Annotated in this window: 51 protein-coding genes and 3 pseudogenes (1 of these 54 only partly in view); 26 read left to right on the top strand and 28 right to left on the bottom strand. The window is 63.6% G+C overall.

Going from position 1 to position 56,904, the window contains the following annotated elements:
- Together IVB13_RS15355 and ntrC are read left to right on the top strand one after the other, a co-directional pair.
- A protein-coding gene (locus tag IVB13_RS15355) for a nitrogen regulation protein NR(II) (protein ID WP_026233448.1) crosses the window boundary here: on the top strand, window positions 1-97 show its final stretch. Its footprint begins 1,079 nt before the window's first position; only the last 97 of its 1,176 coding nucleotides appear in the window; its start codon lies off the left edge, out of view; its stop codon occupies window positions 95-97.
- 9 nt (window positions 98-106) lie between these two features.
- Entirely contained in the window at window positions 107-1,549 is a 1,443-nt protein-coding gene (gene ntrC, locus IVB13_RS15350; RefSeq protein ID WP_007610301.1) for a nitrogen regulation protein NR(I), read from the top strand.
- Between the two features lie 166 nt (window positions 1,550-1,715).
- Here the strand turns inward: ntrC and IVB13_RS15345 are convergent, their stop codons facing one another.
- Window positions 1,716-1,862, bottom strand: a complete 147-nt coding sequence (locus IVB13_RS15345) for a hypothetical protein (RefSeq protein ID WP_018457826.1) — start codon at window positions 1,860-1,862, stop codon at window positions 1,716-1,718.
- Window positions 1,863-2,037: 175 nt separating this feature from the next.
- Here IVB13_RS15345 and IVB13_RS15340 point away from each other — a divergent pair, with 175 nt between their 5' ends.
- From IVB13_RS15340 to hflX, 4 genes are all read left to right on the top strand, one after another.
- Window positions 2,038-4,431 carry a PAS domain-containing sensor histidine kinase gene (locus tag IVB13_RS15340; RefSeq protein WP_018457828.1) on the top strand — a complete coding sequence of 798 codons (2,394 nt, stop codon included), beginning with the start codon at window positions 2,038-2,040 and terminating at the stop codon, window positions 4,429-4,431.
- 15 nt (window positions 4,432-4,446) lie between these two features.
- Window positions 4,447-5,817 carry a sigma-54 dependent transcriptional regulator gene (locus IVB13_RS15335; protein ID WP_007591127.1) on the top strand — a complete coding sequence of 457 codons (1,371 nt, stop codon included), beginning with the start codon at window positions 4,447-4,449 and terminating at the stop codon, window positions 5,815-5,817.
- Window positions 5,818-6,054: 237 nt separating this feature from the next.
- Window positions 6,055-6,303: an RNA chaperone Hfq gene (hfq, locus tag IVB13_RS15330; protein ID WP_007591126.1), complete on the top strand. Its 249-nt coding sequence runs from the start codon at window positions 6,055-6,057 to the stop codon at window positions 6,301-6,303.
- Between the two features lie 11 nt (window positions 6,304-6,314).
- Window positions 6,315-7,697, top strand: coding sequence for a GTPase HflX (gene hflX / locus IVB13_RS15325; RefSeq protein ID WP_247489437.1), 1,383 nt, complete (start codon window positions 6,315-6,317; stop codon window positions 7,695-7,697).
- A gap of 20 nt (window positions 7,698-7,717) precedes the next feature.
- On the opposite strand, the gene mazG is transcribed toward hflX, so the two are convergent.
- Window positions 7,718-8,572, bottom strand: a complete 855-nt coding sequence (gene mazG / locus IVB13_RS15320) for a nucleoside triphosphate pyrophosphohydrolase (protein ID WP_018457830.1) — start codon at window positions 8,570-8,572, stop codon at window positions 7,718-7,720.
- Window positions 8,573-8,708: 136 nt separating this feature from the next.
- Between mazG and queC the strand changes: the two genes are divergently transcribed.
- On the top strand, window positions 8,709-9,422 hold the full coding sequence (gene queC / locus IVB13_RS15315; protein ID WP_018457831.1) for a 7-cyano-7-deazaguanine synthase QueC: 714 nt from the start codon (window positions 8,709-8,711) through the stop codon (window positions 9,420-9,422).
- A 158-nt stretch (window positions 9,423-9,580) separates the two neighbouring features.
- Here the strand turns inward: queC and IVB13_RS15310 are convergent, their stop codons facing one another.
- The 3 genes from IVB13_RS15310 to nthA are packed head-to-tail and all read right to left on the bottom strand — an operon-like array spanning window position 9,581 to window position 11,240.
- Window positions 9,581-9,961, bottom strand: a complete 381-nt coding sequence (locus IVB13_RS15310; RefSeq protein ID WP_018457832.1) for a nitrile hydratase accessory protein — start codon at window positions 9,959-9,961, stop codon at window positions 9,581-9,583.
- A complete protein-coding gene (gene nthB, locus IVB13_RS15305) occupies window positions 9,961-10,620 on the bottom strand; it encodes a nitrile hydratase subunit beta (protein WP_018457833.1) in 660 nt (219 codons plus the stop codon). The genes IVB13_RS15310 and nthB overlap by 1 nt, the downstream gene beginning before the upstream one ends.
- Window positions 10,617-11,240: a nitrile hydratase subunit alpha gene (nthA, locus tag IVB13_RS15300; RefSeq protein ID WP_085349816.1), complete on the bottom strand. Its 624-nt coding sequence runs from the start codon at window positions 11,238-11,240 to the stop codon at window positions 10,617-10,619. Before nthA ends, nthB begins: the two co-directional genes overlap by 4 nt.
- A gap of 62 nt (window positions 11,241-11,302) precedes the next feature.
- Between nthA and IVB13_RS15295 the strand changes: the two genes are divergently transcribed.
- From IVB13_RS15295 to mdoH, 11 genes and pseudogenes are all read left to right on the top strand, one after another.
- Entirely contained in the window at window positions 11,303-12,061 is a 759-nt protein-coding gene (locus tag IVB13_RS15295) for a hypothetical protein (RefSeq protein ID WP_247368367.1), read from the top strand.
- Between the two features lie 33 nt (window positions 12,062-12,094).
- Entirely contained in the window at window positions 12,095-12,901 is an 807-nt protein-coding gene (locus IVB13_RS15290; RefSeq protein WP_247368364.1) for an enoyl-CoA hydratase/isomerase family protein, read from the top strand.
- A 112-nt stretch (window positions 12,902-13,013) separates the two neighbouring features.
- Window positions 13,014-14,486 (top strand): DASS family sodium-coupled anion symporter, encoded by a 1,473-nt coding sequence (locus IVB13_RS15285; protein WP_018457837.1) that lies wholly within the window; start codon window positions 13,014-13,016, stop codon window positions 14,484-14,486.
- Between the two features lie 226 nt (window positions 14,487-14,712).
- Complete coding sequence (locus IVB13_RS15280; protein WP_018457838.1) at window positions 14,713-15,879, top strand: methionine ABC transporter ATP-binding protein; 1,167 nt, start codon at window positions 14,713-14,715, stop codon at window positions 15,877-15,879.
- A complete protein-coding gene (locus tag IVB13_RS15275) occupies window positions 15,869-16,534 on the top strand; it encodes a methionine ABC transporter permease (RefSeq protein ID WP_018457839.1) in 666 nt (221 codons plus the stop codon). The genes IVB13_RS15280 and IVB13_RS15275 overlap by 11 nt, the downstream gene beginning before the upstream one ends.
- 191 nt (window positions 16,535-16,725) lie before the next feature.
- Window positions 16,726-17,364: pseudogene (locus tag IVB13_RS40420) on the top strand (TonB-dependent receptor plug domain-containing protein); the annotation flags it as partial.
- Between the two features lie 289 nt (window positions 17,365-17,653).
- Window positions 17,654-19,039: a TonB-dependent siderophore receptor gene (locus tag IVB13_RS15270; RefSeq protein ID WP_345946428.1), complete on the top strand. Its 1,386-nt coding sequence runs from the start codon at window positions 17,654-17,656 to the stop codon at window positions 19,037-19,039.
- Window positions 19,040-19,091: 52 nt separating this feature from the next.
- Complete coding sequence (fsrB, locus tag IVB13_RS15265) at window positions 19,092-20,384, top strand: siderophore utilization protein FsrB (protein WP_018457842.1); 1,293 nt, start codon at window positions 19,092-19,094, stop codon at window positions 20,382-20,384.
- Between the two features lie 83 nt (window positions 20,385-20,467).
- Complete coding sequence (locus tag IVB13_RS15260) at window positions 20,468-21,295, top strand: hypothetical protein (RefSeq protein WP_018457843.1); 828 nt, start codon at window positions 20,468-20,470, stop codon at window positions 21,293-21,295.
- 235 nt (window positions 21,296-21,530) lie between these two features.
- Window positions 21,531-23,039 (top strand): glucan biosynthesis protein G, encoded by a 1,509-nt coding sequence (locus IVB13_RS15255; RefSeq protein WP_026233450.1) that lies wholly within the window; start codon window positions 21,531-21,533, stop codon window positions 23,037-23,039.
- On the top strand, window positions 23,027-25,171 hold the full coding sequence (mdoH, locus tag IVB13_RS15250) for a glucans biosynthesis glucosyltransferase MdoH (RefSeq protein WP_026233451.1): 2,145 nt from the start codon (window positions 23,027-23,029) through the stop codon (window positions 25,169-25,171). Before IVB13_RS15255 ends, mdoH begins: the two co-directional genes overlap by 13 nt.
- 83 nt (window positions 25,172-25,254) lie before the next feature.
- Here the strand turns inward: mdoH and IVB13_RS15245 are convergent, their stop codons facing one another.
- Window positions 25,255-26,451 carry a Xaa-Pro peptidase family protein gene (locus tag IVB13_RS15245; protein ID WP_247489435.1) on the bottom strand — a complete coding sequence of 399 codons (1,197 nt, stop codon included), beginning with the start codon at window positions 26,449-26,451 and terminating at the stop codon, window positions 25,255-25,257.
- 456 nt (window positions 26,452-26,907) lie between these two features.
- On the opposite strand from IVB13_RS15245, the gene IVB13_RS15240 reads away from it, so the two are divergent.
- The 3 genes from IVB13_RS15240 to IVB13_RS15230 are packed head-to-tail and all read left to right on the top strand — an operon-like array spanning window position 26,908 to window position 31,505.
- A complete protein-coding gene (locus tag IVB13_RS15240; protein WP_018457847.1) occupies window positions 26,908-27,927 on the top strand; it encodes a TRAP transporter substrate-binding protein in 1,020 nt (339 codons plus the stop codon).
- A 15-nt stretch (window positions 27,928-27,942) separates the two neighbouring features.
- The gene (locus tag IVB13_RS15235; RefSeq protein ID WP_247405488.1) at window positions 27,943-29,832 is read left to right on the top strand and encodes a TRAP transporter large permease subunit; all 1,890 of its coding nucleotides are present in this window, start codon (window positions 27,943-27,945) and stop codon (window positions 29,830-29,832) included.
- 23 nt (window positions 29,833-29,855) lie between these two features.
- Window positions 29,856-31,505 carry an acyl-CoA synthetase gene (locus IVB13_RS15230; RefSeq protein WP_204511187.1) on the top strand — a complete coding sequence of 550 codons (1,650 nt, stop codon included), beginning with the start codon at window positions 29,856-29,858 and terminating at the stop codon, window positions 31,503-31,505.
- Window positions 31,506-31,592: 87 nt separating this feature from the next.
- Here the strand turns inward: IVB13_RS15230 and IVB13_RS15225 are convergent, their stop codons facing one another.
- From IVB13_RS15225 to IVB13_RS15185, 9 genes are all read right to left on the bottom strand, one after another.
- Window positions 31,593-32,570, bottom strand: a complete 978-nt coding sequence (locus IVB13_RS15225; protein ID WP_247296753.1) for a TRAP transporter substrate-binding protein — start codon at window positions 32,568-32,570, stop codon at window positions 31,593-31,595.
- A gap of 38 nt (window positions 32,571-32,608) precedes the next feature.
- Window positions 32,609-33,922 carry a TRAP transporter large permease subunit gene (locus IVB13_RS15220; RefSeq protein ID WP_007591091.1) on the bottom strand — a complete coding sequence of 438 codons (1,314 nt, stop codon included), beginning with the start codon at window positions 33,920-33,922 and terminating at the stop codon, window positions 32,609-32,611.
- Between the two features lie 2 nt (window positions 33,923-33,924).
- The gene (locus tag IVB13_RS15215; protein ID WP_018457852.1) at window positions 33,925-34,518 is read right to left on the bottom strand and encodes a TRAP transporter small permease; all 594 of its coding nucleotides are present in this window, start codon (window positions 34,516-34,518) and stop codon (window positions 33,925-33,927) included.
- Window positions 34,519-34,683: 165 nt separating this feature from the next.
- The gene (locus IVB13_RS15210) at window positions 34,684-35,481 is read right to left on the bottom strand and encodes an MBL fold metallo-hydrolase (protein WP_247296751.1); all 798 of its coding nucleotides are present in this window, start codon (window positions 35,479-35,481) and stop codon (window positions 34,684-34,686) included.
- A 13-nt stretch (window positions 35,482-35,494) separates the two neighbouring features.
- Window positions 35,495-36,271: a TatD family hydrolase gene (locus tag IVB13_RS15205; RefSeq protein ID WP_204511191.1), complete on the bottom strand. Its 777-nt coding sequence runs from the start codon at window positions 36,269-36,271 to the stop codon at window positions 35,495-35,497.
- Between the two features lie 13 nt (window positions 36,272-36,284).
- Window positions 36,285-38,288, bottom strand: coding sequence for a methionine--tRNA ligase (gene metG / locus IVB13_RS15200; protein ID WP_247489433.1), 2,004 nt, complete (start codon window positions 38,286-38,288; stop codon window positions 36,285-36,287).
- A 110-nt stretch (window positions 38,289-38,398) separates the two neighbouring features.
- A complete protein-coding gene (locus IVB13_RS15195) occupies window positions 38,399-39,445 on the bottom strand; it encodes a DNA polymerase III subunit delta' (protein WP_247296747.1) in 1,047 nt (348 codons plus the stop codon).
- The gene (tmk, locus tag IVB13_RS15190; RefSeq protein ID WP_018457857.1) at window positions 39,442-40,128 is read right to left on the bottom strand and encodes a dTMP kinase; all 687 of its coding nucleotides are present in this window, start codon (window positions 40,126-40,128) and stop codon (window positions 39,442-39,444) included. The genes IVB13_RS15195 and tmk overlap by 4 nt, the downstream gene beginning before the upstream one ends.
- 2 nt (window positions 40,129-40,130) lie before the next feature.
- Entirely contained in the window at window positions 40,131-41,393 is a 1,263-nt protein-coding gene (locus tag IVB13_RS15185) for a D-alanyl-D-alanine carboxypeptidase family protein (RefSeq protein ID WP_204511195.1), read from the bottom strand.
- A gap of 151 nt (window positions 41,394-41,544) precedes the next feature.
- Here IVB13_RS15185 and IVB13_RS39975 point away from each other — a divergent pair.
- Window positions 41,545-42,500 (top strand): annotated as a pseudogene (locus IVB13_RS39975) (alpha/beta hydrolase).
- On the opposite strand, the gene IVB13_RS15170 reads toward IVB13_RS39975, so the two are convergent.
- The 3 genes from IVB13_RS15170 to IVB13_RS15160 form a co-directional block, all read right to left on the bottom strand.
- Window positions 42,494-43,429, bottom strand: coding sequence for a septal ring lytic transglycosylase RlpA family protein (locus tag IVB13_RS15170; protein WP_247489430.1), 936 nt, complete (start codon window positions 43,427-43,429; stop codon window positions 42,494-42,496). The pseudogene IVB13_RS39975 and the gene IVB13_RS15170 sit on opposite strands and share 7 nt — an antisense overlap.
- Before the next feature lie 672 nt (window positions 43,430-44,101).
- Entirely contained in the window at window positions 44,102-44,416 is a 315-nt protein-coding gene (locus tag IVB13_RS15165) for a hypothetical protein (RefSeq protein ID WP_018457862.1), read from the bottom strand.
- A gap of 41 nt (window positions 44,417-44,457) precedes the next feature.
- The gene (locus IVB13_RS15160; protein ID WP_026233455.1) at window positions 44,458-44,775 is read right to left on the bottom strand and encodes a DUF1476 domain-containing protein; all 318 of its coding nucleotides are present in this window, start codon (window positions 44,773-44,775) and stop codon (window positions 44,458-44,460) included.
- 237 nt (window positions 44,776-45,012) lie between these two features.
- Here IVB13_RS15160 and IVB13_RS15155 point away from each other — a divergent pair, with 237 nt between their 5' ends.
- Complete coding sequence (locus tag IVB13_RS15155) at window positions 45,013-45,237, top strand: hypothetical protein (protein WP_247296740.1); 225 nt, start codon at window positions 45,013-45,015, stop codon at window positions 45,235-45,237.
- Window positions 45,238-45,286: 49 nt separating this feature from the next.
- On the opposite strand, the gene IVB13_RS15150 is transcribed toward IVB13_RS15155, so the two are convergent.
- From IVB13_RS15150 to IVB13_RS15135, 4 genes are all read right to left on the bottom strand, one after another.
- Window positions 45,287-45,478, bottom strand: coding sequence for a hypothetical protein (locus tag IVB13_RS15150; RefSeq protein WP_018457865.1), 192 nt, complete (start codon window positions 45,476-45,478; stop codon window positions 45,287-45,289).
- A 129-nt stretch (window positions 45,479-45,607) separates the two neighbouring features.
- Window positions 45,608-46,303, bottom strand: a complete 696-nt coding sequence (locus IVB13_RS15145; RefSeq protein WP_039800285.1) for an endonuclease/exonuclease/phosphatase family protein — start codon at window positions 46,301-46,303, stop codon at window positions 45,608-45,610.
- A complete protein-coding gene (locus tag IVB13_RS15140; protein WP_026233456.1) occupies window positions 46,303-48,330 on the bottom strand; it encodes a VTT domain-containing protein in 2,028 nt (675 codons plus the stop codon). Before IVB13_RS15140 ends, IVB13_RS15145 begins: the two co-directional genes overlap by 1 nt.
- A 186-nt stretch (window positions 48,331-48,516) precedes the next feature.
- A complete protein-coding gene (locus IVB13_RS15135) occupies window positions 48,517-48,813 on the bottom strand; it encodes a hypothetical protein (RefSeq protein ID WP_018457868.1) in 297 nt (98 codons plus the stop codon).
- Between the two features lie 307 nt (window positions 48,814-49,120).
- Here IVB13_RS15135 and IVB13_RS40415 point away from each other — a divergent pair.
- Window positions 49,121-49,327: pseudogene (locus IVB13_RS40415) on the top strand (hypothetical protein).
- Window positions 49,328-49,368: 41 nt separating this feature from the next.
- On the opposite strand, the gene IVB13_RS15130 reads toward IVB13_RS40415, so the two are convergent.
- Window positions 49,369-50,112 (bottom strand): DUF2786 domain-containing protein, encoded by a 744-nt coding sequence (locus tag IVB13_RS15130; RefSeq protein ID WP_204511201.1) that lies wholly within the window; start codon window positions 50,110-50,112, stop codon window positions 49,369-49,371.
- A 517-nt stretch (window positions 50,113-50,629) separates the two neighbouring features.
- On the opposite strand from IVB13_RS15130, the gene IVB13_RS15125 reads away from it, so the two are divergent.
- Window positions 50,630-50,809, top strand: a complete 180-nt coding sequence (locus IVB13_RS15125; protein ID WP_085385231.1) for a hypothetical protein — start codon at window positions 50,630-50,632, stop codon at window positions 50,807-50,809.
- 14 nt (window positions 50,810-50,823) lie between these two features.
- Window positions 50,824-51,072, top strand: a complete 249-nt coding sequence (locus tag IVB13_RS15120; protein ID WP_018457872.1) for a hypothetical protein — start codon at window positions 50,824-50,826, stop codon at window positions 51,070-51,072.
- A 201-nt stretch (window positions 51,073-51,273) separates the two neighbouring features.
- Here IVB13_RS15120 and IVB13_RS15115 read toward each other — a convergent pair whose 3' ends face one another.
- The 5 genes from IVB13_RS15115 to IVB13_RS15095 form a co-directional block, all read right to left on the bottom strand.
- On the bottom strand, window positions 51,274-51,438 hold the full coding sequence (locus tag IVB13_RS15115; RefSeq protein WP_198957648.1) for a hypothetical protein: 165 nt from the start codon (window positions 51,436-51,438) through the stop codon (window positions 51,274-51,276).
- A 329-nt stretch (window positions 51,439-51,767) separates the two neighbouring features.
- On the bottom strand, window positions 51,768-52,103 hold the full coding sequence (locus IVB13_RS15110; protein WP_247489428.1) for a hypothetical protein: 336 nt from the start codon (window positions 52,101-52,103) through the stop codon (window positions 51,768-51,770).
- 1,293 nt (window positions 52,104-53,396) lie between these two features.
- Window positions 53,397-53,822, bottom strand: coding sequence for a hypothetical protein (locus IVB13_RS15105; protein WP_247489426.1), 426 nt, complete (start codon window positions 53,820-53,822; stop codon window positions 53,397-53,399).
- A gap of 515 nt (window positions 53,823-54,337) precedes the next feature.
- Window positions 54,338-54,589 (bottom strand): hypothetical protein, encoded by a 252-nt coding sequence (locus tag IVB13_RS40410; protein ID WP_346731708.1) that lies wholly within the window; start codon window positions 54,587-54,589, stop codon window positions 54,338-54,340.
- A gap of 1,462 nt (window positions 54,590-56,051) precedes the next feature.
- Window positions 56,052-56,330 (bottom strand): hypothetical protein, encoded by a 279-nt coding sequence (locus IVB13_RS15095; protein WP_247489425.1) that lies wholly within the window; start codon window positions 56,328-56,330, stop codon window positions 56,052-56,054.
- Window positions 56,331-56,904 lie beyond the last annotated feature (574 nt).

Raw genomic sequence — 56,904 nt, 5'->3', positions numbered from 1 at the left:
GATGCCGATGTATTCCACATCGGTGAAACATGCCGATCAAAGCAGTCACGACGGCTCTGCCGGGAAGTCGTCGTCTGCGTCACAGGGGGCGAAATGAGGATTAACGATGCCCGCAGGTAGCATTCTCGTTGCTGATGACGACACCGCCATCCGCACGGTTCTCAATCAGGCACTATCGCGCGCCGGCTACGAAGTGCGGCTGACCGGCAATGCCGCAACGCTGTGGCGCTGGGTCAGCCAGGGGGAGGGCGATCTCGTCATCACCGACGTGGTGATGCCCGACGAGAACGCGTTCGACCTGTTGCCGCGGATCAAGAAGATGCGGCCGAATTTGCCTGTTATCGTCATGAGCGCGCAAAATACCTTCATGACGGCGATCCGGGCCTCCGAGCGCGGCGCCTATGAATATCTGCCGAAGCCCTTCGATCTGAAGGAGCTGATCGCCATCGTCGGCCGCGCGCTGGCCGAGCCGAAGGAGCGGGTCTCGACGCCGAACGAGGACGCCGAGATGGAGGCGATCCCGCTGGTCGGCCGCTCGCCGGCGATGCAGGAAATCTATCGCGTGCTGGCGCGCCTGATGCAGACCGACCTCACCGTGATGATCACGGGCGAGTCCGGTACCGGCAAGGAGCTGGTGGCGCGCGCGTTGCACGATTACGGCAAGCGCCGCAATGGCCCGTTCGTCGCGGTCAATATGGCGGCGATCCCGCGCGACCTGATCGAGTCGGAACTGTTCGGCCATGAGCGCGGCGCCTTCACCGGCGCCAACACCCGCGCCTCCGGCCGGTTCGAGCAGGCCGAGGGCGGCACGCTGTTCCTGGACGAGATCGGCGACATGCCGATGGAGGCGCAAACCCGTCTGCTGCGCGTGCTTCAGCAGGGCGAATACACCACGGTCGGCGGTCGCACCCCGATCAAGACCGACGTTCGCATCGTGGCGGCCTCCAACAAGGATCTGCGCGTCCTGATCCAGCAAGGCCTGTTCCGCGAAGATCTGTTCTTTCGCCTCAACGTCGTGCCGCTACGGCTGCCGCCGTTGCGCGAGCGCATCGAGGATCTGCCCGATCTCATCCGTCATTTCTTCGCGCTGGCGGAGAAGGACGGCCTGCCGCCGAAAAAGCTCGATACGCTGGCGCTGGAGCGGATGAAGCAGCACCGCTGGCCGGGCAACGTGCGCGAGCTCGAGAACCTCGCCCGTCGCCTCGCGGCGCTGTATCCCCAGGATGTGATCACGGGCTCCGTCATCGACGGCGAGCTGGCGCCACCCACGGTCAGCCCGGGTGCCGCCGTCCAGCATGGCGTCGACAATCTCGGTGGCGCCGTGGAGGCGTATCTCTCTTCGCACTTCCAGGGCTTCCCGAACGGCGTGCCGCCGCCGGGCCTCTATCACCGCATCCTGAAGGAGATCGAGGTGCCACTGCTCACGGCCGCGCTCGCGGCCACCCGCGGCAACCAGATCCGCGCCGCCGATCTGCTCGGCCTCAACCGCAACACGCTGCGGAAGAAGATCCGGGATCTCGATATCCAGGTGTATCGGAGCGGCGGCTAGCCCCACGCAACGGCCGGTGGCTCAGCTCCCCCTACCAAGCGGAGCTGAGCCTGTCCGATCGCGCTGGCCGTCGTGGCTGACGCGGTGAGCAGAAGTCCCGATCGGACTGAAATGTTCCGCAGGAACATTCAAAGGGTGATTTCAGCCGCGGAACGCGGCCTCACACCTATCTGACAAACCGGCCTGAGACCTGTATTGCGCTGGCGACGTTCGCATTGGGCTCCTGCACCCCGAGACCATTGACCAGCAGGTCCGCCGCCACGATCAGCAGCAGCACGGCCGATACCATCATCGCGAGAAAGAACCTGTGCATGCTGGTCAAGCCGCCGGGGCTGGAATCCGTTCCCGCCCTCCGGCATGTCGCTGTGGATGCGCGGGTCGGTCGCGGCGGTGACGCCGCGGAATTGTCGCAATTCGGCAACAATGTGGTACGAATACATCAGTAGCCGCCCGCCGCGGCCCCCCCGTTTTCAGCACCCATTGCCGGAATGACCAGCGCAGACACCTCGGCCGCATCCTTTGACACGGCCCCAGCAGAAGAGCCCCGGCGTTGGTCGGCGCGACGCTGGCTGGCGCCGTTCGCCGTGGCGCTGGCGCTGCTGTCGGCCTTGCTCACCTTCCTGGTCCTGACCGGCCTCACCAGCATCGAACTGACGCCGCAAGTTGTCCGTTCGTTCTATCTGAGCAACGCAGCCACCATCCTGCTGCTGGTCGGCATCATCATCCGCGAGCTCTGGCAGCTGATCCTGGCGCGACGGCGGGGCAGGGCGGCGGCGCGCCTCCATGTCCAGATCGTCAGCCTGTTCTCGATCGTGGCGGTGCTGCCGGCGGTGCTGGTCGCCGTCGTCGCCAACGTCACCATCGAGCGCGGCCTCGACCGCCTGTTCTCCGGCCCGACCAAGGAGGTGATCCAGAATTCACTGACGATCGCGCGGGCTTACATGCAGGACCATGCGCAGCTGATCCGGGGCGACATTCTCGGCATGGCCAACGACATCGCCCACGCGCGGCCGCTCTACGACCAGGATCGCCGCTCGTTTCGCGAATTGCTGACGTCCAGCGCCGCCTCGCGCAATTTGCCGGGCGCGATGATCATCGACAAGAACACCAACATTCTCGAATCCGCCGACACCGGCATGCGGCTGGCCTATTCGCCGCCGGCACCGGACTTCCTCAGCAACGTCAACGAATCCGAACCCGAGATCGCGGTGCTGCCCGATGCGAGCTTCGTCGCCGCGGTGGTCCGCTTGCGCGCCTTCAGTGACACATTCCTCTACGTCGCACGGCCGCTCGATCCGAATGTCGTCAACCAGCTCAAGCAGACCGAGGTCAGCGTCGCCGAATACGCCCAGATCGAGTCGCGCCGGCTCGGCATCCAGGTCGCGTTCGCGCTGATGTTCGCGGTGATCGCGCTGACCATCCTGATGGCCTCGGTGCTGATCGGCCTCAACTTCGCCAACTCGCTGGTCTCGCCGATCCGACGCCTGATGAACGCGGCCCAGACGGTCTCGACGGGCGATCTCCATGTGAAAGTGCCGGTGCACCAGTCGGAAGGCGACCTCGCCCAGCTGGGTGAGACCTTCAACAAGATGACGGAGGAGTTGCGTAGCCAGCGCGACGAGCTCGTCAACGCCAGCGAGCTCATCGACAGCCGCCGCCGCTTCATCGAGGCGGTGCTGTCGTCCGCGAGCGCCGGCATTATCGGTGTCGATACCTCAGGCAGCGTCGGCATTCTCAACCGTTCCGCCGAAAAGCTGATCGGTCACTCCGAAGCCGAGACGCTCGGCCATCCGCTCTCCGACGTGCTGCCCGAGCTCGAAGAGATGATGAAGACGGCGCGGGAAGGGACCCAGCGCCTGGTGCAGGGGCAGATCACGATCACGCGCGACGGGCAGGAACGCAATCTGTCGGTCCGCGTCAGCGCCGAGAAGACCAGCCAGCCGCACGACAGCTACATCATCACGCTCGACGACATCACCGAACTGGTCTCGGCGCAACGCACCTCGGCCTGGGGCGACGTCGCGCGCCGCATCGCGCATGAGATCAAGAATCCGCTGACCCCGATCCAGCTCTCCGCCGAACGCATTCGCCGCAAATTCGGCAAGGACATCACCGAGGGCAAGGACAAGCAGATCTTCGAACAGTGCACCGACACCATCGTGCGTCAGGTCGACGACATCCGCCGCATGGTCGACGAGTTCTCGCGCTTTGCGCGGATGCCTAAGCCGGTCATGGAGGGTGAGGACGTCGCCGACACAGTGCGGCAGGCGGTGTTCCTGATGAAGGTCGCCCACCCCGAGATCGATATCGAGGCCGAGTTCAAGGAAGACCCGCTGCGCGCCCAGTTCGACCGGCGGCTGATCTCGCAGGCCGTCACCAACATCGTCAAGAACGCCACCGAGGCGATCGAGCAGGTCCCCCTGGAGGAGCTCGGCAAAGGCCGGATCGACGTCGTGGTCTCGCGCGAGGGCGAGGACGTGCTGATCGACGTCGTCGACAACGGCATCGGCCTGCCCAAGGTGGCGCGCTCGCGCCTGCTCGAGCCCTATGTGACGACACGCGCCAAAGGCACCGGCCTTGGGCTCGCGATCGTCGGTCGCGTGCTGGAAGACCATGGCGGGCGCATCGAGCTGAAGGATGCCTCGGACTTCCGCGAGGGCCAGCGCGGCGCCTGGATGCGGATGCGTTTTGCGATCGCCGGCGCTCCCGCGAAAAGCGAGGGGGCCGAACCGGCAGCCGCGGCAACGACCAAGCCGGAAAGCGGCGAAACGGCCACGCAATCCCTCAAGGATCCGGAAACAAAAGAGGCGGCCGTCGAAACCAAAGAGCCGGCTGAAAAGACCAATGATTCAACGAAGATCAAAGCCTCAACAGGCAGCTGAGAAAACAGGCGATCCATGGCAAGTGAAATTCTGATTGTCGATGATGAGGCCGATATTCGGGATCTCGTTGCGGGCATCCTCGAAGACGAGGGCTTCGTGACCCGGACCGCGCGCGACAGCGATACGGCGCTCGCCGAGATCGCCAACCGCAGGCCGCATCTGGTGTTCCTCGACATCTGGCTGCAGGGCTCCAAGCTCGACGGCTTACAGCTCTTGGAGCAGGTCAAGAAGGACAACCCCGATCTGCCGGTCGTGATGATCTCCGGCCACGGCAACATCGAGACCGCGGTCGCCGCGATCAAGCGTGGCGCCTACGACTTCATCGAGAAGCCGTTCAAGACCGACCGGCTGATCCTGGTCGCGAACCGTGCACTGGAGAACTCGCGGCTCAAGCGCGAGGTCAAGGAGCTGAAGCAACTCGCGCCGAGCGCAAGCTCGCTGGTCGGCCGCTCGCCCAGCATGAACCAGCTGCGCCAGACCATCGAGCGTGCGGCCAAGGCCAACAGCCGCATCCTGATCGTCGGCCCCGCGGGCGCCGGCAAGGAACTGACCGCCCGCACGTTGCACACGGCCTCGGGCCGCGCCGACGGCCCCTTCGTCGTCATCAACGCCGCTGCGATCACGCCCGAGCGGATGGAGCACGAGCTGTTCGGCATCGAGCAGTCCAACGGCGAGCACGCGCGCAAGCCCGGCGCACTCGAAGAGGCTCATGGCGGCACGCTGTTCATCGACGAGATCGCGGACATGCCGCGCGAGACCCAGAACAAGATCTTGCGCGTGCTGGTCGAGCAGTCGTTCCAGCGCGTCGGCGGCAACGGCAAGGTGCAGGTCGACGTCCGCATCATCTCCTCCACCGCGCGCAACCTCGAAGAGGAAATCGCGGCCGGTCATTTCCGCGAGGACCTCTATCACCGGCTCTCGGTGGTGCCGATCCGCGTGCCCGCATTGTCGGAGCGGCGTGAAGACATTCCGGAATTGATCGACTATTTCATGGAGCAGATCTCCGCGGGCAGCGGCCTGCCCAAGCGGCAGATCGGCCAGGACGCGATGGCGGTACTGCAGTCGCATGTCTGGCCGGGCAATGTGCGCCAGCTCCGCAACAACGTTGAGAGAGTCATGATTCTCGCCGCTGGCGGGCCGGAAGTCATCATCACTGCCGACATGCTGCCGCAGGATGTCGGCTCCATGGTGCCCGCGATGCCGACCAGCAACAATGGCGAGCACATCATGGGCCTGCCGCTGCGCGAAGCCCGCGAAGTGTTCGAGCGCGACTATTTGATTGCACAGATCAGCCGTTTTTCAGGAAATATTTCTCGCACGGCCGAGTTTGTTGGCATGGAACGCTCGGCGCTGCACCGGAAGTTGAAGGCGCTCGGCGTCGGCTAACGCTGCGACGTCGTTGGAATAGGCGAGGAAAATCATCGATTTCCGTAGTTTTTCGGGGCAATACGGCATGGGCTGCCGCGTGAAGCGGCTTGCCTAATAAGCCTACCTGTCCTCTAATTGAACCGCTGTCCCCCCGAGGGGGATCTCATGAGGGACGGCAACCGGACGAGGACCCCGAGTTTCAAAAGAGGGCCGCAACCGGCGCAATAAAAAGAAACTCAAAGCGAGAAAAAAACAATGGCGGCAGACCGCGCACAAAACCTGCAGGACACCTTCCTTAATCACGTTCGCAAAACCAAAACGCCACTGACGATCTTTCTGGTCAACGGAGTGAAGCTCCAGGGCATCGTGACCTGGTTCGACAATTTCTGTTTGCTGCTTCGGCGCGACGGTCACTCGCAGCTCGTCTACAAGCATGCGATCTCGACCATCATGCCGGGCGCTCCGATCCAGCTGTTCGAAGGCGGTGAGGATCAGCCGGCTTGAGAGTGATCTGATTGGAACCCCGGAATTTCGACGGGGATGCCGACCGTCCGCGGTCGGCAGGGGGTACGCAGACGGGGCCGGTGCTTGTCATCGGTCCCTATTTGCGGGTGCGCGCAGGCAGTGCCGACGCGCAATCGGAAGCTCATGTCGTGCGTGACGCGGAAGCCCGGCTCGACGAAGCCGCCGGCCTCGCGCGCGCGATCGATCTCGTCGTTGCCGACGCCATCATCGCGCCGATCAGCCAGATCCGCCCTGCGACCTATATCGGCAAGGGTAAGGTCGAGGAGATCGCCGCGCTCGCCAAGAGCCTCGACGTCGAACTCGTGGTGATGGATTGCGCGCTTGCGCCGATCCAGCAGCGCAACCTCGAGAAGGAGTTGCAGGCAAAGGTGCTCGACCGCACCGGTCTCATCCTGGAAATCTTCGGCCGCCGCGCCAAGACCAAGGAAGGCTCGCTCCAGGTCGAGCTCGCGCATCTCAACTATCAACGTTCGCGCCTGGTGCGCTCATGGACCCATCTCGAGCGCCAGCGCGGCGGCTTTGGATTCATGGGCGGTCCCGGCGAGACGCAGATCGAAGCCGACCGCCGCCTGATCCAGGAGCGCATCTCCAAGCTCGAGGGCGAACTGAAGAAGGTGCAGGCCACACGCCGCCTGCATCGCGCAGGCCGCCAGCGGGTGCCGTACCGCGTCGTGGCGCTGGTCGGCTACACCAATGCCGGCAAATCGACGCTGTTCAACCGCCTGACCCGCGCCGACGTGCAGGCCGCCGACATGCTGTTCGCCACGCTGGATCCGACCCTGCGCGCGCTCACCCTGCCGCATGGCGGCAAGGCGATGCTGTCGGACACCGTCGGTTTCATCTCCAATCTGCCGACGCAGCTCGTCGCCGCCTTCCGCGCCACGCTGGAGGAGGTGCTGGAGGCCGACGTCATCCTGCATGTGCGCGACATCTCGCACGACGATGCCGAGGCGCAGCAGAGCGACGTCGACGCGGTGCTGCGCCAGCTCGGCATCAATCCCGATGATTCAGGCCGCATCATTGAGGTCTGGAACAAGATCGACCGTTATGGTCCCGAACAGCGCGAAGAACTCTTGAATATCGCCGCGCGCAGGCCGGAGGACCATCCCGCGATGCTGGTGTCGGCCGTGTCGGGCGAAGGGGTCGACGCGCTGCTCGCCGCGATCGAGGAGCGCTTGGCCGCCAAGCGCATCACGCTCGACCTCTCCATCGATGCCTCCGACGGCGCCGGCATCAGCTGGCTGCATCGGAATTCCGAAGTGCTGGCGAAAGAGCTGCACGACGGCCGCTTCGACATGACGGTGCGGGTGGACGAGACCAAGCGGGATATCGTGGTGAACCGGTTCGATGCCGTGCCGCGACTGTCCGTGTAGTTAGTGTCGTCCCGGCCGAGTTAGCGGCCGGCTTGCTTGCGCTCCTCTGGTGACGACTGCTTCGCACTCTTCGCCTCATTCCACAACGCGTCCATCTCCGCCAGCGACGCCTGCTCGAGGGTCCGCCCCTGCGCCTCCAGCGCCCGTTCGATATAGGCAAACCGCCGCTCGAACTTCGTGTTGGTCGCCCGCAGCGCGGCTTCCGGATCGGCATCGACATGGCGGGCGAGGTTGACCAGCGCGAACATCAGGTCGCCGGTCTCTTCCGCCAACCCCTCGCTGTCGTTGCGATCGAGTGCGGCCTCGATCTCGTCGGCTTCCTCGCGGATTTTTGCCAGCACCGCGCGCGGATCGTTCCAGTCGAAGCCGACAGTGGAGGCCTTGCGCTGCAGCTCCATGGCGCGCGTCAGGGCGGGCTGGCCGGCCTTCACGCCTGACAGCAGCGACTTGTGGGACGGCGCTTCCTGGGGTGGCCGGCGCGCGGCGCGCTCGGCTTTCTCCTCGGCCTTGATGCGGTCCCAGACTTCCTTGACGTGGGAGGAGGCGAGATTGCCCTCCTTGTCGGCGAAGACGTGCGGATGGCGCCGGATCATCTTGCGGGTGATGGCCTCGACGACATCGCCGAAGGCAAAGGCGTTCTGCTCCTCGGCCATCTGAGCATGGAACACCACCTGCAGCAGGAGGTCGCCGAGCTCCTCGCAGAGATCGTCGAGATCGCCGCGGCTGATGGCCTCGACCACCTCATAGGCTTCCTCGATCGTATAGGGGGCGATGGTCGCAAAATTCTGCTCGAGGTCCCAGGGGCAGCCAGTCACCGGCGTGCGCAGCGCCGCCATGATCTCGATCAGGCGGGAAATGTCGCGGGAAGGGGTCATTGCGGGCATTCTCCTGGCTCTCAAGCCTTATGCCAAAAGCGCCCCCGTTCCCAGCGTAGCGCGGCGGAACAGGGTGATTTCCACCGGTTGGCGCGCCAGATTGGCGAGCCGCGTGCGCAGTGCTAAAGCGCGGGCCATGACTGACGCATCTTCATCCGAAACCGCGCTGGTGCTGTTTTCCGGCGGCCAGGATTCCACCACCTGCCTTGCCTGGGCGCTGAATCGTTTTGCGCACGTGGAGACGCTTGGGTTCGATTACGGGCAGCGCCACGCCATCGAGCTTGCCTGCCGCGACCGGCTGTTCGACGGCATCAAGGGCCTGCGCACGGATTGGGCTTCCAGGCTCGGGGAGAGCCACACGCTAGCGATCCCGACGCTGGCGGCCGTGTCCGAGACGGCGCTGACGCGCGACGTCGCGATTGCGATGGGCGCCGACGGCCTGCCGAACACGTTCGTGCCCGGCCGCAATCTGGTGTTTTTGACTTTCGCCGCGGCGCTGGCCTATCGGCGCGGCATCAGTTACATCGTCGGCGGCATGTGCGAGACCGACTATTCCGGTTATCCCGATTGCCGCGACGACGCCATCCGCGCGATGCAGGCCGCGCTGTCGCTCGGCATGGCCCGCAAGTTCGAGCTGCATACCCCGCTGATGTGGATCGACAAGGCCGCGACGTGGAAGCTCGCCCATGACCTCGGCGGCGACGGGCTGGTCGACCTCATCCGCGAGCAGTCGCACACCTGCTACCTCGGCGAACGCGGCGCGCAGCATGATTGGGGATACGGCTGCGGAGAATGCCCGGCGTGCAGCCTGCGGGCGAAGGGGTGGCGGGAGTACGTGGCGGGACGGTGATACCATAGACTCGGTGTCATCACCCGCGAAAGCGGGTGATCCAGTACTCCGAGAAGGTAGCGATAATCGACAGGCCGCGGCGTACTGGATTCCCCGCCTTCGCGGGGAATGACAGTGTTGGTTGGGATTAGAGTGTACCCAAGCAACGCGCAAAGGGACTACGGCGCAAAATCCTCCGCCTTCAGCTCGATCGGCTTGCCGTGCGGGGTGCGATCGGCCGCGTGGTCCCAGGCGTCGCGGTAGCGATGCAACGTCTCCGCAGACGCAACGCCCTTGCGCGCGACCAGCCCCTCCAGCGTGGCGAGCCAATGGAGATAGTAGGTCTCGCCCGTATCGGGATCGCCGGCCGCCTGCGCGCGCTTGATCTCGGAGGCCAGGGCTGCCGCCCATTCGGGCCAGGTGAACACGCCGCGCTCGTGCAGCGTCAGCGCCATCGCGAAGGCGTGCGCCTCCCAGGGCGCGCGGAACACCGGGCCGTCATCGTCGCGCGGAATGCTCGGGATCGCTGCCGTCGCGGCAGCAGCAGCCGTGCTGCTCATCACGCCGGGTCCAGATACGGCTCGAACGCATCGATCGAGACTTTCGAGGTCGGATCGCCGTCCGCGCCCCAGAGATCGCGGCCCTCGAACACGACAGTGTAGAGCCATTGCGGATTCTCGCCGAGCTCCATCGCCGCCGAGTCCGGAAACACGTGGCAGCCATGGTTCAGCTCGACGATTCCGACATGACCACGCACGTAGCGCGGCAGGCGGGTGTGGGTCGCCGGGTGAATGTTCTTCGCGCGGACCTTGTCACCGATCTTGAATTTCGCCGGCGCCGGGGCAGGGCGGGCGAACTTGCCGCGCACCATGATGCGCTCGACCTGGCCGAGATCAAACTTGCCGTGCTTGAGCGCCTTGGCCGGCTGCATCGCGTGGCCGGCGGCGACTTCCTCCCGAGTGAGGTAGCCCTTCTCGATCAGCATCTCCTCGAGCCCGAGAAACCATTTCTTGTAGTAGGAGCTCGAGAGATAGATATGCGGCGGGATCGTCTCGCGATAGAAGCGCGAGGTGTCGATGTTGAAGGCGCCGGCCGCGCCCATCGCGCGTACCATGGCGAGAACACGCGACTCCCATTCCTCGTGGAACACCGGCTCGTTCGGTTCGGGCTCGACCTTGCCGAACCCGTCCATGCCGCCCATGTCGTGCACGCCGTTCATGACGGCGCCCCCGGCGCCTTGGGAAAGCCGGTGCCGATCATGGAATCGCGCGTGACCAGCTCGGCGAGCTGCTCCTCGCTCCAGCCTTCGGTCCCTGCGGGGCGCATCGGCAGCACCAGAAAGCGCGTTTCGGCGGTCGAATCCCATACCCGGATTTCAACGTCCTTGGCGACTTGCACGCCGAAATCGGCGAGCACGCCGCGCGGGTCCTTCACCGCGCGGGAGCGATAGGGCGCGGCCTTGTACCAGACCGGCGGCAGCCCCAGCATTTCCCAGGGGTAGCAGGAGCACAGCGTGCACACGACCATGTTGTGACGTTGCGGCGTGTTCTCGACCACGACGAGGTGGTCGCCGACGCGGCTGACATGGCCGAGCGTGCCGATCGCCTTCGAGCCGTCCTCCAGCAGTGCCTTCTTGAACGCCGGATCGCTCCAGGCCTTGGCGACAACGCGCGCGCCGTTATGGGGGCCGATCCGGGTCTCATAGGCCTGGATGATGGCGTCGAGCGCGGCCGGCTCGACATAGCCTTTTTCGGTCAGGATCGTCTCGAGCGCGCGCACGCGCAGCTCGGTCTCCGACAGCTCGGAATGGTCGTGATCGTGGTGATGATGGTCGCTCATGGGGCGAAGATAGTCCCAGAATCCGGGCGTTGTCGAGGCGAAGACTCTGCTAACATCGCACCATGGGCTGGGCTGCAAGAACCGGAATAACCGTCGCAATCGCGGCTCTTGGCGCATTCGCGGCGCAGGATGCGCGCGCCGCGAATGGCGCCTATGCGGTCGATGCCGCCGACATTTCCGATGTGGGCTCCTGCAAGGTGGAAAGTTGGCTGTCGGCGGCTTCCAACACGGATTTTTCGGCGGTCGCCAATCCCTCGTGTGTCGTCGATCCCTTCAGGCCGATCGAGCTGAGCCTGCAGACCATCCGGGCCCGGAGCGGCGGCGACTGGAGCACGACAATCGCGCCAAAAGCCAAGACGAATTTCGCCCCGACCGGAATCGGCCGGTGGGGATTGTCGGCCTATGGCGGAGGATCGTTCGACGCGGCGACCGGCGAGGCGCTATCCGCCTTTGCCGTCATCCCCGCGACCTTCCGCCTGTCGGAGACCATGCGCATCAACGTCAACGGCGGCTGGCTCTGGGATCGGACGGTGGATCGCCATTACCTGACCTACGGCATCGGCTTCGATTGGAAATTCACCGACACGCTGCAATGGACGATCGAGGCGTACGGGCAGGCCGGCGCCGCCGAGGTCGCAAGCATCGTGCAGCCGCGTTTCCAGACCGGTGTCCGCTACCGACCGAACGAGATATTCTCCGTCGATCTGATCTACGGCCGCAACATCACCGGCGAAAATGCCAACTGGATCACCATCGGGACCACGATCCGGTTTCCGGTCCATGGAAGCGAACCCGAACATCGGCGCACCGGGCATCTGTGAGCGCCAGGAAGACCAAGACCAGGGGAGTTTGCGTTGCCTGACTATGTCAAGATCGAGAAGGGCCTCGGGCCGGAGGGACGGATTGCGGTGGTGCGGTTCGACCGCGGCGACGGCATCAATGCGCTATCGCCAGAGGCTTTACGCCAGCTCACCGCGGCCGCGCGCAGTTTTGAGGATGACGCCGCAACCTCTGCCGTGGTGCTGACAGGCAGCGCGGCTGCGTTCAGCGCCGGCTTCGACCTCAAGGATGCCGAAGGCCGCGCGCGCAAGGACATGGACCTCGGCACGCTGCGGCGGCATCTCAAGCTCGGACCGCGCCTGACCCACGCCTGGCAGGAGATGGAGCAGATCACGATCGCCGCCATCGAGGGGTTTTGCGTCGGCGGCGGCGTGGCGCTGGCCGTCGCGCTCGACCTCCGCGTCATGGGACGCGATGCCCATCTGCGCGTGCCCGAGATCGGCCTCGGCATGAACATGAGCTGGCAGAGCATTCCGCGCATGCTGCATCTGATCGGCCCGGCGCGCACCAAGCAGGCGGTGGTCCTGGCCGATCAGCGCATCAGCGCGGATGAGGCCTATGAGTGGGGCCTGGTCGAGCAGGTGGTCGATCCCGGCCATGCGTTCGATGCCGCGATGGAGCTTGCGCGCAAGGTGGCAGCGCAGCCGCCGCTCTCCGTTGCCATGACGAAACTCACGGTCAACCGGCTGGCGCATGCGCTGGATAATCTCGCCAGCCACATGGACGTCGACCAGTTCGCCCTGGCAAGCCTTAGCGAGGACCATAAGGAGGGCGTCGAGGCGTTCCTGACGCGACGCAAACCGAAGTTCAGAGGGCGGTAGAAGCCGGCCAAGCATTGATTGCGCCGCGGACTATCCGTATACGCGGCGCTGGGACAAAATAGGCCCGATCAACGGGCCGGCAGACGACAATGACGATCGAGGGGGAGGGCCCATGACCACTGGCACGCAGGCACCCGAGGCGAAAGGGTTTCGCTGGAAGCTGATCGCGCCGCTCGCGGTATGGCTGCTGATCTATCTGTGGCCGGTGCCCGCAGGGCTCAACGCCAATCAGTGGCACTATTTTGCGATCTTCGCGGCCGTCATCACCGGGCTCATCCTGGAATCGATGCCGGTCGGCGCGGTCGGCCTGATCGGGCTGACGGTTGCCGGCGTCGGCGGTTATATCGATCCCGATCCGACCAAATCGCTGCGCTGGATGCTGGCGGGCTTTGCCGAGAGCACGGTGTGGCTGATCGTCGGCGCCTTCGTGTTCTCGATCGGGTACCGCAAGAGCCAGCTGGGCCGGCGTATTGCGCTCGTGTTGGTGCAAAAGCTCGGCACCAACACGCTAGGTCTCGGCTATGCGGTGGCGATGTCGGACTTCTTGCTGGCGCCGGCGACACCGTCCAACACCGCGCGCAGCGGCGGCATCGTCTATCCCATCATCAGCAACATCCCGCGCATCTACGGCTCCGAGCCAGGACCGACTGCCGGCAAGATCGGCACCTACGTGATGTGGACCGCGTTCGCGTCGACCGCCGTCACCAGCTCATTGTTCTTCACCGCGCTGGCGCCCAATGCAGCGGCGCTCGCCATCGCCAAGAAGACCGCCGGAATCGACGTCAGCTGGGCGCAGTGGTTCATCGGCTTTGCGCCGCTCGGCCTGCTCCTGATGGTGCTGGTCCCGCTGCTCAGCTACGCGGTCTGCCGCCCCGAGGTGAAGAGCAGCCCGGAAATTTCCGAATGGGCATCGAAGGAGCTCGCGGAGATGGGCCCGATGTCGCGCAATGAATGGATCATGCTGGCGCTGATCTTGCTCGCGATGTTCCTGTGGATCGCGGGCTCGAGCCCGGACATCCGCGTGCCGCTTCTGGGCTCGAATTTCGTCAACGCCACCACCGTCGTGTTCATCGTGATCTCGCTGATGCTGGTGACGGGCGTGATCGAGTTTGCCGACATCGTCGCCGAGAAGGGCGCCTGGGAGGTGTTCTTCTATTTCACCTCGCTGCTGACGCTGGCCTCGGGCCTCAACGAGATCGGCTTCATCAAATGGTTCGCGACCGAATACGCAAAGCCGCTCGCCGGGCTGTCGCCGTCGACCGCAATGCTCCTGCTGGTCGCGCTGTTCTTCTGGATCCACTATTTCTTCTCGAGCATCACCTCGCATGCCGCCGCCGTGCTGCCCGTGGTGCTCGCGGTCGGATCCGGCATCCCCGACCTACCAGTCACGACGCTCGCCATGCTCTGCATGTATTCGCTCGGCCTGATGGGGGTGATCTCGCCTTACGCGACCGGGCCGGCGCCGATGTATTTCGGGAGCGGCTATATCGGCAAGGGTCAGTTCTGGGGTTTTGGGCTGATCTTTGGGATGCTCTATTTCGCGGGGCTCCTGCTGATCGTATGGCCCTGGTTGCAGGTCCACTGAGTCGGGCGGGAGGCAATGCGGCGGCAGATGAATTTTCTTCAGCGGGAAGACATTTGAAAAACTTCGTCCAACTCCCCGCAAATATCTGACATTGCCAGAGCGACCCGAAAGGGCGATTGTGCGTGCTGCGGTGCAGCGCGCTCCAGCCGAGTCCTCATCGCGGTTTCACTCTCCGTCGCTTGATGCGACCGTTCCCGGATGCCCAGGGGCAAGGGAACTATTGTGCATGAAGGCCGCCTCCATGAACGTCCACCCGTCGCTCGCGATCGGACAGCCGATCGAAAAGTTTGACGCGATCTCAGCTCACGCGATCTCACCTGCCGCGACTGCGTCCGACGCGATGGTCCGCTTCGAAGGCATCTCGAAAACCTATCCGGCCTATCGCGGCAAGCCCGGCGTCAATGCCCTGCAAAACATCGACTTCGCCATCCCGCGCGGTTCGATCACCGGAATCATCGGCCGCTCCGGCGCCGGCAAATCGAGCCTGGTCCGGCTCATCAACGGCCTGGAGAGGCCGACCACGGGCCGCGTCGTCGTCGATAACAGAGATATCTCGGCGCTCTCGGGCCGCGACTTGCGGCTGGCGCAGCGCTCGATCGGCATGATCTTCCAGCACTTCAATCTGCTGTCCTCCCGCACCGCTGCCGCCAACATCGCGCTGCCGCTGGAGATCGCCGGCTGGGCCAAGGCCGATATCCGCGCGCGCGTGGCCGAGCTGCTTGCGCTGGTGGGCATCGCAGACAAGCACGATCGCTACCCGTCAGAACTCTCCGGCGGCCAGAAGCAGCGCGTCGGCATTGCCCGTGCGCTCGCGACGCGGCCGAGCGTGCTGCTGTCGGATGAGGCGACCTCGGCGCTCGATCCGCAGACCACGCGGGCGATCCTCGATCTGCTCGCGAACATCAACCGCGAGCTGGGCGTGACCATCGTACTGATCACCCATGAGATGTCCGTGGTGCGCCAACTTGCGGGGGATGTCGTGGTGCTCGATGCCGGCCGCGTCGTCGAGAGCGGCCATGTCGCCAACATCTTCACCTACCCCAAGCATCCGATCACGCAATCCTTCCTGGCCGAAGTAATCGGAGACAGCCTGCCGGTGTCGCTGGCGAGCCGGATCGTTTCGGAGCAGCCTCCGGCCGGACAGGCCGTGATCCGCGTCAAGGTGCGCGGGGCAGGGGCCGGCGACACGATGGTGGCGCGGCTGGCGCGCGAGCTCGGCCTCGACGTGTCGCTGCTGTCGGCCCGCATCGACGAGATCGGCGGCCAGCATGTGGGCTCGCTGACGCTTGGTATCCCTCTCGGCATGTCCGGCGGCGAGGACGCGACGACGCGCACGCTGGCCTGGCTTTCACAATATCAATTCCCCGCGGAGCGTCTCGGCTATGTCGCCTGAACTCATCAACCTGATCATCCAGGCGACCGGCGAGAGCCTGTACATGGTCGGGCTCGCCGCGCTGATCGGCACCGCCTTCGGCCTGCCGCTCGGCGTCTTTCTCGCGACCAGCCGGAAAGGCGAGCTGTTCGCGGCGCCCATCGTCAATCGCGTGCTCGGTGCCGTCGTCAACGCGACGCGATCCACGCCTTTCATCATCCTGGTCGTCGCCATTATCCCGTTCACGCGGTTGGTGGCCGGCACCTCGATCGGATCGACGGCCGCGATCGTACCGTTGACGATCGCATCGGCGCCGTTCATCGCGCGCCTGGTCGAGGCCGCGATCCGCGAGGTCGATGGCGGCCTGATCGAGACGGCGTCCTCGTTCGGGGCCTCGCCGATGCAGATCGTGCTCAAGGTGCTGATCCCCGAAGCGCTGCCGGGTCTTCTGCTGGCGCTGACGCTCGCGGTTGTCAGCCTGCTCGGCTATTCCGCCATGGTCGGCGCCGTCGGAGGCGGAGGCCTGGGCGATCTCGGCATCCGCTACGGCTATCAGCGCTTCATGCCGGAGATGATGCTGGCCGTCGTCGTGGTGCTGATCGCGCTGGTGCAGCTCGTGCAGAGCGCCGGCGATTATCTCGCGCGCCGGGTTAATCGCCGGCTGCGACATCGCTGACGCCGTTTAAGACATTTCGAACAAGCAGGTTCTTGTCGGTCTGGAAGCATTCCAAACTTCGAGACACGACTGAGTGCATTCGTCGCACGCGTTGCGCACGCGTCTGGAGAAATTCTAACGCAGTTCCTATCGCACTCCGAAATCGCCTGCGTTAGGGCGAGGCATCAAAAACGATACCGGCGAAGCCGGCAGTGCGTGGGGCCTCGACAAACGTGACCGATTTCCAACTTGCTTCGCGTGCCGACACGCGTCGTCGACAGATACAGACTCTCTTCCTCGGAGCGGCCAGCACATTTGCTCTCGTCGTTCCCTTCGGTGCCGTGGAGGCGCAAACGCAGATCCCCGCCGTCACCGTCGAAGCCCCGGCTCAGCGCGCCCGGCCTGCAGCGGTCGCCTCAACGCGACAGTCAGCGGCGACACGCACCGCGCGCGCCAATCGTCGCTCTCCGTCGCAGCAAGCTGCGCCAACCCAGTCGGCATCCTCGAACGACGCCACCGGTGAACGCTCCAATGGTCCGGTGCGCGGTTTCGTTGCGACGCGCAGCGGCACCGCGACCAAGACGGATACGCCGCTGATCGAAACCCCGCAGTCCGTCTCCGTCGTCACGACCGACCAGGTCAGGAACCAGGGCGCGGTCTCGATCGGCGAGGCGTTGCGCTACACCGCCGGCGTCAGCGGCGACGTCAACGGCGGCTCGGACACGCGCTTCGGCGCCCTCCAGATCCGCGGCTTCGACACCACCATGTCGGGCCTCTATGTCGACGGTTTGCGGATTCCCTCCAGCAATTACGTGCACTTCAACGGCCTCGATCCCTATGGCGCCGAGCGTCTCGAGGTTCTCAAGGGCCCATCCTCGGCGATGTATGGCGGCAGCGGCACCGGCGGCATCCTCAACTACGTGACCAAGCTGCCGACGGCCCAGCAGTTCGGCGAGGTCTCGATCTCGGGCGGCAGCTTCAACCGCTATCAGGGCCAGTTCGACATGGGCGGTCCCGCCAACAAGGACGGCACCGTGCTGTGGCGCCTGACCGGCGTGGTGCGCGACGGCGAAACCCAGGTCGACTTCACCAAGGACAACCGCGTCTTCGTCGCGCCCGCCGTCACGTTCAAGCCGAACGATGACACCACCATCACGATCCTCGCCAACTACCAGCGCGACCGGGCAGGGTGGGGCCTCCAGTTCTTGCCGGCCTCGGGCACGGTGTGGCCAAACAACGGCCGCACCATCCCGGTCTCGTTCTTCGGGCGTGCCGAGCTTCAACGCGTTCAACACCGAGATCGCGACCGCCGGCTACCAGCTCTCGCACAATTTCACCGACAACATCACATTCCGGCAGAATTTGCGCTACGCCTACCAGCACAACGAGGAGAAGGTGTTTTTCGGCGGAGGCTATACCGACGAGGCCGCGGGACAGCTCGCCCGTTTCGGCAGCTACAGCAACTCCTACATCGACTCCTTCGCCGTGGACAACCAGCTCCAGGGCAAATTCACCACCGGCTTCCTCAGCCACACCACGCTGGTCGGGATCGACTATCGCAACACCAGATTCCGCGACACCGCCTTTGGCGTCACGACGTCCGCGCCCGAGATCAACGTCTTCAGCCCGGTCTACAGCTACGACTGGACCATGGGCGCCATGAGCGACGACACCGGGGTCAAGCAGTCGCAGGTCGGCCTCTACGCGCAGGACCAGATCAAGCTCGGCCGGCTCTCGTTCCAGCTCGGTGGCCGCCAGGATTTTGTAACGACGCAGGTCGGCAGCGGCATCTTCAATACGTCGGTCGCGAAGGATGCGTCGGCCTTCACCGGCCGCGCCGCAATGATGTACAATTTCGACAACGGCATCGCGCCCTATTTCAGCTACTCGGAATCGTTCCTGCCGGTGCTCGCGACCGGCCCGAGCGGACAGCTGCTCAATCCCGAGACCGGCGTGCAGTACGAGGTGGGCGTCAAGTACCAGCCGCTCGGATGGAACGCGCTGTTCACCTTCGCCGCCTTCGACCTGACGCGCGACAACGTCGTCACCTTTGCGCCTCCGCTCAACATTGCCGAGCAGACCGGTCAAGTGAAATCGCGCGGCCTCGAGCTCGAAGGCACGATGTCGCTCGCCGACGGCTGGAACCTGCGCGCGGCCTATGCCTATGTCGATGCAATCGTCACGCAGGATCCGGTGAATGTCGGCAAGGCGCCGGTCACCGTGCCGCTCAACCGCGCCTCGCTGTGGAACGACTATACGCTTCAGACCGGGCCGCTCGCGGGCCTGCAGTTCGGCGGCGGCGTCCGCTATGTCGGCGCGACCTGGGGCGATGACGCCAATACATTCAAGGTCGGATCCGCGACCGTGCTGGACGCGCTGCTCGCCTACACCAGGGACAATTGGCGCCTGTCGCTGAACGTCACCAATCTCGCCGACACCCGCTACGTCGCCGCCTGTTACAGCCTGTCGGGCTGCTTCTACGCAGAGGGACGCAAGGCCATCGGCAAGCTGACGTATCGGTGGTGAGGTCTAGGACGGTCCGGCAATGGCGGCCGGGCCTGCTTGATGAGAGAAGACGATGAGAGCGATATTCGGCAAGCTGCATCGCTGGGCGGGACTGCTCACGGCCGGATTCCTGTTCTTCTCCGGTATCACCGGGGCGATCATCTCCTGGGATCACGAGATCGACGAGGTCCTGAACAGCCATCTGTTCGACGTCAGCAGCAAGGGCCCGGCCATTCCCTCGATCGATCTCGCCAAGATGATCGAGCAGCGCGATCCCCGCGCGCGCGTTGTCTACCTGTTCATGACGCCGGAGGAGGGCCACTCGCTGTGGTTCTTCGTCATGCCCAGGATCGATCCCGCGACCGGCAAGCGCTATCCGCTCGACTACAATCAGATCTTTCTGGACCCCAATACTGGCGCCGAGCTCGGCCGGCGCTATTGGGGCGCGGTGTGGCCGGTGACGCGCGAAAACTTCGTCTCGTTCCTCTACAAGCTGCACTACACCATGCACATCCCGGAATTCTGGGGCAGCGACCGCTGGGGCATGCGCCTGCTCGGCGTGATCGCCATCATCTGGACCATCGACTGCTTCGTCGGCTTGTATTTGACGCTGCCCTCGCGCCGGCGCGCCCGGGCGGCGCGGGCACCCCAGGTCACGCGCCAGCTCGAACGCGGCTTCTGGGCGCGTTGGGCGCCCGCGTGGACCATCAAGACGTCAGGCAGCGCCTACCGGATCAATTTCGATATCCACCGCGCTTTCAGCCTGTGGACCTGGGGCGTGCTCTTCATCATCGCCTTCACGGCGTTCTCGCTGAACCTCTATTTCGAGGTGTTCTCGCCGCTGATGAAAATGGTGTCGAACTACACGCCGACGCCCTATGAGCAGCGGCCGTATCGCGATCTCGACGACCCCATCGAGCCCAAGGTCAGCTTCGCCGACATCGCCGCGCGCGCGGCGGTCGACGGCAAGGGGCGAGGGTGGACCATCCCGGTCGGCTCGGTCAATCACGGCCCGGCCCACGGCGTCTATGCCGCGGCCTTCTTCCACCCCGGCGACGATCACGGCGCCGGCGGCGTCGGCCCGGCGCAGCTCTATTACGACAGCGAGGACGGTCGTCCGATCGGCGAACGGCTGCCCTGGGTCGGCACCGCCGCCGACATCTTCGTACAGGCGCAATTCCCGCTGCATTCGGGCCGCATCGTCGGGCTGTTCGGCCGCATTCTGATCTCGGTCATGGGGCTGGTGGTGGCGGCGCTCTCGGTCACCGGAATCGTGATCTGGTGGCGCAAGCGCCGCGCCCGTGTCCGCGTGCGGGCGACGGCTGCGATGCGCCCAAGCCGGCAGCAACTGACGCCGGCGGAGTAGGGCGTTCGTCCGGCGCGGATGAACCTTACGGCCCGGCACCGGCACAAAGACTGGAGATCACTCCCCGCCTTTCCGGAAATCGCATGAGATCGCTTGCCTTGCTCTGCCTGCTCGTCTTTGCTACGCCCGCCGATGCGGCCACGCCCGAGCAGCATTATCTCGACCTGCGCGATCGCTACATCGCAAAGTTCTCGAAAGCTGCGGAGAACGACGAGACCTATAAGCAGCACGATGCGGCGCTCAAGGAGTTGACGGGCGTCCTGCGCGGCCTGGTGGGCCCCGTCGTGATCAAGGGACTGCCGGCCGACGGCAAGACGAATGCGGACACGCTCTTCAAGGGCGACTCCGGCTTTGGCCATCTCGACGGCCTCGGCTTCGCCTCCGAAGGCGACAAGATGCAAGCGGTAGCGACCACGACCGGCTTGCTCAGGCACTGGCTTCGCGAGCACCGCGAGGACGGCATGCCGCAGGAGATCGGCGCGGCCTTCAAATCGGACCGCTTCTACTATCAGGCGATCCAGGACTCCGCCTTCGCCAAATACGCCGAACTGCCGATCACGAAGCCCGCGGGAGCGAGCGCGGCCGTCGCCGTGCTGGGCGTGCGCGGCAATGGCGACCTGAAGGGACCGCCGCATGAAATCGACGTCGTCGCGATCCATGGCGACAAGGTCTTCTTTCTCGCCGCAAGCGACGCGGTGAAGACGGCTGAGATCCCGGCCTGCGAAAAGGTCTGGAAGCAGATGATGGCCAAACCCATCGACAAGAAAGACCCCCGCGGCGACATCACCCGCGAAGACAACGCGATGACCGCGTACACGGCGTGCTTCGCCAAGGAGGCACCAAGCCAGAGCTGGTATGCGACGGCGGTCAAGAAAGCGCAGAGCCAGCTGGAGTTGCTGCTCGTGCGCTAGAGCGATCATCCAGTTACCTTCGGGGCTACAACGTTGCGCGCCGCCCTGGCTCAAGAATGCGCAATCGGAAATTGCAGCTTGTCCTGCAGGCGCAACCAAGGCCAAGCAGCGCGAAATCGCCCCAAGCCCGCTCGACGAGGTCGTCGGCCACACTCCGCCCGGATTCGGCGGCGCTCGTGGAACTCGTTCGCGACGAGGGGGTTGCACTGCGGTTGGAACCGAACGGGTAGCACAGTTGAATCGCCGGCAATTCCTGGAAGCCTCGGCATTGACGCCATTGGCGACATTACTACCTGGCGCAGTCTCTGCGGCATCGGCGGCGGAGTTGCCGTTTGGTCCCTCTTATGTCCGCGACCTTGCCCGCAATTTGGCGAGTAAGCCCTTTGCGCCACCAGAGGAAAAGGTCCCGGACGCGCTCAAGGATCTCACCTACGACCAGTACCGGTCAATTCGCTTTCTGCCGGAGCGCGCGGCTTGGCGTAGCGAGAAGCTGCCCTTCGAGGTTCAGTTTTTCCACCGCGGCTTTTTCTATAAGAACAGGGTCGACATTTACGAGGTCGCCGGCGGACGAGCCGTACCGATCAGGTACCGGCGCGACGATTTTGCATTCGGCGACAATATCGGCCAGGTACCGGACGCCGATCTCGGGTTTGCCGGGTTTCGCATTCACGCCCCGATCAATCGCCCCGACTATTACGACGAGGTTTGCGCGTTTCTCGGCGCCAGCTACTTCCGTGCCGTTGCCAAAGGCGAGACGTATGGCCTGTCCGCGCGCGGTCTGTCGATCGATACCGGCGAGAGCAAGGGGGAGGAATTTCCCTTCTTCAAGGCGTTCTGGCTGGAGAAGCCCGCGCCGGGTGCCACATCTGTGGTGGTCCATGCGCTGCTTGACAGCAAGAGCGCTACGGCAAGCTATCGCTTCACGATCAGGCCGGGCGCTCCGACGGTCTTCGACGTGGAGATGTCGCTCTATCCGCGGATCGAGCTGCAGCATGCCGGCCTGGCGCCCATGACAAGCATGTTCTTTTTCGGTCCGAACGACCGACACGATGTCGACGATTTCCGCCCTGCCGTGCACGACTCCGATGGGCTCGCCGTGTTCAACGGAAAGGGCGAGCAACTCTGGCGTCCTCTCAACAATCCGCGCGATCTGCAAGCCAGCACATTCAATGATCTCAATCCTCGCGGCTTCGGCCTGATGCAGCGGGAACGAAACTTCTTTGCCTACGAGGACATCGAATCGCGCTTTGAGCGTCGCCCAAGCCTCTGGGTCGAACCGATCGGAGATTGGGGAGAGGGCAGTGTGGTCCTCTTTGAGATCCCGACCAAGGAGGAAGTTCACGACAACATCGCCGCCTTCTGGCGCCCGAAAACAGCTCTCCAGGCCAAGAGCGAAAACAACTACACCTACCGTCTGCACTGGGGTCCGGACGCGCCGAAGCCCAATTCGCTGGCTCGGTTCACCCGCACAGGCGTTGGCGCGCGGGGCGACGACAGCAAATTGTTCGTGCTCGAAATCGTCGGGGACGGACTGAAGGCGGTCGATCCCAACAAGGTAAGGGGTGCCGTCAGCGCCGACAAATCCGAGATCAAGAACGTCGTCACACAGCCAAACCCGGAAACCGGTGGCTGGCGCCTGAGTTTCCAGTGCGCCGTGAAGGACGCGCCGATCGAGTTGAGGGCGATCTTGATGCAGGGCGAACAGCCGATCTCTGAAGTCTGGGTTTACCGATGGGCGCCCTGACGACCTCGCCCGCGCTCTCGCTTGAGCTTGGCACTCGGTATCTTCCCGACGAAACGCCTCTCCCCATGCAGCCTTGCCGATTGGACCGGACTAACCGTGCCGATCCGGGGCGACTGCGGACCGCCCCTGCCGTTGCAGCGCGACGCCTGTTCATTCTTGGCGGAACGGTCGCGATTACCGCTGCGGGCGCTGTTGAGATGTACGATGTTCTCAAGGTTGGTGGCGTCACGGTCCTCGAAGGCATGGTGTTCGGGCTGTTTCTCGTGCTGCTCGCCTGGATCGCGTTTTCGTTCGTGTCTTCAGTCGCCGGTTTTTTTGTGCTCCTGCGGGGGCGACCGGATGTGCTGCCAATTGACAGCCAGGGTCCGCTGCCCACGATCACCGGCCGAACGGCGATGCTGTTGCCGACCTATAACGAGGATCAGCACCATCTCATGGCGCGACTCCGCGCCATGTACGAGTCGGTCGACGAAACCGGACAGGACCCGTTGTTCGATTGGTTTCTGCTCAGTGACACGACAGATCCGGACATCTGGATTGCCGAGGAGCTTGCGTTTCTGGAACTGCAGCGCAACTGCGGTTCGGGCCATCTCTACTATCGTCACCGATCCGACAACACCGCCCGAAAGTCCGGCAACATCGCCGAATGGGTGAGGCGGTTCGGTGGCGCCTACGACTACATGATCATTCTCGACGCGGACAGTCTGATGAGCGGAGAGACCATCGTGCGGCTGGCGGGCGCGATGGAATCGAACTCGCAAGCCGCGCTGATTCAAACGCTTCCGATCGTCGTCAATGCGCGAACCCTGATTAGCCGGCTTCAGCAGTTCTCGGGTCGTTTGTACGGCCCGCTGATCGCGGCCGGGAACACCTGGTGGCACGCCTCAGAGGGCAACTACTGGGGACATAACGCCATCATCCGGGTGCAGGCTTTTGCGCAAGAGGCGGGCCTGCCCGAGTTGCGCGGGAGGAAGCCTTTCGGCGGCCATATCCTCAGCCACGATTTTGTCGAAGCCGCACTAATGCGACGAGCGGGATGGGGAATTTTCATGGCTCCAGGTATCGGCGGGAGTTTCGAGGAGGTGCCCCCGTCGCTTCTGGATTTCGCGGCGCGCGACCGCCGCTGGTGTCAGGGCAATCTCCAGCATCTTGCCGTTCTACCGGCTCGAGGCCTGCACTGGGTCTCCAGGCTTCACCTGTTGACCGGGATCGGATCCTACCTCACCGCGCCGCTGTGGCTGCTGTTTCTATTGCTCGGAATCCTGACCTCCTTGCAGGCCTATTTCGTCAAGCCGGAGTACTTTCCCAAGGGCTTCTCGTTGTTTCCAACGTGGCCCGCACAGGATCCCGTGCTCGCCGCCTGGGTCTTTGCCGCGACAATGGGGCTGCTCATCGTGCCCAAATTGCTGGCCTACCTCGTTTTGCTCACCAAGCGTGCGGAACGGCAGGCATTCGGCGGCGGATTTCGCGTGCTGCTGGCGGTGGTCGCCGAGAGCCTGCTTGCCGCCTTGATCGCCCCCTCAATGATGATCTTTCAATCCACCGCCGTGGCGGAGATCCTGCTGGGCCGTGACGCGGGCTGGCAAGTGCAACGGCGAAGCGATGGCAGGATCACGCGCGACGAAGTCTATCGCAAGTTCACGGTGCCGACCCTATGCGGTCTGGCCATGGCGGCAAGCGCCTACGCCGTGTCGCTTCCGCTGCTGCTCTGGATGTCACCGGTGATCATCGGCCTGGTTTGCGCCATTCCGATCGGTCTCGTCACCTCGACGGCACCGCGAATGGCGCGCCTGTTTGCAACCCCGGAGGACAATCGCGTGCCGGCGCTGCTGCAGAGGGCGAGAGAGCTTGCCAGCCTGGATCGAATCGAGCCACACGGGGCCCTGATCGAACTTAGACAGAATCCCGCGTTGCTGGGACCGCACATGCAGTCCCTCGAAACGCCGCCGCGCAAATCGGGCCAAATCGACATAGATCTCGCGATCGGCCGGGCCAAGATTGAGCAGAGCGACGATTTCGAGGAAGTCGTCAGCAGCCTCAGCGCACGCGAGACGCTTGCCGTGCTGAAGCACCCACACGCCCTCGAGCAGGTCATGCGCATGCCGCGAGCTACCGCTTCCGCGGAAGTCTAGGTCATGGCGGTGTAGGACAGGGGTTGACGACCCGGCTGGGCTTGGGCCGAGAGCGAGATGTCTGCTGTGCGCGCGGTCCCAGCCTACAGCGAACTGCCACCCAAATTCCAGCCGCGACCACCCTCGCCAAAGATCTCGTAACCCGTCGCCGTCACCGCAACCGTGTCCTCGAGCTTGATGAACCCGCGCTTCGGATGCTTCATCGTGGTCTCGATCGACACCACCATGCCAGTTTCGAGCGGCAGCCGCGCATCCGTGTCGTCGTAGGGGATCGGACCTTTGGCCGTCAGGCGAGGGGCCTCGTGGCTGACGAGGCCCATGCCGTGGGCCAAAAACTCCGTGCAGTCGCGCTGGGTGATCTTCGCGAGCTGCCGCTCGGCCGCGACGTAGATGTCGCCGCCCATGGCGCCCGGCCTGACCGCCGCGAAGGCGGCGCGCTGGACCGCCTCGATCTCGGCCAGACAGTCCTTCAGCTCGGCATCGGGATCGCCGAGCACGGCCATGCGCGCGAGGTCGCCGATATAGCCGTGATAATTGCCGCCGGAATCGAGCGACAGCACGTCACCTTGCTCCCAGCGCTGCGCCGAGGGCGCCCGGTTGTGGCTGTTGCCGCAGGCGAGCAAGCAGTATTCGAAGGTCAGCCCGCGATTGGCTTCGGCGAGCCGCAAGGCGTCCGACAATTGCTGCTTGGTCGTGTCCGGCCCGTGCCCGGCGATCACCGCCAGCATCGAGGCGATCACCAGTTCGGACGCCGTCTTGAGCTTCGCAAGCTCGTCCGCCGACTTCACCGCCCGCAGCCGCTCCAGCACCAGCAGCGCGTCCTTGAGCTCGGCGCCGGGCAGGGCGTCACTGAGCGCCCGGCCCGCATCCATCGGCAGGAACGCCATCTCGACCCCGACCCGCTTCAGGGGCACGCCGGCATCGCGGATCAGGCTTACGGCCCGCGTAATCGCATCGACCGAGCCGTTGGACTCGGTCCGCACCTGCGCCACCCATGGCGGCGCCACGGCGCGCTGATGGGTTTCCAGACGGTGGCCGACATAAACCGCCTTGTCGGGTGCGCCCTTGGGATAGACCAGCACCGGCAGATAGCGGCTGACGCCGAGCGCATCCATGTAGTCGAAGAAGATCGCGCGCTCGGCACCCAGCAGGTACTGCACATTGTGCTTGGAGGTCGCGACCAGGACGTCGAGGCCGGCAGCCTCCATCAGGCGGTCGAGCTTGGCGGCGTCGAATGGAATGGCGCGCGAGCGGTCTGCGCGGGCGACGTTCTCCTGCATGACGAACCTCCCAATGCTGCCGTGGCGACAACCGCTGCGTCGGTTTGCCCGGGGATTTGTTGGCACAAGTTTGATCCGAAAGAGGGGTTCTGGGTAGCTGCGGAATGATCTGGCCTGACCTGCACAGCCATATCCACGATTCGCATAAGGTATATTATGGAATATCATTATATCAAATCAGATCAGTTATTTAGCTAGAATTCCTCTTATCGCACCTTCGTTCCCGGTCCTTTTCCAGGCTGGCCGTCGGACGTGGTCCCGACTTTCGACGGCTACTGTGCATGGGGTTGTTTTTCGGTTTTTGAATCGGGCCGATGCCGCCGAAAGCCGATATTGCCGTGAGGATGTCCGGCTGCAATAAGCGAGGCTTCGCGAGATCGCAGATGACCTTCTGACCTTCCGTCCGTATAGGTTTGCATCTCAGAACAACAACAAACTTTCCGAGGAAGCAGACCCATGAGCTTTTCCCGCCGCACGCTTCTCAAGGCCTCCGCCGCGACCGCGGTCCTGGGCGGCCTCAGTGCGCCCCATGTGGCCCGCGCCCAGAGCGCCGAGTTCACCTACAAATACGCCAATAACCTGCCGGACACGCATCCGCTGAACGTGCGCGCCAAGGAGATGGCCGCGGCGATCAAGGCCGAGACAGGCGGCAAGTTCGACCTCCAGATCTTCCCGAACAACCAGCTCGGGTCTGACACCGACATGCTGAGCCAGATCCGGTCCGGCGGCGTCGAGTTCTTCACGCTGTCGGGGCTGATCCTGTCGACCCTGGTACCGGCGGCGTCCATCAACGGCATCGGCTTCGCGTTCCCGGACTACGGCACGGTCTGGAAGGCGATGGACGGCGATCTCGGCGCCTTTGTCCGCGGCGAGATCAAGAAGGCCGGGCTCGAAGTCATGGACAAGATTTGGGACAACGGCTTCCGCCAGACCACGTCGTCGAGCAAGCCGATCACCCATCCGGACGATCTCAAGGGCTTCAAGATCCGCGTGCCGGTGTCGCCGCTATGGACCTCAATGTTCAAGGCATTCGATGCGGCGCCCGCCTCGATCAATTTCGCCGAGGTCTATTCCGCGCTGCAGACCAGGATCGTCGAGGGCCAGGAGAACCCGCTGGCGATCATCTCGACCGCCAAGCTCTATGAGGTGCAGAAATACTGCTCGCTGACCAACCACATGTGGGACGGCTTCTGGTTCCTGGCCAATCGCAAGGCGTGGAGCAGCCTGCCCGAGGATGTGCGCACCATCGTCGCCAAGAACATCAATGCCGCAGCGCTCAAGGAGCGTGAGGATACCGCCAAGCTCAATGCCAATCTGCAGCAGGAGCTCGCGGGCAAGGGCCTGACCTTCAATCAGCCCGCGGTCGCGCCGTTCCGCGACAAGCTGCGCTCCGCCGGCTTCTATGCCGAGTGGAAAGGCAAATATGGCGACCAGGCCTGGGACCTGCTGGAAAAAGCCGTCGGCAAGCTGTCGTAACGCGTTGGAGCCGTCATGGCTCATCTTGAGGTCGAAGTGAGCGGAGTGGCGGGCGAGGCGGCTGTTCGGTCCCCTCGCCGGCCTTCCTTGCTGGCCTCGACGGAGCGCGCACTCGGTCTCCTCGTCGAAATTCCGGCGGCCATTTTGGTGGTCGCCGAGATTGCGATCCTGTTTGCCGGCGTGGTCGCGCGCTACGGCCTGCACCGGCCGCTGATCTGGTCGGACGAGCTGGCCTCGATCCTGTTCCTGTGGCTCGCCATGCTGGGCGCGGCGGTGGCGTTCCGCCGTTCCGAGCACATGCGCATGACCGCGGTCGTCGCCAGCACCAGGCCGGCCACGCGGGCCTGGCTCGATCTGGTCGCGACCTGCGCGGCGCTGGCCTTCCTGGCGCTGATCGTCTGGCCGTCCTGGGACTACGCCTACGAGGAAAGCTTCATCACCACGCCGGCGCTGCAGATCTCCAATATGTGGCGCGCCGCGGCATTGCCGGCCGGCATCTGCCTGATGGCGGCGTTCGCGCTGTTGCGGCTGCTGCGCGCAGTCGATTACCGCATGGTGCTGACGGCCGCGGTCGCCGTTGCCGTCGTCGTCGGCTTGTTCTGGCTGGCGCAGCCATATCTGCGGCCGCTCGGCAATCTCAACCTCGTCATCTTCTTCGTCGGCGTCGCCGGCTTCTGCGTCTTTGCCGGCGTTCCCATCGCGTTCGGCTTCGGGCTCGCGATCTTCGGCTATCTGGCACTGACCACGCGCACGCCGGTCATGGTACTGATCGGGCGGATGGACGAGGGCATGAGCCACCTCATTTTGCTCTCGGTGCCGCTGTTCGTATTTTTGGGGCTCCTGATTGAAATGACCGGCATGGCACGGGCCATGGTGGCGTTCCTGGCCAGCCTGCTCGGCCATGTCCGCGGTGGGCTGCATTACGTGCTTGTCGGCGCGATGTACCTGGTCTCCGGCATCTCAGGTGCCAAGGCCGCGGACATGGCCGCGGTCGCGCCCGTGCTGTTCCCGGAGATGAAGCAGCGCGGCGCCAAGCCCGGCGATCTCGTCGCGCTTCTTGCGGCCACCGGCGCGCAGACCGAAACCATTCCGCCGAGTCTCGTGCTGATCACGATCGGATCGGTCACGGGCGTCTCGATCGCCGCTTTGTTCACCGGCGGCCTGCTGCCCGGGGTGGTGCTGGCGATCACGCTGTGCATGCTGGTGTGGTGGCGCTACCGCCACGAGGACATGAGCCATGTCCGTCGCGCCACAGGCGGCGAGATCGGCAAGACCTTCGTCATCGCCCTGCCCGCGCTCGCGCTGCCCTTCGTGATCCGCTACGCCGTGGTCGAAGGCATCGCGACCGCCACCGAAGTCTCCACCATCGGCATCGTCTATGGCGCCCTGGTCGGCCTCCTGGTCTACCGCCGCTTCGACTGGCGGCGGCTGTTTCCGATGCTGGTCGAAACCGCCGCGCTGTCGGGCGCGATCTTGCTGATCATCGGCACGGCCACCGGCATGGCCTGGGGCCTGACGCAATCAGGGTTCTCGCGCTCGCTGGCGTCGGCCATGACCGGACTGCCGGGCGGCGCGGCGACCTTCATCGCCGTCTCGATCCTGGCCTTCACCATCCTCGGCAGCGTGCTGGAGGGCATCCCGGCGATCGTGCTGTTCGGGCCGCTGTTGTTTCCGATTGCGCGTGCGGTCGGCGTGCACGAGGTGCACTATGCCATGGTGATCATTCTCGCCATGGGTATCGGGCTATTCGCCCCGCCCTTCGGGGTCGGTTATTATGCCGCCTGCGCCATCGGACGCGTCGATCCGGCCGAAGGCATCAGGCCGATCTGGGGCTATCTGCTGGCGCTGCTGGTAGGATTGATCGTGGTCGCCGTCTTTCCGTGGATCTCCATCGGATTCCTGTAGGCCGGCGCGTAAGGGAGGTGTCGATGAGCGAGCGGCAGAACCAGTACAATATCGGCCTCGACAAGACGCCCGCCAACTACGTGCCGCTGAGCCCGTTGAGCTTTCTCACACGCAGCGCCGCGGTCTATCCCGATCACGTCAGCACGGTCTACGAGGGGCGCAGCTTCACCTGGCGCGAGACGCATGAGCGTTGCAAGCGCTTTGCTTCGTACCTTGCCGGCAAGGGCATCGGCGTCGGCGACACCGTCGCGGCGATGCTGCCGAACATTCCGGCGATGAACGAGGTGCATTTCGCCGTCCCCATGACGGGTGCGGTGCTCAATGCGCTGAACATCCGGCTGGATGCACCTTCGATCGCATTTCAGCTCGACCATGGCGGCGCCAGGATCATTCTGGTCGACCCCGAATTTTCCGGCGTGATCACCGATGCGCTGTCACAGATGAGTGGCCCAAAACCGTTCGTGATCGACGTCGACGACGCCGCCTTCAAAGGCGGCGGGCGCATCGGCGAGATCGAGTACGAGGCCGCGCTCGCGCAAGGCGATCCTGACTTCGCGGCGATCCTGCCGGGCGATGAATGGGATGCGATCGCGCTGAGCTACACCTCGGGCACCACGGGAAATCCCAAGGGGGTCGTCACCCATCACCGCGGCGCCTATCTGAACGCCGTCAGCAATATTCTCGCGGGCCAACTCGGCCAGCATCCGGTGTACCTCTGGACGCTGCCGATGTTCCACTGCAACGGCTGGTGCTTCCCCTGGACCATCGCAGCCGCCGCCGGCATCAACGTCTGCCTGCGCAAGGTCGAGCCGACGAAAATCTTCGAGCTGATCAAGCAGCACGGCGTCACCCATATGTGCGGCGCGCCGATCGTCTACAACACGCTGATCAACGCGCCCGATGCACCGAAGGGCGATGCCGCGCGCCGCGTCGTCGGCCTGATCGCCGGTGCCGCGCCGCCGGTCGCGGTGCTCGAGGGCGCCGAGAGCATCGGCATCAAGCTGACGCACGTCTATGGCCTGACCGAGGTCTACGGCCCCGCTTCCGTCTGCGCCGAGCAGCCTGGCTGGGATGATCTGCCCGCAGCCGAGCGCGCCAGCCTGAAGCGGCGGCAGGGCGTGCCCTACCCGCTCGAGGAAGCCGTCACCGTCATCGATCCGCAGACCATGAGGCAAGTACCGCGCGACGGCGAGACCATCGGCGAGGTCATGTTCCGCGGCAACATCGTGATGAAGGGCTACCTCAAGAACGACAAGGCGACGCAGGAAGCCTTCGAGGGCGGCTGGTTTCACACCGGCGATCTCGGCGTGCTCGACGCGCAAGGCTACGTCATCATCAAGGATCGCTCCAAGGACATCATCATCTCCGGCGGCGAGAACATTTCCTCCGTCGAGGTCGAGGACATCCTCTACAAGCACCCCGCCGTGCTGTTCGCCGCGGTGGTCGCAAAGCCCGATCCGAAATGGGGCGAAGTGCCCTGCGCCTTCGTCGAGCTGAAGGACGGCGCGAGCGCGAGCGAAGCCGATATCATCGCCTTCTGCCGCTCGCATATGAGCGGCTTCAAGACGCCGAAAGCCGTCGTGTTCGGGCCCATCCCGAAAACGTCGACGGGAAAGATCCAGAAATTCCTGCTGCGCAATGAAGCGGGATCGGCGAAGGCGATCTCGGCCTGAGCTTGTCTCGACCTCCGCGGCGGTTGGGTGTCGCCGCGAAGTCGTTGCGCAGTTTCGACTAGTCGGGTTCGCCGAGCCCCGTCGTCCTCACATCTTCTTGTAGGCGTCAACCAGGGCCTGGCCGTCGGCTCCCGCCTTCTTGAGCCAGTCGGCGGTGAGCTGTTCGCCGATCTTCTGGAAGCCAGCCTTCAGGGCCGGGCTCGGCGGCTCGACCGTCATGCCCTTGGCCTTGAGCTGATCGATGTACCAGGTGCTCTTGTCCTGCCAGGCCTTCCAGCCGCGGGTTTCCGCGGTCGCGGCGGCCTTGAGGATGGCCTCCTGGGTCGGCTTGTCGAGCGCCTCGAACGCCGCCTTGTTGACGAAGGTGTAGTCCTTCGGGATCCAGGCTTGCACATCATAGAAGTACTTCAGCGACTCCCATGCCTTCGCATCGTAGCCCGTGCCGCCTGACGACATGAACGAGTTCACGACGCCGGTCGCAAGTGCCTGCGGCAGCTCGGCGGCTTGAATGGTGACCGACTGCGCGCCAACCAGCTCGCCGATGCGCGCGGTCCCAACGTTGTAGGCCCGCCATTTCAGGCCCTTCATGTCTTCGATGGTCGCAAGCGGCTTGCTGACATAGACGCCCTGCGGCGCCCACGGCACGACGAACAGGAGCTTCAGACCCTGCGCATCGAGCTTCTTGGTAATCAGCGGCTTCGACGCCTGGTACAGCTTCATGGCATCCGGGAAGCTGGTCGCCAGAAATGGCACGACGTCGACGCCGAATACCGGATCCTCGTTCTCGTGGATCGACAGCAAGACTTCGCCCATCTGCGCCTGCCCGGTCATCACCGCGCGCTTGATGTCGGGCGCCTTGAACAGTGAGGCGCCCGGATGAACCGTGATCTGGAGCTTGCCGGACGTGCCGGCTTCGACGTCCTTGGCGAACGCGACGAGATTCTCGGAGTGCGGATTGTCGGCCGGATATGCCGCCGGCAGATTCCATTTGGTCTGAGCCAAAGCGGGTGTCGCAGCCAGCACGGCGCTGGCGATCAAGGATGCGCGGAATAAACGAGACATCATCGGGCTTCTCCTCACAGTCAATTTCAAAACCGGTACGCTCAGTCTGGGAAAGCAAGCTTGGGCAGGAACATCACGATCTGCGGATATTCCGTGATGATGAACACGGCGGCGAGCAACAGGACGAAGAACGGGAACGCCGCCCGCGCGACGGTCAAGGTATCACGCCCGCTCATGTTCTGGAGCACGAACAGATTGAAACCGACCGGCGGCGTGATCTGCGCCATCTCCACGTGGATGATGAGATAGACGCCGAACCAGACCAGGTCGAGACCGGCCTGCTTGACCATCGGCAGCACGATCACGGCGGTCAGAACGATCATCGAGATGCCGTCGATCAGGCATCCCAGGATGATGTACATGATGCTCAGATACAGCGCGAGCATGCCCGGCGTCAGCTGCTGGCCCTGGACCCAGGTGGCGAGCGCCGCCGGAATGCCCGTATAGGCCATCGCTGCGGTCGTATAGGCAGCGCCTGCCAGGATCAGCATGATCATGCAGGTCAGGCGCGTCGCGCTCATGATGCTCTCGAGGAAGTTCTTGCGCGTGAGCGTGCGGCTCCACCACGCCAGCAGCAGCGCGCCCGAAACGCCCCAGGCGGCGCATTCCGTCGCCGTCGCGAAGCCGAGCACGAGGGAGAGGAAGACTGCCAGGATCAGCAACAGGCAGGGCGCAAGCCTGGCCGACTCGCGCAGCTTCTGGCGGAACGGCATCGGGGGATCGCGCGGCGGAATCTTCTTCGGGTTCAGCAGCGACCAGATGATGATGTAGCCCGAATAGAGCACCATCACGAGCACGCCCGGCAGGAAGCCGCCGAGGAACACCTGAAGCACGGAGACATTCGCCGTGACCGCATAGACCACCATCGGGATCGACGGCGGGATCAGCAGGCCGAGCGTGCCGGAGCCCGCGAGCGAGCCTAGACTCAAGCCCTTATCGTAACCACGCTTGTCCAGTTCGGGCAGCGCGATCTTGCCGATGGTCGCACAGGTCGCCGCCGACGAACCCGACACTGCCGCGAAGATGCCGCAGCCGATCACGTTGACATGGGTCAGACGCCCCGGCAGCCACTGCACCCAGGGCGACAGGCCCCGGAACATTTCCTCGGATAATTTGGTGCGGAAGAGGATCTCGCCCATCCAGATGAACAACGGCAGCGCAGCCAGCGTCCATGACGAGCTTGCGCTCCATGTCGTGGTCGCAAGCACGGAGCCGAGCGGCAGGCTCGTGGTCAGCGCCATCGCCACGAAGCCGACAAGCCCCAGCGAAACCGCGATCCAGATGCCACTTCCCAGCAGCACGATCATGACGCCGAGCAGAATGAACGATAGTTCGATCATGCCGAGATTGGCCATCGTCAACCTCCGCCGCCCTGCGATATCCGCTCGATGAATTCGTCCGGAGTCTCGTCCGGCGAGCCCTTCTCGTAGCTCGGCCGGTTGCCGCTGATGACACTGACCATTTCATCAATGAGCGCGATCGAGAGGATCACGAGTCCGCCGGAAAACCCGAGCTGCGGAATCCAGAGCGGAAGCGCGACGACGCCCTGCGCCACGTCGTTGAAGCGCCAGGAATCGTAGGTCATCTGCACGGCATGCCGGGTGAAATAGAGGATGAAAGCGGCGGCAATACCAAGGGCCACGACCTCCGCCACCTGTTTGGAGCGCCCATGCAGACGCTCCAGCAACAGGCCGACCCGGATCATCTCTCCGCGCTTGAAGGTGTGAGCGAGGCCGAGGAATGCCATCGCGGCCATGCACCATGAGGCGAAATCATCGCCGGCGGGAATGTTGACCGCAAACTGGCGCCCGATCGACATGATCATCATGATTGCAAAGATCGCAACCATGAAGGCTCCGGCGGCGTAGCCCGCACCGAGATAAAGGAGATCTAGCGCGCGTCGCACCGGCCCCCGGCTCGTGACATCGTCCCCTGCCAACGCGATCCCCATCCTCATACGAAGCGATTCAGAAGGTCCCGGCGATCGCACGTCGCGCGCCGGTCCTGCATGAATATCGCCCCTGCCCGGCGCCTGTCTTTCAGACGTTAGATCAACATGATGGGGCTAGCGCAAGCAAGGAGTATGCCGGCTCTCGCCGGAATTTCCCCCGCAGGTTCAGCGGGTCTCCAGCCGCAGCCCGTCATACGCGGGCACCACTCCCGCCGGCAGCGACTGCCGGATCACCTCATAATCGACGTCGGCCGTCATGTTGGTGATGACGGCGCGCTTCGGCTTGAAGCGCTCGATCCAGGACAACGCGTCGTTGATGCTGAAATGGCTGACATGGCTGGTGTAGCGCAGGCCATCGACGATCCAGAGATCCAGATTTTCCAGCGCGCTCCAGCTCTCGCGTGGGATGTCGTTGAGATCGGGCGTGTAGGCGGCATCGCCGATGCGATAGCCCAGCGCGGGAATGTTGCCGTGCTGCACCAGGAAGGCCGTCATCGTCACCGGGCCGCCCTTCCCCTGGATGGTCTGGCTGTCACCGGCCTCGATCGACTGCGCCGTCAGGATCGGCGGATAGTCGCTGCCCGCCGGTGAGACGAAGCAATAGGAGAACCGCGACATGATGTCGTTCGCAGTCGTCTGATTGAGATAGGTCGGAATCCGCCGGCGCATGTGCATCACGACCGAACGCAGGTCGTCCATGCCGTGGGTCTGATCGGCGTGCTCGTGGGTCAGGAACACGGCATCGATGTGGTCGACATTGGTCGAGAGCAATTGCTCGCGCAGGTCAGGCGAGGTGTCGATCACGATACGCGTGGTGCCCTCGCCCGATGTCTGCTCGACCAGCAGCGAACAGCGGCGACGGCGGTTCTTGGGATTGTTGGGATCGCAGGCACCCCAGCCGAGTGCCGGACGCGGCACGCCGGCGGAGGAGCCGCAGCCCAGGATCGTCAGCGTCAGCGTCATGCGGCTCCCAGTTCTAAGGTTTCACCCTGGAGAACAGGCGAAAGAAGTTTTCGCTTGTCTGGCGCGAGATCTCGTCAAACGACACGCCGCGTGTTTCGGCGAGCACTTTTGCGACCTCGACCACATAGGCCGGTTCGTTGCGCTTGCCCCGGAACTTGCCCGGCGCAAGGTAGGGCGAGTCTGTTTCAACCAGAATACGGTCGGACGGCAGTTCGGCCGCAAGCGCGCGCAAGGCCTCGGACTTCTTGAAGGTCAGGATGCCCGTGAAGCCGATATAGAGCCCGAGCGAGACCGCCTTCAGCGCCAGCTCGCGCCCGCCGGTGTAACAATGCAACACCGCGCGAAACGATCCCTTTGCCGTCTCCTCTTCAAGGATACGGCCGCAATCCTGGTCAGCCTCGCGGGTGTGGATCACCAGCGGCAGGCCGGTGGCGCGGGCGGCGGCGATGTGGGCACGAAAGCCCCTCGCCTGCGCCTCCGGCGAGCCGTTGTCGTAGAAATAGTCGAGCCCGGCTTCGCCGAGCGCGACGACCTTGGGATGCTGCGTCAAAGCGATCAGCTCGTCCGGCGCGATGCCGTCTTCTTCATCAGCGTTATGCGGATGGGTGCCGACCGAGCAATAGACGTCGTCATAGCGCTCGGAGATGGCCAAAAGCTGGTTCAGTTTCCTCACCCGCGTCGAGATCGTGACCATGCGGCCGATGCCGGCCGCTCGCGCCCGCGACACGATCCCGTCGAGATCCTCCGCAAAATCCGGAAAATCCAAATGGCAGTGGCTGTCGACCAGCATGGTGCGAACGCCTTTAGGCTGCCGGCTCGATATAGCGGGGGAAGGCCGGCGTCGGCGCGGGCAGCGTCGTACCGGGCGCGATGCGCGTTGCGCCACCAAGCGCGGCGAAGTTGCGCTCCGCTTCGGGGATACCGAGGCTGTTCAGCAGCAATCCCGAGGCCGTCGGCATCGCCGGCTGGGCCAGGATTGCGATCTGGCGCACGACTTCGGCGGTGACGTAGAGCACCGTCCTCTGCCTGACAGGATCGGTCTTGGCGAGCGCCCACGGCGCTTCGCCCGCGAAATAGCGGTTGGCTTCCGCGACCACGGCCCACACGGCATTGAGCCAGTGATGGATTTGCTGCGTCGCCATCGCTTCGCGGGACGCCGCGAGCATGTCGTCAGCCTGTGACAGGATCGCCTTGTCGTTATCGCTGAATTCGCCGGGCTCCGGGAGCACGCCGCCGAGCTGCTTCGCGATCATCGACAGCGAGCGCTGCGCGAGATTGCCGAGATCGTTGGCGAGATCGGCATTGATGCGCGCGACGATGGCCTCGTGATTGTAGTTGCCGTCCTGGCCGAACGGCACCTCGCGCAGAAAGAAATAGCGCATCTGGTCGACGCCGTACTGGTCGGCGAGGTTAAAGGGATCGACCACGTTGCCGACCGACTTCGACATCTTCTCGCCCCTGCTGAACAGGAAGCCATGGGCATAGACCCGCTTCGGGAGGGGGATCCCGGCCGACAGCAGGAAAGCCGGCCAGTACACCGCATGGAAGCGGATGATGTCCTTGCCGATGATGTGCACGTCGGCAGGCCAATAACGCCAGTTGTTGTCGCTCTCGTCGGGGAAGCCGACGCCGGTGATGTAGTTGGTGAGCGCGTCGACCCAGACATACATCACGTGATCTTCGTCGCCGGGCACCTTGACACCCCAGTCGAACGTCGTGCGCGAGATCGAGAGGTCGCGCAGGCCACCCTTGACGAAGCTCACCACCTCGTTCTTGCGGGAGTCGGGCCCAATGAAATTGGGCTGCGTCTCGTACAGCTTGAGCAGCTTGTCCTGATAGGCCGACAGGCGGAAGAAGTAGCTCTTCTCCTCGACCCATTCGACCGGCGTGCCCTGCGGCCCGAGCCTCACGCCGTCCTCGTTCAGGCGCGTCTCGTCCTCCGCGTAATAGGCTTCGTCGCGCACGGAATACCAGCCGGCATAGATGTCGGCATAGATATCCCCGTTCGCTTCCATGCGCCGCCAGATCTCCTGGCTGGAGCGGTGATGCTGCTCCTCGGTGGTGCGGATGAAGCGGTCGAACGACACGTTCAGGCGCTCGTCCATTTGCTTGAAACGGCCGGCATTGCGGGCGGCGAGCTCCGAGACGGACATTTTTTCGCCGGCCGCGGTCTGAACCATCTTCTGGCCGTGCTCGTCGGTGCCGGTCAGGAAGAACACATCCTTGCCGTCGAGTCGCGCGAAGCGCGCCAACGTATCGGTCGCGATCGCCTCATAGGCGTGGCCGATATGCGGGCTGCCATTGGGATAGGCGATCGCAGTCGTGATGTAGAAGACGTTGTCGCGCGCGGGGACGGCCACGGGCGTGTTGGCGTGCGGCGCTGCGATGGACTTCGGCGCGCGCGGGGCCTTGGGTTTCGATACATCGGGCTTCGCAGTCTTCGGCGGCGTCGCGACAGGAGCTGGTGCGGCGGTCACTGCGGACGCAGCCACCCTCGCCGTCTTGGCTATCTTCTTCGCCGAGGCCCTGTTCTTCGCCGAAGCCTTGGCTGGCTTTTTGGTTCCTGTCTTCACCGTCTTCTTGGCGACGACCTGCTTCTTCGCTGCCTTCTTTGCCGTCTTCGCGGCGCTCTTCTTCCCGGTTTTTTTGGCGGCCGTCTTTTTGGTCTTCGTGGCTTTCTTGACGTTCTTGGCAGCTTTGCGCGCGCGCGCGTTCACGGCCTTCTTCGCGCCTTTCTTGACGGCCTTGGTGGCAGCCTTCTTCTTGCTGCTCTTGCCTTTAGCGATTTTCTTAGCTCGCGCTGCCACGACGAATTCCTTTACCGGCTTCTCGAAATTGGGAAACGAACCTGCGTTAGTTTATTGTCTTGAGCACGATCCTATCGGAAAAACCGCTGCACACTTTTCCGGATCATGCTCTAGCGCGTTGCGTCCGCCAGCCAGCCGAACACCGAGAAGACTAAGGGCTTTCGCTCCAGATTATAGGTTTCGGTGTCGCGCGCGGCGCGGACGATCTTTTCCCATACCTCAGCTAGGCGCGCAAGGCGCGGCAGGTTCTGGTTGGCATTGGCCTCGTCGGCGTGCAGGCGTTCCGCGATCCAGCGATCGATGCCGTCGATGAAGGCGGCAAGCGCAACGCGGTCGCTGGTGCCGAGCGATTCGCCGAGCGTATGCAATTCGCGCGGATCGACCTGCGGCAGTCGCGCCAGCAGCGCGGCCGTGCGCTGCTGAAGCTTCAGGGCGTCACCGCCGAGCAGCGTCAGCGCCCGCGCGACGCTGCCCTCGGACGCCTCCGCCGCCTCGCGCAACGCCGGATCGTTCGGGTCGAGATCGGCAGCGGTTGCGGCTGCAGCAATCACGTCGTCGGTTGCGAGCGCGCGGAGACGCAGCTTGCGGCAGCGCGATTGGATCGTGGCGAGCACGCGCGCCGGCGCGTGGCTCACCAGCAGGAACAGCGATTGCTGCGGCGGCTCCTCGAGAATTTTCAGCAGCGCGTTGGCGGCATTCGGATTGAGCTCGTCGACGGTGTCGACGATGCAGACGCGCCAGCCTTCGGCTGTCGCGGTCGAGCCGAAGAAACCGATCGTCTCGCGCGTTTCGTCCACGGTGATCACGGTGCGCATTACGCCGCGGTCGTTGGCGGTGCGCTCCAGCGTCAGCAGGCCACCGTGCGAACTCGCAGCAACCTGCCGTGCCACGGCGTGATCGGGATTGATGGCGAGGTCTTCGGCGCGCTGCACGGAAGGCGCCAGCGGCTGGCCGTGAGCGAGCACGAAGCGCGCCATCCGATACGCCAGCGTCGCCTTGCCGATGCCTTGCGGCCCGCCGATCAGCCAGGCGTGCGGGATGCGCCCGCTGCGATAGGCGGCGAGCAGCGCGGTCTCGGCCTCGCGATGGCCGAACAGAACGCTCGTCTCGCGCGGATGAGACATGGCAGTTTCGCGCTCGGTCTGACGCGGGCTCATATGGACACCACCGTTGCCGGCGTCGGGAGCAGGCGATCACGCATCGCGATCCAGATGCGTCCGGCAACCGTGTCGGGATCGGAATTGGCGTCGATCAGCACGCAGCGCGCGGGATCGTCCGCCGCGATCTTGCGATAGGCTTCGCGCAGGCCCTGATGGAAACCGAGCTTCTCGGCCTCGAACCTGTCCGGCGTGCCGCTGCCGCGGCGCGCGGCCGCGCGCTGCAGGCCGATCTCGACCGGCAGGTCGAGGATGATGGTGAGGTCCGGCTTGAGATCGCCGATCGTGACCCGCTCCATCGCGTTGATCAGCGCGGCCGGCACGCGGCCGAGGCTGCCCTGATAGGCCCGCGTCGAGTCGGCGAAGCGGTCGCACAGCACCCACGTGCCCTGGTTGAGCGCTGGCTGGATCACGGTGTGGACATGATCGTCGCGGGCGGCCGCGAACAGCAGCGTCTCGGCTTCGGGTCCGAGCAGCTTGCCCATGCCTGACAGCACCAGATGGCGCATGATCTCGGCGCCCGGCGAGCCGCCCGGCTCGCGCGTGACGAGGATACGCATCCTGGCGGCCTTGAGACGGTCGGCGAGCTTCTTGATCTGGGTCGACTTGCCCGTCCCCTCGCCGCCTTCAAAGGTGACGAAACGCCCGCGTCCGGACGGCCACTTTACCGCGCTTTCACTCATGATCAGAGCTTCTCGGCGCCCGCACGGAACATGCCGATCACCAGCTCGCTGGCGCCGTCGATCGCGCGGCGCACGGTCGAGCCGGTGCCGATCGCGTCAGCGGCATAGACCGGCGTCTCCACTGCGATGTTGCCGCTGCGCCAGACCCTGACCAGCCCGACCTTCTGCCCGGCCTCGACCGGCGCGCGCACCGGGCCGTTATAGACGACGCGCGCGATCAGCTTGTCGCTGCCGTTCTTGTGCACCATCACCTTCACGGGCGTCTTGGCGACCAGTTTGACCGAGCGGCTCTCGCCGCCGAACACCTTGGCGTAGCCGACCGGCTGATCGGCCGCGATCAGGGTGCGGGTCTCGAAATTGCGAAAACCCCATTCAAGCATCTTCTTGGCTTCGGTCGCGCGATCGTCGGGGTCTTCCAGCCCGTTAATGACGACGATCAGCCGCGTGCCGTTCTGCACCGCCGAGCCGACCATGCCGTAGCCGCCTTCCTTGGTGTAGCCGGTCTTCAGACCGTCGGCGCCTTCCATCGAATTGAGCAGCGGATTGCGGTTGGGCTGGCGGATCTTGTTCCAGGTGTATTCCTTCTCGCCGAACAGTTTGTAGAATTCGGGGAAGTCGAGAATGATGTGCCGGGCGAGAATGCCGAGCTCGCGCACCGTCATCTTGTTGGCGGGGTCCGGCAGGCCGTTGGAATTGCCGAAGGTCGATTTCGTGAGGCCAAGCTCGCGAGCTCGCTTGGTCATGAAGTCGGCGGCGAAAATCCGCTCGCTGCCCGCCATGGCCTCGGCCAGCGCAATGCAGGCGTCGTTGCCGCTCTGGATGATCGCCCCGTGCAGGAGATCGTCGACCGTGACCTTGCTGTTGATGGCGGCGAACATGGTCGAGCCGCCGGAGGGTGCGCCGCCCTTGCGCCAGGCGTTCTCGCTGATCCGGTATTCGTCGGTCAGCTTGATGTCGCCCTTCTTGATGGCGTTGAAGACGACCTCGGCGGTCATCAGCTTCATCATGCTCGAGGGCGCGCGGAGCTCGTCGGCGTTCTTCTCGAACAGCACACTGCCGCTGGAGGCCTCGATCAGGATCGCGGTCGGGGCGTCGCCGTCGAAGCCGGAATCATCTGTTTTCTTGGCGCCCTGGACGCTCTGGTTGGCGGCGTAGAGCGCCCCGCTCCAGCCAATGGCCGCCACCAGAGCCGTCGCGATCAGCCCGCGCGCCAGCGCTCCGGCGGTAAACCGGGTGCGCCTAAACGAGGAAAGATGAAATTCCATGGCCAAGCCCTGAGAGCGGCGTTCTAACAGTTGGAGCCGGTGCAAACAACACGGGGTGGCCGCTTGTCCCGAGATTGCACGATTCTCGTCCCGCCCCTATCGTGGCACCTCAGATTTTCTGACCAAACCCCTGAAACAAGGCGGAAAAGCGATGTCATCCACCCGCGTGATCAAGGCCAACGGGATCGACCTGTTCATCCGTGAAGCCGGTCAGGGGCCGCTGGTGGTGCTGTGCCACGGCTGGCCGGAACTCTCCTACTCCTGGCGCCACCAGATCCCGGCGCTGGCGCAGGCCGGGTTTCGCGTCGTCGCCCCCGACATGCGCGGCTATGGCCAGAGCTCAGCGCCGCCCGAGGCGACGGCCTATTCGATCTTCGACACGGTCGGCGATATCGTCGGCCTCGTGCAGGCGCTTGGCGAGACCAAGGCCATGGTGGTCGGCCACGACTGGGGTGCACCGGTGGCTTGGCACGCGGCGCTGTTCCGGCCCGACTCTTCACGGCGGTCGCCGGGCTGAGCGTGCCGCCGCCGTTCCGCGGCCGCGGCAAGCCGCTCGATCTCCTGCGCCAGGGCGGCATCACCAATTTCTATTGGCAGTATTTCCAGGCGCCCGGCGTTGCCGAAGCCGAGTTCGAGCGCGACGTCGCGCGCACCATGCGCATCGTGCTCGGCGGGCGCGGCCTTGCCGATCCCTCCGCAGCCATGTTCGTGCTGGAGGGCAAGGGATTCCTCGGCCACGGCAACCCGGAGGAGCCTGTGCCGGCCTGGCTCACCGAGACTGACCTTGCCTATTTCACCGAAACCTTCCGCAAGTCCGGCTTCCGCGGCGGGCTGAACTGGTATCGCAACCTCGATCGCAATTGGGAGCTGACGGCGCCCTGGCAGGACGCGCAAATCCATCAGCCGTCGCTCTTCATTGCCGGTTCGAAAGACGCCGTCATCACCGGCCTGATCGGAGCCAAGCGCGTCAACGAACTCGAGCGCGTGCTGCCCAATCTGAAGCGAAAGCTGATCATCGAGGGCGCCGGCCATTGGGTCCAGCAGGAGCGGCCCGACGAGGTGAATGCGGCGTTGATGAGTTTCCTGAAGGAAAGCGCGGCTCAGTAGAGGCCGCGGCCGCTCAGGATGCCGCGGGCCTCGGCAGCGCCATCCGAGGCGTAGGCGCCGGACGGAGTGCTCTCGGTCGCATAGCGGCCGTCCCCGTCATAGGACACGGCGCGCGCGTTCTGGAGCGCCCGGCCCCGGTTGCGGCTCGAGGCCGACATTTCCGAGGTCGCACTGAGTGAAGCCATGTCGGCGGAGGTGTTGCCGAGATTGTAGGGCCGTCCCTCCGGCGTCGGAACTTCGCCGCGCATGGCGCCGCGGTTCGACGATGGCAGCTCCGGCACGAAGGGTCTCGCCGAGGCGACCCGGACCATCGACGGTGACGGCGCCGGGGTCCCGGTGCGCAAGGTGGCCATCAGCTGGCGGTCGTCGGAGCCTTCCAGCGGCGCCCGGCCGACATACTCGACACGGACCTTGGCGATCCCATTGCCTTTGAATTCAAGCAGTTCGGCGGCCTTGTTCGAGACGTCGATGAGCCGGTTGCCGTGATAGGGCCCGCGGTCATTGACGCGGACGATCAGCGACTTGCCGTTCGAGACGTTGGTGACCCGCGCATAGGACGGCATCGGCAGGGTCGGATGCGCCGCGGTCAGCGAGCCCATGTCGAACACCTCGCCATTGGCGGTCAGGCGGCCGTGGAAATCGTCGCCGTACCAGGACGCCATGCCCTCGGCGCGGTAGTTGACGTCCTCTTCGGGCACATAGGTCCGGCCACCCACCACATAGGGCTTGCCGACGCGATAGGCGCCGCCGCCCTTCGGGACCGGATCGCCCAAAGCCACGACCCGGGGGCTCGAGGACACGCCGTATTTCGGATCGACCCGGCTGGCGAATTTGTTGGAGGAGGCGCAATTGGCGAGCGCAAGGCAGGTCGCGGCCATCGCAGCAGCGCGCGCGGCCCGCAAAACCGAATCTGACCGTTGGATCCCCATTCGCCCCAAATACCACTTTGCCGGAGGCGTACCTAACCCGCTTTGGCTACGGGTAGCGCTGTCCGGTCCTTTGCTCCGAGGCGGCCCACCACCGCGTCGGAAGTGGTAACGATAACGCAACCCGAACACGGCGGAAATGGGGAGCGCACGGCGTTCACGCCGGGATGGTAAACAGGGGGTATGCGCTCGCCCCGTTGAACTACGGGGCGCCGGTGCCCTGCTCTGTGCCACGCCTGGACATTCTGTTGCGCCAAATCCTCACTCCACCCCCATTGTCGCGCCGCTCACTGGAATTCTTTTGACTGTGCAAGGCCGCCCGCGTTTTCTCGCGTGCAGGGCGGAATGGAATGAGACGATGATCGAGACGGTTTCGGCACTGATGGGTTTGGTAAGCGCGGGGATCTTCCTGGCCCATGCGTTTGAAGGTTACCGCACGAGGGCCTGAGGCACTCGCGCGGACGGCAAGCATCACCCTTTCAAGACGGCGCGTTCGGACATTTTTAATCGATCCGATCGAGCATCGCAGACGAGAGCGGCAGGTGTCCCATGCGCAACCATGACCTCGTATCCGATGGCTTCCTGGCATTGACCGCCGGTGGTCTGGTCCTGCTGTGCTCCAGCCTCGTGGCATTGGCCTTCGCCTGAGCACCCAGCACTTCCCGAACAATACGCTTACCGCAGTCCAAGCAGCGAACGCCGATAAAGACTGTCACGGGCTTCGCTCAGGCAGACGAAGCTGCCGTCAAAACCCTGGCCGTACCGCTTCTGGCCTTTGCCGTAATAGACACCTTTGCTGAAATCGAGCCAGACAACCCGGTCGTGCGGGCAATGACGCTGCGCCTGCGCCTCGTAGCGAAATGGCGTCAGCGGCGTGGCCGATACCTCAGCGCCGCTGCAGCCGACCAGGATCGCAGCAGCGAGTGCGATCGCGCCGGCCCATTTGCCGAGGCTGCTGCAAGATACTCCGCAAGATATTCCGCAAGTCACCGCCCGCCTCCCGATCCCAGCCGTCGAGGGCCGGCTTGCTTTCACTTGTCCGCTTCGAGTTGCAACAACGCATGGTGCAAGCATTCCTGAAGCCTGGCTGCGACCTGTTCGCGTGCGACGCCTTTGGCGGCAAGATCGCCTGCCACCTTGTCGAGGATCTCATCCATCGACTGGCTCTCCAGATGGTCCGTCACCAACGCGGTCGCGTAGCCGGCCGCGGCATCGCCGCTGAGGCCGAGCTGGGTTGCGGCCCAGAGCCCGAGCAGCTTGTTGGACCGGGCCGTGGCCTTGAACATGAGCTCCTCGTCGTGGACGAATTTGGCCTCAAAGCCCTGCTCGCGCTTGTCGAACGTGGTCATGGTCAGCTCCATTGTCGTTTGCGCTGATCGGGATCGGACTGGCTGGAAGCGAACGTCTCCGTGGTTCAATTCAGGGTCGTTGGAAGCTTCCGGCGGAAGCCAAACGCCGTCAAGCCCGCTGGGCGTGCCCAAGGCACCCACCAGCTCTACGCCAGCCAACCCGGCTAGGCAGAGATGTTTACTGTTCATTAAGCAGACTCAGCGCCGCATGGCGCCGGGGACATCGAGAGCTGACGCATGAGCAAAGAACTGCGGGAGTTTCGACGGCTTGAACGGGTCTGCCTGGAGCAGGCAGCTCTCTCCACCATGGACCTCGCGCGAGGCGGGTTGCTCAAGGTCGCTGACGATTGTCGCGTCGCAGCCGAAGCGATCGAGGCGCAATCGCCTCGCAGACCTTTCGCAAGTGCCGTTCAGGCGCTGAAGCAGGCGTTGAGCGTGACCCGCATCCCTCACCGGCACTGAGACCGGCGCTCGCGGGCAAGGACATCCTTGACGGGGCGACCGCGTACGGTCAGCCCTTCGCCTCCGTCTGTTCACGTGCCAACCGTTCGGCCCTTAGCCGTTCCTTGTTGGCATAAAACGCCTTCTGCGCAGCTTCATGATCGCGCATGGCTTTTTCGGCTTCGACACGGCGTGTCGCATCGCGCGCCTGCCGCTGCTCGGGAGTCAAGGGCTTGCGCCGGTAGGAAATGTCTTCCGTCATGGCCAGATAATGCTGAGGTGAGGAAAGAGTTCCTCGTGGTCCCGCTGAGCGGCACTGCGGGCCGACTGCATAATGTGCGAAAACAACCCCATGCACAGTAGCCAAGTCCTTCTGCAGACAGCACTTTTTTTATCGCACTTTCGATGCGTTTGACCCCGCAGGGATCTCGATGTCTGCAATAACAGGCAAATGGTCTGAATAGGCCCTCGCGCCTTCGTCGGTCCAAACCTTCCCGATCGGGCTGTCGGACGTCGCATAGATCCGGTCAAGCCGCAGCAGGGGCAAATGCGACGGGAAAGTTCGCAGCCGCGTACGGTTTGGGCAGACCTGCGCGAGCACGCGCCGCACCGATTTGATCCAGAACCAGTCGTTGAAATCCCCGAGGACGACGGTCCTTCCAGGTTTCACCAGGCTCACCAGCGCCTGAGCCTGCGCGTGGCGCTCGTGGATGCTCAGGCCGAGATGCGTGGCCACCACGCGAACATCGCCAACCGGTGTCAGCAGTCCCGCGGCGATCGCTCGGCGCGGCTCCCGCTCACGATACGACACGTCGACGATCTCGGGCGGGCCGGAGAATGGAAAGCGGCTCAGGAGCGTCTGGCCGTAGTCGCCATCGGCCGTGACGATCGACTTGGCGTGAACACCGTGATCGCCGACGACGCTCGCCAGCTTCGCAAACGGATCGTCCGATCGCGATCGCGAATCCACCTCCTGAAGCGCGACGACATCGGGAGCCCATTTGCGAATGATGGAACAGATCCCTTCCAGATCGAACTTCGGATTGAGATTGAAGGTGCCATGCACATTCCACGTCATGAAGCGCATCAGCGCCTCCCGGCGAGCCACGTCGCGACGAATTGCGCGCCGGCGCAGATCGCGAGCCAGCCCAGGAACGCCAGTGCGAGCAGCAACATGTTGACCCAGGACGCGTTCCTGGCGAGATCAGCGATCTGAGCCCCCAAAACTGCCATGGCGAGAATGCCGGGCGTCATGCCGAGCAGCGTTCCGACCAGGAAGTCACGCAGAGGCAGCGTGCTCGCGCCAGCCACGACATTCACCACTGAGAACGGCGCGATCGGGATCATCCGGATGACGACGACAGCCAGAATGCCCTTGCCGACAACACGTTCCTGGATGCGCGCGGTACGTCGTCCGAGCAAACGCTGGAGGCGTTCGCGCCCGAGTGCCCGTCCGATCGCAAACAGGATAAAGGCGCTGAGCACGACCCCCGTCATGGCGGTGACGAAGCCTAGCCATGGTCCCAGTGCGGCAGCAGTCGCCGCAATGAGCACGAGAACCGGAAACACGACAAACCCGCCGACGACGAAAGCTGCAATCGCGAATGGCGGACCCCAAACGGACTGCGAATAGGCAGACAGAAGCGTCGACATCCGGCCCGCGTCGGCGAAATCGCTCAACGACGTGTAGGACCAGGCCATCGCCAGTCCAAAAAGCGCCACGGCGATCGAGACCATCCCAATGATCGTCTTCGTGCTCCACATCCGCGATGCCGCCCGCTCCAGATGAAGAGGCGCCTCAGGGTCCGCCACCGGCTGAACCATCGTGGCCAGAGCGCTGGTCAGGACCGAGGATTCAACGTCCCGCAGCGCCTTCGTCCCGCTTGCGACGTCGTCCAGGAGCGCAAAAAGACGATCTTCGTTTTGCGCGACGGTCTGTTCATCGAGACCGCAGAAATGGGCGATCAGGCGACGGCGGACCGAGGCGATGAACTCCCGATGCTCGTCTGATGCGGCTTCGAAGATCAGGTCACATTCGCTATCGGCACCCATCGATCGATTGTTCAAATTGGCCGAACCGATCCTCAAGATCCGATCGTCGACGATCATGAGCTTGCTGTGCACCATCACGGCCGCTTCCGTATCCCCGTTCCCCGAGACCGGGTAGACGAAGCGGATGCGATCGGCGACGCCGGCCGAACTGAAGCAATCGATGAAAGCGCCCCGGCCGTTCTGCATCGCTTGGGATTCCAGCCATGAGGAGTGCAGTTTTGGGGTGACGATCAGAACCCGAAGCGAAGGCACGCGCAGCATCTGCTCCGCCAATTCGCGCGCGATCTTGGTGGCGCTGGTGAACTGGTTCTCGATGTACACGAATTTCGTCGCGGACCGCATCGCTGCAATCAGCGAGCGTTCGACCTCCCGGAGCGTCGAACCTGCCGGACAAACCACCTCGGTCCTGGCGATACCCACCGGAATATGTTCAGCCTCGACCGGAACAATCGCCGGCCAGCGCAAGCTTTTCAGCGGGCGCCGATCATCAATCTGTTGGCCCGCCGCGCGCCAGCGTTGCTCCACGAGGTCGAACAACTGCGCCGCCGCATCCCCATCGACCACGCATTGAACGTCATGAAACGGCAGGTATGGCTTGCCCTGGGGATCACAGCGCGATGCGTGATCGGCGCGATGATCACTGGTGTCCCAACGCCTGATCGTCAGATCGAGCCCGCCGACGAACGCCAGTGAACCATCGACACAGACGATCTTCTGGTGTTGGGCCGACCCAAAGGGAAGCGTGGCATCCAGGTGAAACCGGACGCGGCCATCTGTGTCGGCGGTAAATTTGGCCGCGGAATTCCATTCCCTCTCGGAGGCGTAGAACGAGACGAAGTCCCAGACGAGAATGTTGATGTGCAAGGTGGGACGGCGGTGGACCAGCGCGCGCAAGAATGGGCCGAGTTGCTCCGGCAAGCCATCATCCGCTCGCCCGGACTCGCCGACCAGCCTGGTCTCACTATGGATATCCCACCCGACGATATAGACGAGGTCCTGCGCCTGCAGCAGGGTCTGCCGCAGGGCCGCGAAATAAGCGGCAGCATCGTTCAGAACCGCCACACGCCGCGCCTCGCACCGCCGCCAGACGGTGTCGCCGGGGATCAGGGTCGATGAGCTCTGAAGCAGGGAGACCTCGCAATCTGCGTTCGCGTTGAAACGCACTGACCGCGCAAGGGGTTCCCCGACTCAGAACCAGAGTGGCCGTTCAGCGTGCGCGGATTCCGGCGCCACAGTCGCCCATTGCCGCTACTTGGTTCGGACAGTCTTCGCACCTGCGCCTTTCAAGGCGTCCGCGATCTTCTCAGGCGCATCGCCGTGAAAATCCACGGAGACCTCGATCCGGCCTTCCAGCTTCTGGTGTCCCTCCGGCGCAGGCGCGGCCTTGGCGTCAGGACCGGCCGGGCGTGTCCCCGACGTGTTCGCGCCACCGACGGGCTGGACGAAGACGTCGCTTCGCGGCACGCCGCATTCCTGCACGACATGCTCAACCGCAAGCTCGGCGCCGCGGCGCGTGTCGAATTCTCCGATGATCGTACTTTCCAAGGGCGCCCTCCATGGCTGGACGAGAGTGCCAACAACGGGTCAGCGAGGGCCAGGTTCCTGAACCCGCGGGCGGTTAGAACCGAACGATCCCGAACAGAACAAGCAGCGCGAGAGTGATCAACCCGGAGACCAGCAGCGAGCCGAGACATCCCAGCCGGTTCGAGAAAAAGAAGAACATACCTCGCCCATCCCATAGCTTCGTGACGAGCTAAGTTCTCCCATTCGACAGCGTTCCTGGAGGCGCTTTGGGGCGCGCGAACGAGGACCAATCCAAGAACCAATCGTTTCGCGGGACGTTGAGTCCGCGATGTCAGACGCTTTTGATTATTTCCGAGCGCACGCGGTCCGAGCCCTTTGCAAGGCCCCGGGCGATGCCGCGCGGACGAATGAAACATCTGCAAACCGTCGTGGCCCGGATCTACCACCTGCTGACCAGGAGGCTGCGTATGGGCCCAACCTGCAGCACATGGACGACTTCCGGGCAGCCCAGAAGCTCGAGAAGTCGATCGACTGAACTGCAATGACGGTGACGCTGCACGCCCTCCCCCGACGCGCTCAGCTCCCTTTGGGAGCGGTCCTTGACTGCGACCCTGCAAGCCCGGGATTGATGGCCAGCGACGCGCCGGCGGCGCCGCCGGCTTCATAGGCCGTCATCGACACCATCCGGCTGCTGCTGCGCTGGGTCCGCATCTTCAGGTCGAGCTTGTCGAACTCCGCATCGACCACCGACGTCTTGAGAACCACCAGCCCGCGGCCGGTGCTTTCGTTGATGTGATCGCGACTGGCCTTGATCGCCACCAGCCTGTCCGCGATGGACCCCACCATCCCGAGCGCGAAGGAGGCATTGGCCAGATGCCGCTCCTGGTGCCGGAACCTGCTGTAGTCGACCGAGGTCTTGAAGCGGCCGAGCTCGGCGCGGACGGCGCCGTCGATCAATTCGGCCAGATAATGCGCGACCTCGATGTCCGCGCCGAGGCCGAAGAACACATAGCTGCTCTCGCCGGCCGTGTTCTTCTCGCGCCAGACCCGACAATCGCAGAAACGAGCGATCGCCCCGATGCAGTCGTCCAGGGGAATTCGCTTCTTGCGAAAAGTCTCGTAGACCTTCCGCTCGCACGGCGACGCCCGCAGTTCGACGTCGGACAGCGACAAATCGTGGCGATCCAGCAGTTCGGCGACCTTGGCGGCCGCAGACAGCGCCTCGTCCTCGGTGCAGCCATTGGCGATGGTCTTGGAACGCAACGCCTGAATGCGGAGCTTCAGCTTGTCGAGTGCAGCTGGATTGGATGTCTGATTCACCGATCACCTGTCCGGGTAAACCCGACGGATAGAACCCGGTCGGATAGACCGGCGGAAGGGGTCTCTTGTCAACTGTATTGATCTTCGACTTTTTTCGAACGGACCTCACTCCTTCTACGTGCGGTGCACGACCTCGCGGCACTGACCATAGAATGCAGAGACGAGGCTTCACTACAATCGCGCTCTCGCTCGATTTCCACCGCAACTGACAAATCACTGTCGGGAGCAGACCACCACAAGCCGAACGGGGTTGCGTGAGCGCCTTGGCTTTGGCGGCGTCGTCGTGTTCACAGTATTTCGAGCTTGCAGCCAGCCGGCTTTGATCCCTGCGCTTGTTGAGGTTAGCCGCAGCAGAGTGGTGGATTGAAGGACGCACTGATCAAGGCCGTCGATCGGTTTTGTGCCGCGACACATAGGGACTGGACCCGCTGTTAAGGTTTAGCGGTCAGGTTAACCCCAGCGAACGTTTGGCTGAGAGCGTCGAACTCGATATGACCTCGAATAGAGGAATATTCGAATGTCCAATAGAACCGCATTTCAAACTGCAGATGCAGACGAGCCCCACAACTTTTTTGATCTCGTCATTCCCCTCACCTTCAGCGCTGTAGCCCTCCTGGCCACAGCTGTTTCGCTGGAGGCGATTGGGTTCATCGCTTGGCAGCCATCCACCTTTCTGGTTGCCTATATCTTTGACTGACGCGATTGGCTGGCATGAGCGAATTCGAAGGCCTCTCTGACCACTTCATTCTGCGGATGCACGAGTTCATTCGCCAAGAGGTTCAAGCAGATAGGCTAGCCGGCGCGCGTTTTGTCGGATTGCCAGCGAGGCTGCGCGCGGAAGCTCTTGCACGGGAAATCGAGCGACGCGGCTTGTTCTGCACGGCAATTGACTGGCCTCAGCATCTTGAGCCTGGAGCGGACAAATACGCACTGACCATTGGACACCGGAAGACGATCTAAAACTCATCGTGCTCACGGCGCGACGCGTCCCGATGACCGGATTGCTCGCCTGCCAGACCGCGATCGCAAATGTCGATCCGCGATCGATTGCGACTCCTGCGGACCTGCATCGTGAACAAGAGAATGCCAAAGCTCCCGCGTAGCGGCCTCGGTCTAACCAGTCCCCGGCCCTTCCGACCCCGGGGCCGTCTGTCCATCAGCCTACCGCCGCGTTGCGCCTCGCGCAGCTAACTCCCGATCCAGATCTTTCAAGCGCTCAAGCAGGTTCTCGACGATCTCCATGCAATCGGAAGGTCCCAACGATTGCACGCCGCGCGCCGCTAGCTCGCGCTCCAACATGGCGGCTATAATGATTTGAATGCTCACGAATTCTCCGCCGACTTCGCCTCCGAGACGGTACGGCTCAACTTAGAAATGGGTTTCGCTAAAGCGAAAGGCCGCAGGGTGGTTCCAGCCCCCACTGCGGCCATCCCGGGCAAATTAGAAACTGGTACTTAAATCTCGCCGGTGTTCTCACAGTAGAACACCGTGTTCCGAAAAAGGATTCCGTAAGACTACCGGAATTCGGGGTGGCCCGGATTGTCACTCGGGTGTGGAAATGGCACCGCTTCCTTACTAGGGCCCATGCTCATTGCGGATGAGAGCGCCGGGAGCGACGCTGGGCTGGTACGTAGACTTCCCAGATTCCGGAGTCGCTACCGCCACAGCCGGCGCGTGACGTTGAACAACGCCGCAAGCGGGACGCCCACCAACACACCCAGCATGCCGTACGATGTGACCAGCAGCGCAGCGCTAAGCGGCCCTGCGCTTTTCGCAAATCCGTAAGCTGCGACTAAGCCTCCCAGCGTCACGGCAAAGACGACCATGTTGCGGTCGTTGCGCGCCTCGATGTTATAGATCGGGGGCCTTTTGCGGTGAAGAACGGGAGGACCGAACGGCACCTTCGAGCCGCAATTTGGACAGGCCGACGCACTCGGTGAAACCGGGTGGTCACAGTCGTGGCAATCGATCAGCTTTTTGGTCTGTCCCATGCCGCAAATCGTAGCGGCGGAGCGGCCAGTCCACAAGTTCGGCAGCTACTCCCAGCACACCGTCCTGCATGACCACAGCAGGGCCGCTCTGATCCTCCAGCATTCTCCGCGCTTGACCGGCTTGAAAACCTGCGCGCCGCGCGGAAGGTTGACCAGCTCGGGACCTTTCTCGCCCACCATGGCGAGTCCACTCGGGGCCGAACTGGTGCCGCTTGCGACCATGGGAATGGAGAGGCCGCCCGCTCCGGCGCCGAGAGCGGCACCAGACCACGTGGGCACGCTGCTGGAGCCCGCGCTGCCACCAAGCCCAAGCAACGAACCCAACCGTTTTAGATCAAGCGCTTCTTCGACACAGAAAGACGGATTAGGGCACTATTGGACTAGGAGGTGGCGGAAGGGGTGCCGGTCAACCTCGCTGAATCGCTCGTCTTTTCCACCTGCGCCGAGAACAATCTACGGTCCTATCCACGGTTAGTCTCGCAACCTCACGGCCGAAGTTTTCGGCCATCTTAAGCAGCGCGCCGGCCTCGCCTCGCACCCTGCTCTCCTCCACCAGGTCGCGGCACAGTCGCTCCATTGCCGGGAGTTCGTCGGTGTTGTGCTGATCTCGCCCCATGCGGGCGATCAATCATGAACGTATTCGTCGGCGCAGCAGCAGCCGCACCTACGCCATGTCGATCCGGTGATTTCAGTTTCCGTCGCGATGGATCTGGCCGCAATGGCTGCCCCGACCAAGGGCGAAGCCTGAGCCTCCAGGCCCGCCGGTTCACGGCGGGCCCGTTGTTCTCCGGGCGAGAACAGATTGCGCTAATAATAAATCTTCGTTTGTTCCTTGCGCGTGTATTTATAAGCGGAACACGTAGAAGTACGTTGCCTTAGTTGGCGGCCGTATGCGCCGGTTCACGCTGGCGGGCCTTTGCGAACCCATCGTTACGTTGGCTTTCGCAAGCTCGTGGAGCTCAGCCATTGCTGAATATGCAGCGCGTTCTCACTGAGCTGCGCGGCCTTCAAAAGAGCTTCCCGCTTTGGCCCCGGAGGCGTTGCTTCGGCCCGGGTTCGAGCGGCGCTCGCCATTTGAGTTAGGCGTTCAGTGAGAGAAGGGATGAGCTTGACCATAGATGGCTCCGCGTATTTGGCGGGAGCACGTGGCTCTCAGTCACCGATATATGCCGTGATGGGCCGGTGATCGAATTACTAGGCGCCGGTTCCGCAAGAATAGATAGTCAATTCGCCGTAGGTTCTCGGCCCTTCAGAGGACCCCTGTTGCCTCACCTGGCGGCCCTTCGCGCCGCCTCAACATGGCGGGGCTTTCCTGTAGTTGCCGGCGATCTCCAGCAGCGCCGCGCGCTCTACCGGATCGTCAGTCTGGGCCGCCAACGTGCGGCAGATTGACTCAATGTCGGGCTCGCGATAGCGCGCGCTGATTGTACGTTCGATTGTGCGCTGGAGCCAATCTACAAGTCTAAGTAGCTGATTTTGCTGGTGTTTTGGCGGAAGGGGTGTCCTGTCAACCTTCTTGACATTACACGTCTTTTTCGCGTGCGCCCGAGAGCAATCTACGGTTTTGACCACGGTTAATCTGGCGGCCTCGCGACCGTAGTCTCCGGCAAGCTCACGCAGTGCGCCTGCCTCTTCCGGCACCCTACTCTCCTCCGCTAGCTCCGCGCAAAGCCGCTCGAACGCCCGTAGCTCATCGATGATGCGCTGGTCCAGCCCCATGTCGGCGATCAGACTCCGGCCTGCACCAAGCCGTTAAGGGTCGCCACCCGGAAATTTCCCAATACCGATTTCGTCGAGCCGGCCGGATGATCTCGAAATGAAATCATCCAAGCCAAAGCAGTGGACCGAGAGCGAGCGAAAGAGGCTTGCCGCGATGGCACGTCGGCGCGCCGCGTCGGAAATTGCGGCAGTCCTCGGGCGGCATACCGGATCGGTGAAGCGGATGGCGCGAGAGATGGGATTGCTCCTAAAAAAATAAGACGCGGCTCTCCCACACCCACGACTCGCAGTAGCTCGCACGCGGTCCGAGCTACTAGGAATCGATAGTTTGCGAGATGCTGACGATGCCGCTTTGATCGCGGCATGCACGCTCGCCGATACACGAAATGGGCCGGCCACTATCCGCCCCGTAGCCCCGCATGGCTGGCCGGCGGCCATGTCACCTGCAGCATCCAGTGTCTGAACGGCCGCTGCGATCGTAGGGTCGACGTGCGGCTCGACGCCCTCCCGCAGGATCAGCCCTGGTCGCGCATCGGCTTGCGTCTGGTCTGCTCGGAATGCAGCGCCGCAGAATCTGTGCATATCGTCCCGAACTGGCATAACAGTCGCGGGCAAGTCAGGCCAAGCATGGGGTCGAGGTTTTGATTCCAGCAATGAAACTCGTCACCGAACGCCGCTCCGCCGATCCGGAAGTCGCCGCGCGTCAGCTCGTTCAGCTGGCTTCGGGCAAGGCAGTAGGATGGCAGAATCCACATCGAGAAGATCAACTACCCATTCCTCTACACGCTCAAGGCAAGCGGCGCGGAGTTCGGCGCCGGCATCGAGTGCGCTGTCGAGAAGGGCCGGCTGGAGCTGCACGAGAGCGGCACCTATGTGCGGTTGCTGACAACTGTAGGAACCTAGCATCACTGCCCGGCTTGCTGTCTCGTCGCTCGCCAAGCTGGCGGAGCGGCCCCGGCCTAACCTGTCCCAGGACCGCTAAGCCTGGGGCGTCTCTTTTGAATTGCCAAGATGTCCCGGTCCGTGTTCCATGCAGGTAAAATTGCCTTCGGACCGCCAACTTTCATATGCCAAACGGCATAGGCGACGGCTGGCACTAAGGTAGTGCTGCAAAAGGCCGGCCCCAGAGGATGATTCCTGAGGCCGGAAGTTCTACGCGCCGCTCCGAGACATCGCCCGGAGCTAGAGACGAACGCGCCCCGATTTGCCAGTTGTTCCTGACTCTCATGGACTGCAGAGCCGGTGCACTGATGCATGTTAAGCCTTCTGTCGATTGTGGAAGCGGTCATATTGCAAGCCTGAAACGCTGCGGTACGATCATTTCACCGGGGCTGGCTGCATATTTCGCTTGATCCTTTTAACCCGGCTTCATTTGACCACGCGCGGGCCGCAGCAGTGTCCCCTGCTGCGGCCTTTAGCGGCCAGCATCTTCCGGATAACGCCTCGCTGAACGAAACCGTTTGCCGCGTGCCGCGAAGGACTCCGGAAATGGTCCGGGTCTAGCCTTCCATCACTAACGAGGGGATTTCAAAATGATCACGCTTAAAGCATTTGCGCTTGTTGTTAGCGCCGGATTTATCTTCGCGGCGTATTCGGGTGATCTGAGCGCTGACGTTGTTCTCGCCACCGTCGCTTGCCTCTCATAACGGAAAGGCCCGCCAGCTCAGCAAGCCCCCCGCGGGTCCTCCTACACCTTTGCTGCCGCAAGCCTCTCTCGCTCAACGCCTATTGCGAAGGAGTCTTGTCGTCTCGGTTAAGAAACCCGAGCCGTCGCTCCAGCTCTTCCTTCTTGGCCACGAGCCTCACGGCAAGAACGTCATTGACGAGCGTGTGGAGTCGCCACAGCTCTTCAACCGACATGCTCTCAAACGGCTTTCGTTCCATGAATCCCCCCGACTCACGAATTGTCTATAGCTTGGGCCTACAAGGGGAAGCTGGCAACTAGTCGTCTGTGGAGCGCGGAAGGTTAGAGGCGCCCGCGAACTTTAGCTGTTCTTCTGACTGATCCTCTCCGCCGTCGGTGCGGCGTGCCAATCCTTCTTTGCTCAGCTTCGAGCACGCGGTCGCGAAGGGCTTCGAGTTCGGAAAGTTCAGAGATGAGTGCATCCAGATACTGGCGGCGCAGGACATCGGCGCGAGCAAAGTTACGCATGGAACGCCCCTAAAATAATCACACACAAAAACTGCAAGGGCCGCAACGTGGCAGAATATGCCAGTACAGCCTTTGCATTAACTGGCGTCAAGATGCATCTGCCCGATGCAACGGGCGGCTTTCGCCCAAATGAAAAGTCGCCGACCTAAGAGCCGGCGGGCGAGCAAGGCGCTGTCATCAGCCTGTGGCATAATCATTGCAATATTGAAGACGGACTGGGATTTCAGTGCCCAGTTTGAGACAAGAGCGCCGCCGGGGGGACTGGCATTTCGAGCCTGGCGGCGCTCTCCCTTACTGTTCTGGCTCAAACCTTTCGATCCTGGTTGCGCCTTCCCAAAGCTCAACAGCATGTCCATTGACAAGCTGCTTGGCTCGTTTCCGGGCTGTCGTCTCATCGGGGAGCACCAAGTCCACCCGAAGCGCGATGTGCCCGTCAGCCCCGATTACGTAAGCTCGATATTCGCCCATGGTCGTGCAGTTGAATGCTTCATTCAGGCCGGTTTAGAGCCGATCTGAAATGACGGCAGTCTCAAATGAGACGCCCCGTAGTTTTACGTAGATTCATTGAGAAAACAGGGAACGATACCGCGACGTTCTCGTAACCGGAGATGGCCCGCCAGTGTGAGCCGACGGGCCTTTGCTGAAGATGGCTGGAGATCTTCTTGTTAGGGGCCCGTGCGAAAGGCCCGCCCGGGCTTTTCGGGCCAAACGCGGAAACCTGGGCTTACTCTGCCGCCTGCAGCACCACTCCCGACCGGTATGGCGGCTACCTCCGCACGCTCGTCATCCGATAGCTCGTTCGCGTGATCGAGGGCCTCTCACCTTCACGTGGTCAGCGGTCTGTCAATCGGCGTTCAAATTTGGGTCTGACTCATTTCCGATGAAGTTTGCCGGGCGACTGTGGTTCTCAAACGGAGAATCAGCGCCATG

This window comes from Bradyrhizobium sp. 17, from assembly GCF_023073515.1.
Lineage (GTDB): Bacteria > Pseudomonadota > Alphaproteobacteria > Rhizobiales > Xanthobacteraceae > Bradyrhizobium > Bradyrhizobium canariense_D.
This window is presented reverse-complemented; position numbering and strand designations above follow the sequence as displayed.

Excerpts from the sequence above, each read along its gene's own strand:
- ntrC (WP_007610301.1), top strand. The coding sequence starts at position 107 with ATGCCCGCAGGTAGCATTCTCGTTGCTGATGACGACACCGCCATCCGC.
- IVB13_RS15345 (WP_018457826.1), bottom strand. The coding sequence starts at position 1,862 with ATGCACAGGTTCTTTCTCGCGATGATGGTATCGGCCGTGCTGCTGCTG.
- IVB13_RS15340 (WP_018457828.1), top strand. The coding sequence starts at position 2,038 with ATGACCAGCGCAGACACCTCGGCCGCATCCTTTGACACGGCCCCAGCA.
- IVB13_RS15335 (WP_007591127.1), top strand. The coding sequence starts at position 4,447 with ATGGCAAGTGAAATTCTGATTGTCGATGATGAGGCCGATATTCGGGAT.
- hfq (WP_007591126.1), top strand. The coding sequence starts at position 6,055 with ATGGCGGCAGACCGCGCACAAAACCTGCAGGACACCTTCCTTAATCAC.
- mazG (WP_018457830.1), bottom strand. The coding sequence starts at position 8,572 with ATGACCCCTTCCCGCGACATTTCCCGCCTGATCGAGATCATGGCGGCG.
- queC (WP_018457831.1), top strand. The coding sequence starts at position 8,709 with ATGACTGACGCATCTTCATCCGAAACCGCGCTGGTGCTGTTTTCCGGC.
- IVB13_RS15310 (WP_018457832.1), bottom strand. The coding sequence starts at position 9,961 with ATGAGCAGCACGGCTGCTGCTGCCGCGACGGCAGCGATCCCGAGCATT.
- nthB (WP_018457833.1), bottom strand. The coding sequence starts at position 10,620 with ATGAACGGCGTGCACGACATGGGCGGCATGGACGGGTTCGGCAAGGTC.
- nthA (WP_085349816.1), bottom strand. The coding sequence starts at position 11,240 with ATGAGCGACCATCATCACCACGATCACGACCATTCCGAGCTGTCGGAG.
- IVB13_RS15295 (WP_247368367.1), top strand. The coding sequence starts at position 11,303 with ATGGGCTGGGCTGCAAGAACCGGAATAACCGTCGCAATCGCGGCTCTT.
- IVB13_RS15285 (WP_018457837.1), top strand. The coding sequence starts at position 13,014 with ATGACCACTGGCACGCAGGCACCCGAGGCGAAAGGGTTTCGCTGGAAG.
- IVB13_RS15280 (WP_018457838.1), top strand. The coding sequence starts at position 14,713 with ATGAAGGCCGCCTCCATGAACGTCCACCCGTCGCTCGCGATCGGACAG.
- IVB13_RS15275 (WP_018457839.1), top strand. The coding sequence starts at position 15,869 with ATGTCGCCTGAACTCATCAACCTGATCATCCAGGCGACCGGCGAGAGC.
- IVB13_RS15270 (WP_345946428.1), top strand. The coding sequence starts at position 17,654 with ATGACACCACCATCACGATCCTCGCCAACTACCAGCGCGACCGGGCAG.
- fsrB (WP_018457842.1), top strand. The coding sequence starts at position 19,092 with ATGAGAGCGATATTCGGCAAGCTGCATCGCTGGGCGGGACTGCTCACG.
- IVB13_RS15260 (WP_018457843.1), top strand. The coding sequence starts at position 20,468 with ATGAGATCGCTTGCCTTGCTCTGCCTGCTCGTCTTTGCTACGCCCGCC.
- mdoH (WP_026233451.1), top strand. The coding sequence starts at position 23,027 with ATGGGCGCCCTGACGACCTCGCCCGCGCTCTCGCTTGAGCTTGGCACT.
- IVB13_RS15245 (WP_247489435.1), bottom strand. The coding sequence starts at position 26,451 with ATGCAGGAGAACGTCGCCCGCGCAGACCGCTCGCGCGCCATTCCATTC.
- IVB13_RS15240 (WP_018457847.1), top strand. The coding sequence starts at position 26,908 with ATGAGCTTTTCCCGCCGCACGCTTCTCAAGGCCTCCGCCGCGACCGCG.
- IVB13_RS15235 (WP_247405488.1), top strand. The coding sequence starts at position 27,943 with ATGGCTCATCTTGAGGTCGAAGTGAGCGGAGTGGCGGGCGAGGCGGCT.
- IVB13_RS15230 (WP_204511187.1), top strand. The coding sequence starts at position 29,856 with ATGAGCGAGCGGCAGAACCAGTACAATATCGGCCTCGACAAGACGCCC.
- IVB13_RS15225 (WP_247296753.1), bottom strand. The coding sequence starts at position 32,570 with ATGATGTCTCGTTTATTCCGCGCATCCTTGATCGCCAGCGCCGTGCTG.
- IVB13_RS15220 (WP_007591091.1), bottom strand. The coding sequence starts at position 33,922 with ATGGCCAATCTCGGCATGATCGAACTATCGTTCATTCTGCTCGGCGTC.
- IVB13_RS15215 (WP_018457852.1), bottom strand. The coding sequence starts at position 34,518 with ATGGGGATCGCGTTGGCAGGGGACGATGTCACGAGCCGGGGGCCGGTG.
- IVB13_RS15210 (WP_247296751.1), bottom strand. The coding sequence starts at position 35,481 with ATGACGCTGACGCTGACGATCCTGGGCTGCGGCTCCTCCGCCGGCGTG.
- IVB13_RS15205 (WP_204511191.1), bottom strand. The coding sequence starts at position 36,271 with ATGCTGGTCGACAGCCACTGCCATTTGGATTTTCCGGATTTTGCGGAG.
- IVB13_RS15195 (WP_247296747.1), bottom strand. The coding sequence starts at position 39,445 with ATGAGCCCGCGTCAGACCGAGCGCGAAACTGCCATGTCTCATCCGCGC.
- tmk (WP_018457857.1), bottom strand. The coding sequence starts at position 40,128 with ATGAGTGAAAGCGCGGTAAAGTGGCCGTCCGGACGCGGGCGTTTCGTC.
- IVB13_RS15185 (WP_204511195.1), bottom strand. The coding sequence starts at position 41,393 with ATGGAATTTCATCTTTCCTCGTTTAGGCGCACCCGGTTTACCGCCGGA.
- IVB13_RS15170 (WP_247489430.1), bottom strand. The coding sequence starts at position 43,429 with ATGGGGATCCAACGGTCAGATTCGGTTTTGCGGGCCGCGCGCGCTGCT.
- IVB13_RS15160 (WP_026233455.1), bottom strand. The coding sequence starts at position 44,775 with ATGACCACGTTCGACAAGCGCGAGCAGGGCTTTGAGGCCAAATTCGTC.
- IVB13_RS15155 (WP_247296740.1), top strand. The coding sequence starts at position 45,013 with ATGAGCAAAGAACTGCGGGAGTTTCGACGGCTTGAACGGGTCTGCCTG.
- IVB13_RS15150 (WP_018457865.1), bottom strand. The coding sequence starts at position 45,478 with ATGACGGAAGACATTTCCTACCGGCGCAAGCCCTTGACTCCCGAGCAG.
- IVB13_RS15145 (WP_039800285.1), bottom strand. The coding sequence starts at position 46,303 with ATGCGCTTCATGACGTGGAATGTGCATGGCACCTTCAATCTCAATCCG.
- IVB13_RS15125 (WP_085385231.1), top strand. The coding sequence starts at position 50,630 with ATGTCCAATAGAACCGCATTTCAAACTGCAGATGCAGACGAGCCCCAC.
- IVB13_RS15120 (WP_018457872.1), top strand. The coding sequence starts at position 50,824 with ATGAGCGAATTCGAAGGCCTCTCTGACCACTTCATTCTGCGGATGCAC.
- IVB13_RS15110 (WP_247489428.1), bottom strand. The coding sequence starts at position 52,103 with ATGGGACAGACCAAAAAGCTGATCGATTGCCACGACTGTGACCACCCG.
- IVB13_RS15105 (WP_247489426.1), bottom strand. The coding sequence starts at position 53,822 with ATGGGGCTGGACCAGCGCATCATCGATGAGCTACGGGCGTTCGAGCGG.
- IVB13_RS15095 (WP_247489425.1), bottom strand. The coding sequence starts at position 56,330 with ATGGACATGCTGTTGAGCTTTGGGAAGGCGCAACCAGGATCGAAAGGT.